The sequence below is a fragment of the Phytobacter palmae genome, assembly GCF_039409775.1.
Lineage (GTDB): Bacteria > Pseudomonadota > Gammaproteobacteria > Enterobacterales > Enterobacteriaceae > Phytobacter > Phytobacter palmae.
Window position 1 is genome coordinate 115344 of record NZ_JBCIVJ010000004.1, and the last position, 57029, is coordinate 172372.

At 51.5% G+C, this 57029-nt stretch carries 56 protein-coding genes (2 of these 56 cut by a window edge); 25 read left to right on the forward strand and 31 right to left on the reverse strand.

The window, feature by feature from the left end; translation table 11 throughout:
* Positions 1 to 494, reverse strand: the 5' end (the start) of a protein-coding gene (hrpA, locus tag AAIG39_RS07200; protein ID WP_343193524.1) for an ATP-dependent RNA helicase HrpA. Its footprint begins 3409 nt before the window's first position; the window shows 494 of its 3903 coding nt (coding positions 1-494); its start codon is at positions 492 to 494; its stop codon lies off the left edge, out of view.
* A gap of 201 nt (positions 495 to 695) precedes the next feature.
* Between hrpA and azoR the strand changes: the two genes are divergently transcribed.
* Complete coding sequence (azoR, locus tag AAIG39_RS07205) at positions 696 to 1301, forward strand: FMN-dependent NADH-azoreductase (RefSeq protein WP_039076975.1); 606 nt, start codon at positions 696 to 698, stop codon at positions 1299 to 1301.
* 4 nt (positions 1302 to 1305) lie between these two features.
* Here the strand turns inward: azoR and AAIG39_RS07210 are convergent, their stop codons facing one another.
* Together AAIG39_RS07210 and AAIG39_RS07215 are read right to left on the reverse strand one after the other, a co-directional pair.
* On the reverse strand, positions 1306 to 1500 hold the full coding sequence (locus tag AAIG39_RS07210; RefSeq protein ID WP_090084510.1) for a YnbE family lipoprotein: 195 nt from the start codon (positions 1498 to 1500) through the stop codon (positions 1306 to 1308).
* Positions 1497 to 4139: a YdbH family protein gene (locus tag AAIG39_RS07215; RefSeq protein ID WP_343193525.1), complete on the reverse strand. Its 2643-nt coding sequence runs from the start codon at positions 4137 to 4139 to the stop codon at positions 1497 to 1499. The genes AAIG39_RS07210 and AAIG39_RS07215 overlap by 4 nt, the downstream gene beginning before the upstream one ends.
* 208 nt (positions 4140 to 4347) lie before the next feature.
* Between AAIG39_RS07215 and AAIG39_RS07220 the strand changes: the two genes are divergently transcribed.
* Both AAIG39_RS07220 and hslJ read left to right on the forward strand, forming a co-directional pair.
* Complete coding sequence (locus AAIG39_RS07220; RefSeq protein WP_090084513.1) at positions 4348 to 5337, forward strand: 2-hydroxyacid dehydrogenase; 990 nt, start codon at positions 4348 to 4350, stop codon at positions 5335 to 5337.
* 112 nt (positions 5338 to 5449) lie between these two features.
* Positions 5450 to 5878: a heat shock protein HslJ gene (gene hslJ / locus AAIG39_RS07225; protein ID WP_249568847.1), complete on the forward strand. Its 429-nt coding sequence runs from the start codon at positions 5450 to 5452 to the stop codon at positions 5876 to 5878.
* Here the strand turns inward: hslJ and AAIG39_RS07230 are convergent.
* On the reverse strand, positions 5872 to 6138 hold the full coding sequence (locus tag AAIG39_RS07230; RefSeq protein WP_090084515.1) for a putative hemolysin: 267 nt from the start codon (positions 6136 to 6138) through the stop codon (positions 5872 to 5874). The genes hslJ and AAIG39_RS07230 overlap by 7 nt on opposite strands.
* A 727-nt stretch (positions 6139 to 6865) precedes the next feature.
* The gene (locus tag AAIG39_RS07235) at positions 6866 to 7336 is read right to left on the reverse strand and encodes an Hsp20 family protein (protein ID WP_090084517.1); all 471 of its coding nucleotides are present in this window, start codon (positions 7334 to 7336) and stop codon (positions 6866 to 6868) included.
* Between the two features lie 525 nt (positions 7337 to 7861).
* On the opposite strand from AAIG39_RS07235, the gene nifJ reads away from it, so the two are divergent.
* The 4 genes from nifJ (at position 7862) to ttcA (ending at position 13361) form a co-directional block, all read left to right on the forward strand.
* The gene (gene nifJ, locus AAIG39_RS07240) at positions 7862 to 11386 is read left to right on the forward strand and encodes a pyruvate:ferredoxin (flavodoxin) oxidoreductase (RefSeq protein WP_343193526.1); all 3525 of its coding nucleotides are present in this window, start codon (positions 7862 to 7864) and stop codon (positions 11384 to 11386) included.
* A 123-nt stretch (positions 11387 to 11509) separates the two neighbouring features.
* Entirely contained in the window at positions 11510 to 11722 is a 213-nt protein-coding gene (locus AAIG39_RS07245; RefSeq protein ID WP_090084521.1) for a KTSC domain-containing protein, read from the forward strand.
* Positions 11723 to 12185: 463 nt separating this feature from the next.
* On the forward strand, positions 12186 to 12281 hold the full coding sequence (locus tag AAIG39_RS07250; protein ID WP_139223049.1) for a YoaK family small membrane protein: 96 nt from the start codon (positions 12186 to 12188) through the stop codon (positions 12279 to 12281).
* Positions 12282 to 12425: 144 nt separating this feature from the next.
* The gene (ttcA, locus tag AAIG39_RS07255) at positions 12426 to 13361 is read left to right on the forward strand and encodes a tRNA 2-thiocytidine(32) synthetase TtcA (protein WP_090084524.1); all 936 of its coding nucleotides are present in this window, start codon (positions 12426 to 12428) and stop codon (positions 13359 to 13361) included.
* A gap of 32 nt (positions 13362 to 13393) precedes the next feature.
* On the opposite strand, the gene ynaL is transcribed toward ttcA, so the two are convergent.
* The 3 genes from ynaL to AAIG39_RS07270 form a co-directional block, all read right to left on the reverse strand.
* The gene (gene ynaL / locus AAIG39_RS07260; RefSeq protein ID WP_249568851.1) at positions 13394 to 13543 is read right to left on the reverse strand and encodes a proline-rich small protein YnaL; all 150 of its coding nucleotides are present in this window, start codon (positions 13541 to 13543) and stop codon (positions 13394 to 13396) included.
* A gap of 275 nt (positions 13544 to 13818) precedes the next feature.
* On the reverse strand, positions 13819 to 14802 hold the full coding sequence (gene zntB / locus AAIG39_RS07265) for a zinc transporter ZntB (protein WP_343193527.1): 984 nt from the start codon (positions 14800 to 14802) through the stop codon (positions 13819 to 13821).
* 135 nt (positions 14803 to 14937) lie between these two features.
* Positions 14938 to 16134 (reverse strand): methyl-accepting chemotaxis protein, encoded by a 1197-nt coding sequence (locus AAIG39_RS07270; RefSeq protein ID WP_249568853.1) that lies wholly within the window; start codon positions 16132 to 16134, stop codon positions 14938 to 14940.
* A gap of 457 nt (positions 16135 to 16591) precedes the next feature.
* Between AAIG39_RS07270 and AAIG39_RS07275 the strand changes: the two genes are divergently transcribed.
* Both AAIG39_RS07275 and AAIG39_RS07280 read left to right on the forward strand, forming a co-directional pair.
* Positions 16592 to 17959 (forward strand): MHYT domain-containing protein, encoded by a 1368-nt coding sequence (locus AAIG39_RS07275; RefSeq protein ID WP_343193528.1) that lies wholly within the window; start codon positions 16592 to 16594, stop codon positions 17957 to 17959.
* A gap of 143 nt (positions 17960 to 18102) precedes the next feature.
* Positions 18103 to 19323 carry a diguanylate cyclase domain-containing protein gene (locus AAIG39_RS07280; RefSeq protein WP_343193529.1) on the forward strand — a complete coding sequence of 407 codons (1221 nt, stop codon included), beginning with the start codon at positions 18103 to 18105 and terminating at the stop codon, positions 19321 to 19323.
* A gap of 55 nt (positions 19324 to 19378) precedes the next feature.
* Here AAIG39_RS07280 and AAIG39_RS07285 read toward each other — a convergent pair whose 3' ends face one another.
* Both AAIG39_RS07285 and AAIG39_RS07290 read right to left on the reverse strand, forming a co-directional pair.
* Positions 19379 to 19567, reverse strand: coding sequence for a YdiH family protein (locus AAIG39_RS07285; RefSeq protein WP_139223050.1), 189 nt, complete (start codon positions 19565 to 19567; stop codon positions 19379 to 19381).
* A gap of 344 nt (positions 19568 to 19911) precedes the next feature.
* Positions 19912 to 21528, reverse strand: a complete 1617-nt coding sequence (locus tag AAIG39_RS07290; protein ID WP_343193530.1) for a peptide ABC transporter substrate-binding protein — start codon at positions 21526 to 21528, stop codon at positions 19912 to 19914.
* A 187-nt stretch (positions 21529 to 21715) separates the two neighbouring features.
* Here AAIG39_RS07290 and mpaA point away from each other — a divergent pair, with 187 nt between their 5' ends.
* Positions 21716 to 22429, forward strand: coding sequence for a murein tripeptide amidase MpaA (mpaA, locus tag AAIG39_RS07295; RefSeq protein ID WP_090084536.1), 714 nt, complete (start codon positions 21716 to 21718; stop codon positions 22427 to 22429).
* On the opposite strand, the gene ycjG is transcribed toward mpaA, so the two are convergent.
* Positions 22411 to 23385: an L-Ala-D/L-Glu epimerase gene (gene ycjG / locus AAIG39_RS07300; RefSeq protein ID WP_343193531.1), complete on the reverse strand. Its 975-nt coding sequence runs from the start codon at positions 23383 to 23385 to the stop codon at positions 22411 to 22413. The two genes, mpaA and ycjG, sit on opposite strands and share 19 nt — an antisense overlap.
* Before the next feature lie 117 nt (positions 23386 to 23502).
* Between ycjG and tpx the strand changes: the two genes are divergently transcribed.
* Positions 23503 to 24009, forward strand: coding sequence for a thiol peroxidase (gene tpx / locus AAIG39_RS07305; RefSeq protein WP_343193532.1), 507 nt, complete (start codon positions 23503 to 23505; stop codon positions 24007 to 24009).
* Between the two features lie 42 nt (positions 24010 to 24051).
* Here tpx and tyrR read toward each other — a convergent pair whose 3' ends face one another.
* From tyrR to pspA, 8 genes are all read right to left on the reverse strand, one after another.
* The gene (gene tyrR / locus AAIG39_RS07310) at positions 24052 to 25593 is read right to left on the reverse strand and encodes a transcriptional regulator TyrR (protein ID WP_249568857.1); all 1542 of its coding nucleotides are present in this window, start codon (positions 25591 to 25593) and stop codon (positions 24052 to 24054) included.
* 141 nt (positions 25594 to 25734) lie between these two features.
* Positions 25735 to 26799, reverse strand: coding sequence for a TIGR01620 family protein (locus AAIG39_RS07315; RefSeq protein ID WP_343193533.1), 1065 nt, complete (start codon positions 26797 to 26799; stop codon positions 25735 to 25737).
* The gene (locus AAIG39_RS07320) at positions 26796 to 28193 is read right to left on the reverse strand and encodes a YcjX family GTP-binding protein (RefSeq protein WP_343193571.1); all 1398 of its coding nucleotides are present in this window, start codon (positions 28191 to 28193) and stop codon (positions 26796 to 26798) included. Before AAIG39_RS07320 ends, AAIG39_RS07315 begins: the two co-directional genes overlap by 4 nt.
* A gap of 113 nt (positions 28194 to 28306) precedes the next feature.
* Positions 28307 to 28609, reverse strand: a complete 303-nt coding sequence (pspE, locus tag AAIG39_RS07325) for a thiosulfate sulfurtransferase PspE (RefSeq protein WP_343193534.1) — start codon at positions 28607 to 28609, stop codon at positions 28307 to 28309.
* A 91-nt stretch (positions 28610 to 28700) separates the two neighbouring features.
* The gene (gene pspD, locus AAIG39_RS07330; RefSeq protein WP_090084544.1) at positions 28701 to 28919 is read right to left on the reverse strand and encodes a phage shock protein PspD; all 219 of its coding nucleotides are present in this window, start codon (positions 28917 to 28919) and stop codon (positions 28701 to 28703) included.
* A gap of 17 nt (positions 28920 to 28936) precedes the next feature.
* Positions 28937 to 29296 (reverse strand): envelope stress response membrane protein PspC, encoded by a 360-nt coding sequence (gene pspC, locus AAIG39_RS07335; protein ID WP_343193535.1) that lies wholly within the window; start codon positions 29294 to 29296, stop codon positions 28937 to 28939.
* Entirely contained in the window at positions 29296 to 29520 is a 225-nt protein-coding gene (gene pspB, locus AAIG39_RS07340) for an envelope stress response membrane protein PspB (RefSeq protein WP_039076954.1), read from the reverse strand. The genes pspC and pspB overlap by 1 nt, the downstream gene beginning before the upstream one ends.
* Before the next feature lie 67 nt (positions 29521 to 29587).
* Entirely contained in the window at positions 29588 to 30256 is a 669-nt protein-coding gene (gene pspA, locus AAIG39_RS07345; protein WP_343193536.1) for a phage shock protein PspA, read from the reverse strand.
* Between the two features lie 166 nt (positions 30257 to 30422).
* Here pspA and pspF point away from each other — a divergent pair, with 166 nt between their 5' ends.
* From pspF to pdeR, 10 genes are all read left to right on the forward strand, one after another.
* A complete protein-coding gene (gene pspF, locus AAIG39_RS07350; protein WP_343193537.1) occupies positions 30423 to 31403 on the forward strand; it encodes a phage shock protein operon transcriptional activator in 981 nt (326 codons plus the stop codon).
* A 98-nt stretch (positions 31404 to 31501) separates the two neighbouring features.
* A complete protein-coding gene (sapA, locus tag AAIG39_RS07355) occupies positions 31502 to 33145 on the forward strand; it encodes an ABC transporter substrate-binding protein SapA (RefSeq protein ID WP_343193538.1) in 1644 nt (547 codons plus the stop codon).
* Positions 33142 to 34107 (forward strand): putrescine export ABC transporter permease SapB, encoded by a 966-nt coding sequence (gene sapB / locus AAIG39_RS07360; protein ID WP_090084550.1) that lies wholly within the window; start codon positions 33142 to 33144, stop codon positions 34105 to 34107. The genes sapA and sapB overlap by 4 nt, the downstream gene beginning before the upstream one ends.
* On the forward strand, positions 34094 to 34984 hold the full coding sequence (sapC, locus tag AAIG39_RS07365) for a putrescine export ABC transporter permease SapC (protein ID WP_090084552.1): 891 nt from the start codon (positions 34094 to 34096) through the stop codon (positions 34982 to 34984). Before sapB ends, sapC begins: the two co-directional genes overlap by 14 nt.
* The gene (gene sapD / locus AAIG39_RS07370) at positions 34984 to 35976 is read left to right on the forward strand and encodes a putrescine export ABC transporter ATP-binding protein SapD (RefSeq protein WP_090084553.1); all 993 of its coding nucleotides are present in this window, start codon (positions 34984 to 34986) and stop codon (positions 35974 to 35976) included. The genes sapC and sapD overlap by 1 nt, the downstream gene beginning before the upstream one ends.
* A 1-nt stretch (position 35977) precedes the next feature.
* Entirely contained in the window at positions 35978 to 36784 is an 807-nt protein-coding gene (gene sapF / locus AAIG39_RS07375; RefSeq protein WP_039076947.1) for a putrescine export ABC transporter ATP-binding protein SapF, read from the forward strand.
* A gap of 857 nt (positions 36785 to 37641) precedes the next feature.
* Complete coding sequence (gene fabI, locus AAIG39_RS07380; RefSeq protein WP_039076945.1) at positions 37642 to 38430, forward strand: enoyl-ACP reductase FabI; 789 nt, start codon at positions 37642 to 37644, stop codon at positions 38428 to 38430.
* Between the two features lie 251 nt (positions 38431 to 38681).
* On the forward strand, positions 38682 to 39839 hold the full coding sequence (locus AAIG39_RS07385) for a CMD domain-containing protein (protein WP_343193539.1): 1158 nt from the start codon (positions 38682 to 38684) through the stop codon (positions 39837 to 39839).
* 139 nt (positions 39840 to 39978) lie between these two features.
* Positions 39979 to 41913, forward strand: a complete 1935-nt coding sequence (locus AAIG39_RS07390; protein ID WP_090084557.1) for an exoribonuclease II — start codon at positions 39979 to 39981, stop codon at positions 41911 to 41913.
* Between the two features lie 311 nt (positions 41914 to 42224).
* Positions 42225 to 44216, forward strand: coding sequence for a cyclic di-GMP phosphodiesterase (gene pdeR / locus AAIG39_RS07395; protein WP_090084558.1), 1992 nt, complete (start codon positions 42225 to 42227; stop codon positions 44214 to 44216).
* Here pdeR and AAIG39_RS07400 read toward each other — a convergent pair.
* Complete coding sequence (locus AAIG39_RS07400; protein WP_249568867.1) at positions 44213 to 45082, reverse strand: crotonase/enoyl-CoA hydratase family protein; 870 nt, start codon at positions 45080 to 45082, stop codon at positions 44213 to 44215. The two genes, pdeR and AAIG39_RS07400, sit on opposite strands and share 4 nt — an antisense overlap.
* Before the next feature lie 194 nt (positions 45083 to 45276).
* On the opposite strand from AAIG39_RS07400, the gene yciZ reads away from it, so the two are divergent.
* The 3 genes from yciZ to osmB all read left to right on the forward strand — a co-directional run bounded on the left by yciZ (position 45277) and on the right by osmB (position 46784).
* On the forward strand, positions 45277 to 45459 hold the full coding sequence (gene yciZ / locus AAIG39_RS07405; RefSeq protein ID WP_090084609.1) for a protein YciZ/DeoL: 183 nt from the start codon (positions 45277 to 45279) through the stop codon (positions 45457 to 45459).
* An 89-nt stretch (positions 45460 to 45548) separates the two neighbouring features.
* Positions 45549 to 46307 carry a DNA-binding transcriptional regulator YciT gene (gene yciT, locus AAIG39_RS07410; protein WP_343193540.1) on the forward strand — a complete coding sequence of 253 codons (759 nt, stop codon included), beginning with the start codon at positions 45549 to 45551 and terminating at the stop codon, positions 46305 to 46307.
* Positions 46308 to 46565: 258 nt separating this feature from the next.
* Positions 46566 to 46784 carry an osmotically-inducible lipoprotein OsmB gene (gene osmB / locus AAIG39_RS07415; RefSeq protein WP_039076988.1) on the forward strand — a complete coding sequence of 73 codons (219 nt, stop codon included), beginning with the start codon at positions 46566 to 46568 and terminating at the stop codon, positions 46782 to 46784.
* Between the two features lie 109 nt (positions 46785 to 46893).
* Here osmB and yciH read toward each other — a convergent pair whose 3' ends face one another.
* The 5 genes from yciH to pgpB form a co-directional block, all read right to left on the reverse strand.
* Positions 46894 to 47220 carry a stress response translation initiation inhibitor YciH gene (yciH, locus tag AAIG39_RS07420; protein WP_343193541.1) on the reverse strand — a complete coding sequence of 109 codons (327 nt, stop codon included), beginning with the start codon at positions 47218 to 47220 and terminating at the stop codon, positions 46894 to 46896.
* Complete coding sequence (pyrF, locus tag AAIG39_RS07425; RefSeq protein ID WP_090084564.1) at positions 47220 to 47957, reverse strand: orotidine-5'-phosphate decarboxylase; 738 nt, start codon at positions 47955 to 47957, stop codon at positions 47220 to 47222. Before pyrF ends, yciH begins: the two co-directional genes overlap by 1 nt.
* 187 nt (positions 47958 to 48144) lie before the next feature.
* Positions 48145 to 49314: a lipopolysaccharide assembly protein LapB gene (gene lapB / locus AAIG39_RS07430; protein ID WP_090084566.1), complete on the reverse strand. Its 1170-nt coding sequence runs from the start codon at positions 49312 to 49314 to the stop codon at positions 48145 to 48147.
* Positions 49315 to 49320: 6 nt separating this feature from the next.
* Positions 49321 to 49629 (reverse strand): LapA family protein, encoded by a 309-nt coding sequence (locus AAIG39_RS07435; protein WP_090084567.1) that lies wholly within the window; start codon positions 49627 to 49629, stop codon positions 49321 to 49323.
* 141 nt (positions 49630 to 49770) lie between these two features.
* A complete protein-coding gene (pgpB, locus tag AAIG39_RS07440; protein ID WP_343193542.1) occupies positions 49771 to 50535 on the reverse strand; it encodes a phosphatidylglycerophosphatase B in 765 nt (254 codons plus the stop codon).
* Between the two features lie 187 nt (positions 50536 to 50722).
* Here pgpB and ribA point away from each other — a divergent pair, with 187 nt between their 5' ends.
* Complete coding sequence (ribA, locus tag AAIG39_RS07445; RefSeq protein ID WP_047370482.1) at positions 50723 to 51313, forward strand: GTP cyclohydrolase II; 591 nt, start codon at positions 50723 to 50725, stop codon at positions 51311 to 51313.
* A 50-nt stretch (positions 51314 to 51363) separates the two neighbouring features.
* On the opposite strand, the gene acnA is transcribed toward ribA, so the two are convergent.
* From acnA to topA, 6 genes are all read right to left on the reverse strand, one after another.
* Positions 51364 to 54039, reverse strand: coding sequence for an aconitate hydratase AcnA (gene acnA, locus AAIG39_RS07450; RefSeq protein ID WP_249568871.1), 2676 nt, complete (start codon positions 54037 to 54039; stop codon positions 51364 to 51366).
* Positions 54040 to 54218: 179 nt separating this feature from the next.
* On the reverse strand, positions 54219 to 54317 hold the full coding sequence (ymiC, locus tag AAIG39_RS07455; RefSeq protein WP_343193572.1) for a small membrane protein YmiC: 99 nt from the start codon (positions 54315 to 54317) through the stop codon (positions 54219 to 54221).
* Between the two features lie 136 nt (positions 54318 to 54453).
* Entirely contained in the window at positions 54454 to 54624 is a 171-nt protein-coding gene (locus AAIG39_RS07460) for a hypothetical protein (RefSeq protein ID WP_090084572.1), read from the reverse strand.
* 1 nt (position 54625) lies between these two features.
* On the reverse strand, positions 54626 to 54787 hold the full coding sequence (locus tag AAIG39_RS07465; protein ID WP_075203587.1) for a YmiA family putative membrane protein: 162 nt from the start codon (positions 54785 to 54787) through the stop codon (positions 54626 to 54628).
* 317 nt (positions 54788 to 55104) lie between these two features.
* Positions 55105 to 56079 (reverse strand): HTH-type transcriptional regulator CysB, encoded by a 975-nt coding sequence (gene cysB, locus AAIG39_RS07470; protein ID WP_090084574.1) that lies wholly within the window; start codon positions 56077 to 56079, stop codon positions 55105 to 55107.
* A gap of 186 nt (positions 56080 to 56265) precedes the next feature.
* Positions 56266 to 57029 carry the 3' end of a type I DNA topoisomerase gene (gene topA / locus AAIG39_RS07475; RefSeq protein ID WP_090084575.1) on the reverse strand. Its footprint extends 1834 nt past the window's final position, so the window shows 764 of its 2598 coding nt (coding positions 1835-2598); the start codon falls outside the window, past its right edge; its stop codon occupies positions 56266 to 56268.

A 57029-nucleotide genomic window follows, 5' to 3' on the forward strand; every position in this document is an offset into this window, starting at 1 on the left:
CTGACATGGTCGCTAAAACGGACTTTATAGCCGATACAACCGCCCGGCTCAGTTTGCAACTCTTCGGCAATACGGTTGGCGACGGTGCGCGCCGCCAGGCGGCGCGGCTGGGTATGGCCAATCAACCCTTTTATCCCGCGCCCCAGTTCCATACAGATTTTTGGCAATTGCGTGGTTTTCCCCGAGCCGGTTTCCCCCGCAACAATCACGACCTGATTGTCACGCACGGCTTCAAGAATCGCCTGTTTCTTCTGGCTTACTGGCAGGTTATCGGGATAAGTAATGGCCGGACGGGACGCCTCGCGTAGCAGAACCTTCCCGGCGGCCTCGTTCATCTCCTGAGCCATTTTCTGAAAAATGATTTGCTGTGCTTCAGGATTTTTAACTTTCTTTGCCCCATGCAGGCGACGGGCAAAACGCAACCGATCGCGCAGCATCAGCGACTCTAATTGCTGATCCAGATCGGAGAAGGTCAATTTATGTTGTTCTGTCATAGTGTTATCGGTCAGCGCACTGACGGAAAAAATCTCTTTGGCTTAATGCTCATAGAATACCACATCGTCATAAACCATTTCTTGTTCAAGAAATTCGAACATAGAATTCGATATATTGCGCTATTCACGCAGCACTTTTGTGAATAGAGTGTCAAACAGCAACGGGGCACGCGCCCCATATCAAATAATAAGGATACACCCATGAGCAAAGTATTAGTTCTTAAATCCAGTATTCTGGCAGGGTACTCGCAGTCTGGTCAGTTGGCTGACTATTTTGTTGATCAGTGGAAAGCGAAACACGCCGCTGATGAGATCACCGTTCGCGACCTGGCCGCAAACCCTATTCCGGTACTGGATGGCGAACTGGTTGGCGCACTGCGTCCTTCCGATGCCCCGCTGACTCCGCGTCAGCAGGAAGCACTGGCGCTTTCAGACGAGTTGATTGCTGAACTGCAGGCGCATGATGTGATTGTCATTAATGCCCCGATGTACAACTTTAACATTCCGACACAGCTGAAAAACTATTTTGACCTGGTTGCCCGTGCTGGCGTGACCTTCCGTTATACCGAGAAAGGGCCGGAAGGTCTGGTAACCGGTAAACGTGTTGTTGTTGTTTCCAGCCGTGGTGGTATCCACAAAGACACCCCGAGCGATCTGGTCGCACCGTACCTGAAACTGTTCCTGGGCTTTATCGGTATCACTGACGTGAACTTCGTGTTCGCAGAAGGTATCGCTTACGGTCCGGAAGTGGCCACCAAAGCGCAGACTGACGCGAAAGCGGCGATCGACAGCCTGGTCGCAGCCTGAGTATTTACCCTCCTGCGCTCGCAGGAGGGTTCTGTTTCTCCAGCAACGTCTCCACTTCTTTATCCGCTTTAATATTGATGTCGTGCTCGATCTTCACATTCATATTGATGGTGATCGGCTCTTTCGGCGCAGCCACCTCAATCCGCGGCGTACAGGCAGCCAGCATCATTGTCATCATTAGTACTGGCAGAGTTTTCATTGTTTATCCTCACACTCTTTTCCGTTCGCACAGGGAACCGCAGGTAGCTTCGCTTTTTGTTTTAGCAAAGACTGAAGATTGTCGCCGAAGCGCAGACTGCGCCACAACTGAAAGACATTCTCTTCGTGGGCATAGTTCAGGTTCACCGTATTACTCTTTCCTTCCACAAAACTGGTGCCTTTGATGGCCGCCTTCATTTTCAGCACGCCCTGACGGTCCAGATTGAGCGTCGTCCAGGAGCGTGAAATCTCCATATAGCGCAACCAGTTAATTGCCGCACCGGCCGCTATATTATCTTTCACCAGAGCGTCGGCAGTATCTTTATCCACGCGTAAGGTCATGGGGCCGGGGTTATGCAGCCAGCCGTCTTCGATAATCCATGAACCGTTGTTATCCAGCCACAACGGCAGCGCGCCGTCAAAAGGACCGGACATAGCAAACTGTTTAGGGTTAATGGCGCTGATTAACTCGCTTGATGAGATATTACGCAAGCGCAACAGCGCCGGATCATGTTGCGGTAAACGCAACTGGCTCATCGTCACTTTGCCCCCCAGCACGTCGATACTGACATCACTCAACTGCAAGGGGTTCTCTTCACTCCAGGGATAATTGCCCTGCAAATCGGCAGAGATATTACGTGCAGTTACCTGATTGACCACTTCACCTATACGCAACGATACCGGTCTGCGCGTCCCCAGTTGCCAGTTACTTTCGTGGTAACGGAAAGGCAGGACAAAATCGACGCCGGAGAGTTGGTTATTCGGCATCCATGCACTGCCGCCACGCAGCACGCCATGCCCACCCGCCTCAAAACCCTGCCCGGCTGCGGCGGAAAAGGCGACCTGAGCATAAAGAGAACCATCCAGTAAATTCATCTTCCAGTCTGGTGGAACCAAAGGCTGGAAAACCGTCAACGACTGGCGCGGCCACCAGGCCTGTCCACGCAGGCGCTCACCATCCCAGCGCCCGTTTACCCGCACCGGGCCAATTTTTTCCGCGCGTAAATCGCCTTTGAACTGAAAGATGGTGGGTTCGCTCCCTTCAACGCTGAAGGTTAACGTTGAAGGTGGTAGTACGCTTCCGCCGGTGAAGGTAGTCTTTCCGGCATCAAGGGTTAACGCCCCGCTAAAAAAGGGATGATCTTCATCGCGCAGCCAACGCACCGGTTCATTCAATACCAGACGGGGCGAGCTCACATGCATCGTGCCGTACTGCAACTGGTCGAAACCGGTAGACAAATCGCTGAGTAAAATTGTTTTATCACGCCATTCGCCGCGGCCATTGACATCCCAGCGGGCGCTCATAGGGGTAAAATTACCCGTTCCCCAGTAGCGCCATTGCCACAAACCATCGTCTGGCAGAAAATCACGTGCCTGGCCATCAAGGTGTAAAACAAAATCCCCCATCGCGTTCTCATGGGCACGCAGAATAGCCTGTAACCGCCCGTCCACCCCCTCACGAGTGACTTTAACGCCCGCCAGTGGCCAGCGAACATCATCAATATTGAGTGCGTCGATCACGCGTCCGCTTGAGCGCAACAGCGCGCCAGGCGTAAACGCCAGCTTCGGGTCACTGAGCCCGCCTGTCAGGTGAGCTGGCAGCACGGCGTAGAAAATCATCTCCCCTTGTTTAGCTTCCCCTGTCAGTTGCAGCGGCATATCGCTGTTCACCATATTCAGACGCCCCGGCCCAATGGTGAGAACCGCATTGCCTTTCCCGGCATCGCCCTGCGTCAGAACGTTCAGACGCCCGCTGATTTTTGCGTTCTGCAATCCATCCTGCCAGCCATCGATACGCAATCCGACGCGTCCGCTTAACGGGAACCCCTGATAAGGCCAGTTCCAGCGGCCATCGCTAATGGTCAAACGTTCCCGCGTCGCCTGCCAGGGCAGATCCAGGATTGGTTCTGGATTATCGCGTGCAGTGATGATCAGTTGCCCTTCGTTGTTGCGCCACTCCAGATCGGCATCCACCAGCGAAGGTTCCGTTGGCAGCGTGAGCGTGGTCCGGGCATGACCATTAACCGGGATGCCATCAGGTACGTTTGGCAGGACAAACTCGCCGCCCAGCGTGACGGGGGGTTCGCCTTCGATCAGACGCAACTGCATTTGCGTCAGCGTGAGTATCTGTCCGCGCAGACGGGCCCTGAAGGATACCTGCTCGCCGTCATAGTGGAGCACCTGATTCTCTTCGGATAATGCCAGTGAGATTTTCCCTTCCCACTCCTGCCAGGGCGAGACGGTGAAACGGTCAATAGTAACCCATGTTTTCGGTAGCATGGATTGCCATTCAGCCAGGGTTGTCGGCGCCCCCGGAGACGGTTCCGTCTCGGGAAGTTTTGCCAGACAGGTGGTATTGATATCCAGCGACCCGATATCCAGCTTCCAGCGGCTCGGGTGCGTCAGTTGCGCGTTTTTGACCAGCGCCACGGGGCAATCCTCAATCAAATAATGCAGGTCCGGGATTTGCAGCGAGTGACGAGTAAACCGTGGGCTTTCTTCGAAGACAATACGTGTGCCTGCCGGCAGCCAGATGCCTGCAAGCGTGGGCACCCAATACGCGAGCGTAAGCAGCAGCGTCAACGGCAGCAAAATAAACAACAGTAGCAATGCGATTGCGGCTTTGTATTTACCCTTCATGGGCAGTTAATATCCTGATTTTGCATATAATTAAGCCGATTCTGGCCATTATTGTGGCATGTTTAGCCTGACAGGTGAAGTCGCTGCCCATTTTAAGCGTAGATGTTTTAAACTGTTTTATATGTCTCTGTTTATCAATTATTTTTTAGTATTTACACAATTATTTTAACCATGTTAATGTGGTGACAAACCTGATGGAGAAAGTCTTATGAAACTCGCGGTATACAGCACAAAGCAATACGATAAAAAGTATTTGCAGCACGTAAACGAGAAATTCGGCTACGAGATTGAATTTTTTGACTTTCTGCTTACGGAGAAAACAGCAAAAACGGCTAATGGCTGTGAAGGGATCTGCATTTTCGTTAACGATGACGGCAGTCGCCCGGTACTGGAAGAACTGAAAAAACATGGCGTGAAATTTATCGCGCTGCGCTGTGCCGGCTTCAATAACGTCGATCTGGATGCGGCAAAAGAGTTAGGGCTTAAGGTCGTGCGTGTTCCGGCTTATTCCCCGGAAGCCGTGGCAGAACACGCGATTGGTATGATGATGGCCCTGAACCGCCGCATTCACCGCGCTTATCAGCGTACCCGTGACGCCAACTTCTCTCTGGAAGGCCTGACGGGCTTTACCATGTACGGTAAAACAGCAGGTGTCATTGGTACCGGGAAAATTGGCGTCGCCGCTCTGCGGATCCTGAAAGGTTTCGGTATGCGTCTGTTGGCCTTTGATCCTTATCCGAGCGCTGCCGCACTTGAGCTGGGGGTAGAATATGTTGACCTCACGACCCTCTTTACCGAGTCCGATGTTATCTCCCTGCACTGCCCGCTGACGCCGGAGAACTACCACCTGCTTAATCACGCGGCCTTTGACCAAATGAAAGATGGCGTCATGATCGTGAACACCAGCCGCGGCGGTCTGATCGATTCGCAGGCAGCGATTGAAGCGCTGAAAAACCAGAAGATCGGTTCGCTGGGGATGGATGTGTACGAAAACGAACGCGATCTCTTCTTTGAAGACAAATCTAATGACGTGATTCAGGATGATATTTTCCGTCGCCTGTCGGCCTGCCATAATGTGCTCTTTACCGGCCATCAGGCATTTTTGACGGCAGAAGCGCTGATCAGTATTTCTGAAACCACCCTGAATAATCTGCATCAGCTGGAGAACGGCGAAACCTGTCCTAACGCACTGGTGTAAATGCTGAGGTTCCCTTCGCCCGAAGGGAACCCTTTAAGACAATTCCTGCCAACATCTGATTACCGCAGTCTGTTACTATCCTGCCGTTATGTTGATTTTCTTTGAGGACCAAATGAAAAGGATCATTACCCTGGTAGCCTTTGGCGTGCTGCTATCCGGCTGCGTAAGCCATGGCGTGAGCAAAAATTCAGTAAACGAGACACAGCTTGCACAGCACCGCTTCGTGCTGGAAACGGTAAACGGACAGGCCGTCGAGAAAGGCGAGCATCCGGCAGAAATCCATTTTGACGATAAAATGGTTGTCTCTGGCAGCATGTGCAATCGCTTTACGGGTCAGGGGAAATTGTCCGAAGGCACGCTAACGGTGAAGAAGATGGCGATGACACGCATGATGTGTGTTGATGCCCAGCGCAACGCGCTGGACAATGTCATCGGTAAAATGCTCAGTGAAGGTGCCCAGGTCGATCTGACCGATGGCCAGCTTACGCTGACAACCGCCGATCAAACCCTGATTTATACCCAGGCAGATCAGGCTCAGTAAGTGCCACAACTTCCGGCGGCAAGCGACTGTTCGCTACAACGCTTGCCGTTAGGGAGAGCGCACATCCCGATAGCGGTTCCATCCAGTTGACGGGCGACAGACAATGATCCACCGATCATTGCGCAATTCGCCTCACCGCTGCTCGACATGGACGCGCGTAACCCCGGCGCCACGTGCGCGGCCGTTGCCTGCTGTACGGGTTCACTGCTGCATGCAGAGAGTAATAAAACAGCACACCCTACCCAAAACGCTGAACGCATTTCTCATCCCCCAATGATTTAGCAAAACCTAAGCATCATAGGCAGCACAGCGCAGTACGTCGAGACCGTAACCGCACCTTTATGCGTTCCGGAAACATTTTGATTCTATTTTTTTGCGCAAACGCAAAATAACAAACCATATCGAGTGAGTGGCTGACAGGGCTCTGGGGATAAAAAAACGATTCCGCTTTATGTGCGCGTGACGAGATACGTGTGCGTCATTATGCAGGTCGAAAATAAAAAACCTGTCATCGAGACAGGTTCACCAGGGCTTTTTACACTCGTTTTCAGCGATGTGTTTTACGGAAGAACTGCTCCATTGATTCTCTGACATGTTCATCAGGATTTTCAGCGAGGTCCCCCTCCCCTGATGAATGCCGTACGACATTATTATGTCCCTGCAGAAGAGCCGGAGGCTGTTCTGTGTAAGCTGCCGCCGAGCCTAATGACAAAAATAGTAAAAACCACGCCGTTCTTAACGTCTTACCCATCATCAATGACCCTGTATGTTGGTAACATGCAGCGGCTATATTGATGGAGCAAAAGTAAAAAGCTGTATGTGATGTTTAAACGTATCCTGGAAGCTGTGAACAACTGCATGGACGGAAAAATTCTGCGGGTGAACAGTCGCCTGCGAATTTCTTCAAAATTGCGCGGCTTATTTAGCCTCTGGCTGTAAAAAAGGCCCGCCTGAGCGGGCCTATGACAGGCAAAATAATAACGGAAATTATCCAGCCTGGTGCTCAATAACTTTTTGACTGTTCTCGATTGCGATTTTCCGCGGTTTTTCATGTTCAGGAATATCCTGATAAATAGTTACCTCTAAAAGCCCGCTTTCCAGTTTTGCATTGCTGACCTTTGCATGCTCTGGTAGCGAGAAACTTAAACGAAAATCGGAGCGGCGTATGCCTCTGTAAATCCACCCTTGTTCATCCTGGGAGTCATTAACAGCACGTTTACCAGAGATATGGAGAGTGCCGCCCACGGTTTCGATTTCCAGCTCGTCTTCTTTCCAGCCTGGAACGCTTACGTTTAGCAGGTAGTTATTTTCATCCACTTTTTTCAGGTCATAGGCGGGTAACGCCGAAACAGGCGAATCCCCGGTTAACTGACTAAAAAGTTTGTCGATACGGTTGAAACGGTCAGCAAAGACAGAATCAGAAAAGCCCGGAAGTGCTGACAAGGTTCTGAGTGCCATAAATTAACCTCCTGAATGTTGGATTCAAAAGTTCAAGTTAAAGGCAAGCCTGGCTTGTCCGCTGATCAAAATAAGCACTGAAAACGGTTTTTCAAGACCTGCATAAAAAATTTTTTCCTGTTTCCTGTCACAAAGATTCGCACCCCGCTGCAAAACAAATTAGTGCTACTCACGGGAAAACGGCGATAGCAAAATTGCGCTATTTTTCCGGGAATGAACACAACGCGACAGGTTCAACAGGTTACGAACAGAGCCCGAACGACTGAATACAATACATTTATCAGGCTGATAACTGCCGCTAAAGCCCATGAGATCAAAAACCGTTGGCCTCGGGCTGTCTATACTGACTTAAAGCATGGTGAAGAGAGCGACAGAGCCATAACCCTGAAAGCGAAGCGAAGAGACACCAGAAGAAGTCCGATAAATCTATTAAATAAAAGTGCCTGTAGTTGCGCGGCCCCAAAGAGTCGCCATGCGAGCATAACGTCGCTTTAAAACTGACATTTAAGCAATGAGAGTTTCCATATGATCACTATTGACGGTAATGGCGCGGTCGCTTCGGTGGCGTTCCGTACCAGTGAAGTTATCGCCATCTATCCCATTACCCCAAGTTCAACCATGGCTGAGCAGGCAGATGCCTGGGCCGGGAATGGGCTAAATAACGTTTGGGGTGATACGCCACGCGTTGTGGAGATGCAGTCAGAAGCCGGGGCTATTGCTGCGGTACACGGTGCATTGCAGACGGGCGCCCTCTCCACCTCCTTTACCTCGTCGCAGGGTTTGTTGTTGATGATCCCGACGCTGTATAAACTCGCCGGTCAACTCACACCTTTCGTATTGCACGTGGCGGCCCGAACTATTGCCACCCATGCGCTCTCTATATTCGGCGATCATTCCGATGTGATGGCCGTCCGGCAGACTGGCTGTGCGATGCTCTGTGCGGGTAGTGTTCAGGAGGCGCAGGACTTTGCGTTGATTTCGCATATCGCAACGCTGAAAAGCCGCGTGCCGTTTATTCACTTCTTTGATGGCTTTCGCACCTCGCACGAAATCAACAAAATTGTACCGCTCTCTGACGATACGATCCGCGCCCTGATGCCGCAGGACGAGATTGATGCCCACCGTTCGCGTGCGCTTAATCCTGAACATCCGGTCATTCGCGGCACCTCCGCCAACCCGGATACCTTTTTCCAGTCACGCGAAGCGACTAACCCCTGGTACAACGCCGTTTATGACCACGTTGAGCAGGCAATGGATGCGTTTGCAACCGCCACCGGACGTCAGTACAAACCGTTTGAGTACTACGGACACCCTCAGGCTGAGCGCGTCATTATCCTGATGGGGTCAGCGATTGGTACCTGTGAAGAGGTTGTCGACGAACTCCTCACCCAGGGTGAGAAAGTCGGCGTACTGAAAGTGCGCCTGTTCCGCCCGTTCAGCGCACAGCATCTGCTTTCTGTGTTGCCTGAATCGGTAAAAACTATCGCCGTACTTGATCGCACAAAAGAGCCCGGTGCGCTGGCTGAACCCCTCTATCTGGACGTGATGACTGCGCTCGCGGAAGCCTTTAATCGCGGTGAACGTGAAACCCTGCCTCGCGTTATCGGTGGACGCTACGGATTGTCATCCAAAGAGTTTGGCCCGGATTGCGTATTGGCCGTCTTCAGTGAACTGCGCGCCAGCAAACCTAAACCACGCTTTACCGTCGGCATCTATGATGACGTGACAAACCTGTCGCTGCCATTGCCGGAAAATACGCTGCCCTCAAAAGCGCGTCTGGAAGCTCTGTTTTATGGACTTGGCAGCGACGGCAGTGTTTCAGCCACCAAGAACAACATCAAAATTATCGGCAATTCAACACCGTGGTATTCACAGGGGTATTTTGTCTACGACTCCAAAAAGGCGGGCGGTCTGACCGTTTCGCACCTGCGCGTCAGTGAACACCCGATTCGCTCGGCTTATCTGGTATCACAGGCGGATTTCGTCGGCTGCCATCAATTGCAGTTTATTGATAAATATCAGATGGCGGAGCGGCTGAAACCTGGCGGTATTTTCCTGCTCAATACTCCGTACAGTGCGGACGAAGTGTGGGAGCGACTGCCACAAGAAGTGCAGGCTGTTCTGAACCAGAAGCAAGCCCATTTCTACGTCATTAATGCCGCAAAAATTGCCCGCGAATGTGGGCTGGCCGCGCGTATCAACACGGTGATGCAGATGGCCTTCTTCCACCTGACGAGGATCCTGCCGGGCGACAGCGCGCTGGCAGAGTTGCAGGGGGCGATTGCCAAAAGTTACAGCAACAAAGGCCAGGAACTGGTTGAACGCAACTGGCAGGCACTGGCGATGGCGCGTGAGTCGCTGTTCGAAGTCCCGTTGCAACCGGTAAATCCTGCCAGTGCGCACCGCCCGCCGGTGGTTTCTGATGCAGCACCCGATTTTGTCAAAACTGTCACGGCCGCCATGCTGGCTGGCCTGGGCGATGCCCTCCCTGTTTCTGCACTGCCGCCAGACGGTACCTGGCCGATGGGGACCACCCGCTGGGAGAAGCGCAATATCGCCGAAGAGATCCCTGTCTGGAGAGAAGATCTCTGTACGCAATGTAACCACTGCGTTGCGGCCTGCCCACACTCAGCCATTCGCGCCAAAGTGGTTTCACCAGAAGCAATGGAGCATGCTCCGGCAAGTCTGCATTCACTGGATGTAAAATCCCGTGATATGCGCGGTCAGAAGTATGTGTTACAGGTAGCGCCCGAGGATTGCACCGGCTGTAATCTGTGCGTGGAAGTCTGCCCGGCAAAAGATCGTCAGAATCCGGAAATTAAAGCCATCAATATGATGTCGCGACTTGAACACGTGGAAGAGGAGAAAGTGAATTTCGACTACTTCCTGAGCCTGCCGGAGATAGATCGCAGCAAACTGGAACGTATCGATATTCGTACCTCGCAGCTTATCAGCCCGCTGTTTGAATACTCCGGTGCCTGTTCCGGCTGTGGCGAAACCCCATACATCAAGCTGCTTACCCAACTGTATGGCGATCGCATGCTGATAGCTAACGCCACCGGTTGTTCATCAATTTATGGCGGTAACTTGCCTTCCACGCCGTATACCACTGATGCGGCAGGCCGTGGTCCGGCATGGGCGAACTCCCTGTTTGAGGATAACGCCGAGTTTGGTCTGGGCTTCCGCCTGACGGTCGATCAGCATCGCAAACGCGTGATGCGCCTGCTGGAACAGTTCGCCGGGCGAATTCCGGACGAACTCAACAATGCGCTGCATGCTGACGCAACACCTGATGAGCGCCGGGAACAGGTTGCTGCACTGCGTCAGGCGCTGGCCGGTGTCGATGAAGCCAAAGAGTTGTTGACCGATGCTGATGCACTGGTCGAGAAATCCATCTGGCTGATTGGCGGCGATGGCTGGGCCTATGACATTGGCTTTGGCGGCCTCGATCATGTGTTGAGCCTGACCGAGAACGTCAACATCCTGGTGCTGGATACCCAGTGTTATTCCAACACCGGTGGTCAGGCATCGAAAGCCACGCCGCTCGGTGCAGTCACTAAGTTCGGCGAACATGGTAAACGTAAGGCGCGTAAGGATCTTGGCGTCAGCATGATGATGTACGGCCATGTTTATGTCGCGCAGATTTCACTTGGCGCACAGCTCAACCAGACAGTCAAAGCGATTCAGGAGGCGGAAGCCTACCCAGGCCCGTCATTGATCATTGCCTATAGCCCCTGTGAGGAACATGGCTACGACCTGGCATTGAGCCATGATCAGATGCGTCAACTGACGGCAACCGGCTTCTGGCCTCTCTACCGCTTCGATCCGCGCCGTGCGGATGAAGGGAAATTGCCGCTGGCGCTCGATTCCCGCCCACCGTCTGATGCGCTGGCCGAAACGCTTCTCAACGAGCAACGTTTCAGGCGCCTTAACGCCCAGCAACCGGAGGTGGCTGAGCAGCTCTGGAAAGACGCCGCCGCCGATTTGCAAAAACGTTATGATTTCCTCGCCCAAATGGCGGGTAAATCGGAAAAAAGCTCGGCAGAATAATGATTTAAACTGGACAAAAAGCCTGCATATTTGCAGGCTTTTTATTTCTGTGCGTCTTGCAACAGACCGCGTATCTGGTGGATGATAAACCTTCCCCGCGCCGAGTTGTAAAGGACACCCAGCATGCAACACCATCCCGTAAAATCTTCTCGTATTTCATCCATTGGCTATGATGAACGTACAACCACGCTGGAAGTCCGATTTCATGATAAAAGTACCTTGCAGTACCGTGGTGTGCCGGAAAGAATTTTCACCGTCTTTCTGACGGTTGTATCAAAAGGACGCTATTACGATGGTGTAGTAAAAGGCAAATTCCCGGAAAAGAAAGTGGCCTGAAGGGGGAGCATTTCCTCACGATACTTACCAAAAATCCGCCTGTTTTCTGAAAATCCTGCCATAACAGACATTGCTGATATAAAACTGTCAAATAACTGCGCCATACTCATGTTCAGACCTGAACATTCGTCTGACTATTCCTTTGCTATAGAGAACAATTGAATGAAATTAAGCAGAACTCGCCGCACAATGCAGATTCACTGGAGCCTGCAACGTCAACGCGAAAACCAATGGAAGAAATTCAGCCTTGTGCTGACTAACCGCAGAGCCTGAATAACCGCCTTGTCCGCCGTTATGTGCGCTAAACGTAACGGCAATGCCCTCTCTCCTCTTACGTCTAAAACAGTCATCCTATCGACGGCGGTAAACAATATTACGGTTTCAGAGTGATAACATTTGCAGAGCCGATCCGCTTTGGGTAATGTTCTCTCCTGCTTTTCACCTCAGGCATTAGAGAACAGTTATGAGACTGGGTATTGCTTTCCCTATCATCGTATTTATCGTCGCTGTTGTGTTTCTCAGCTGGTTTATTATCGGTGGCTACGCTACACCGGGCTAATAACGGTGTTGATCCCTGCGACCATACCCACGATAAAAATCCTATATTCGCCGTCAATCATTGCTACAATCTCGCTTTAGTGCCCGTATCTGTTGGCCTGGTCGCGCCTGGTTGACGTTGAACACCTGAATTGAGCCTTTTTTCATGTCGCAAAATCAAGAAATTACCAAAAAAGAACAATACAATCTGAACAAGCTGCAAAAACGTCTGCGCCGTAATGTGGGCGAAGCGATTGCCGACTTCAATATGATTGAAGAAGGCGATCGCATCATGGTCTGTCTCTCCGGCGGCAAAGACAGCTATACCATGCTGGAAATCCTGCGTAATCTGCAGCAAAGCGCGCCTATCAATTTCAGCCTTGTGGCGGTAAACCTCGACCAGAAGCAGCCGGGGTTTCCGGAGCATATTCTGCCAGCCTACCTGGAGCAGCAGGGCGTCGAATATAAGATTGTAGAAGAGAACACCTACGGGATCGTAAAAGACAAAATTCCGGAAGGTAAAACGACCTGTTCACTCTGCTCACGCCTGCGTCGCGGTATTTTGTACCGTACGGCCACCGAGCTGGGCGCCACGAAAATCGCGCTGGGCCATCACCGTGACGACATTTTGCAGACGCTGTTCCTGAACATGTTCTATGGCGGCAAAATGAAAGGGATGCCGCCTAAGCTAATGAGCGATGACGGCAAACATATCGTGATTCGCCCGCTCGCTTACTGCCGCGAAAAAGATATCGAGCGTTTCGCCGAAGCTAAAGCTTTCCCTATCATTCCGTGCAACCTGTGCGGTTCGCAGCCGAACCTGCAACGTCAGGTTATCGCCGATATGTTGCGCGACTGGGATAAACGCTATCCCGGCCGTATTGAGACGATGTTTAGCGCGATGCAGAACGTGGTACCTTCGCACCTTAGCGACACGACCCTGTTTGATTTCAAGTCAATCCATCACGGTTCTGCGGTGGTGGCTGGTGGCGATCTCGCTTTTGACCGCGAAGAGATTCCCTTACAGCCAGCAGGCTGGCAGCCTGATGAAGACGATGCCGATTTCACGGCCAACCGTCTCGACATCCTCGAAATCAAATAAACCAGCAGCCCTCTTCGACAGAGGGCTTTTTTTTACCTGTGCGGCGGAGGATCGATAATCGGTCGCGGATCCGGGTCGAATGGCGGATCGGGGATGGGTTGTGGTTTTGGGATGGGATCGGGCACCGGAACCGGATCAGTCGGAATCGGGTCGCTCATCTGCAGTGGGGTTAATGTACGCATTTTCGCCTCCTTTTTCGCGTTGCCATCCTTTAAGGGTAGACCGGACAAACTGAGAGGCAAAAAAAAGCCGACTCTTCAAAGTCGGCGTCGTACGAATCAATTGTGCTATGCAGTAATTCAAAAAAGGAAGTAAGACAATATGGAGCGCAACGCCCATCGCTTGACGTTGCATTCACCTGCGAGTGCAATATTGCACTGGTTGCGTGTAGCATTTATTGATATCGCTCAAAGTAAACGGCGTTTTTATGTTCATTTTTTGTTAAAAAAGTGAAATTTTACAGCCATTTACTGCGATGCAACCACCAGGTAACACCGCCGATCAGGATGACCAACATAATGCAGAAAAGTGCGAAGCCAAATCGCCATCCACCGCCGGGGATTCCGCCTAAATTGACGCCAAACAGCCCGGTCAGAAATGTGCTGGGCAGGAAGACCATTGCCATCAACGACATGGTATAGGTTCTGCGGGCCAGCGATTCCTGCATTACCTGGGTTATTTCATCCGTCATCACCGCCGTGCGCGCGATACAGGCATCAATTTCATCAAGCCCCCTCCCCAGTCGGTCTGCAATGTCTTGCATACGACGACGCTGATCATCGGTCATCCAGGGCAGCCGCTCGCTGGCCAGCCGTGCAAAAATATCCCGTTGTGGCGCCATATAACGACGCATCACAATTAACTGCTTACGCAGTAATGCGAGGAAACCTCTGGGGGGAATCTCCTGGTCAAGCAAATTGTCTTCAAGGTCAATAATCTTATCGTGAAGCTCTTCTATAAACTCGCTGGCATGGTCAGTGAGGGCATCACAAACATCCACCAGCCAGCCGCCACAATCCACCGGGCCGGTCCCCTCCTCCAGATCGCTCACCACGTCATCGAGTGCCAGAACTTTGCGCTGGCGCGTCGAGATGATCATTCGTTCGTCCATATAGACACGCACTGCAACTAACTGATCCGGACGTTCGTCTGTGCTGCCGTTAATGCAACGCAGCGTAATAAGCGTACCTTCGCCTACACGACTGACGCGCGGACGCAGGCTTTCCCCGGCCAGCGCGTTTCTGACGCTATTGGGCAGCTGCGGCGTTGATGCCAGCCATTGCGCGCTCTCTGGATTGGTATAATTCAGATGCAGCCAGCAAGGATGCTGTGCATCAATGACGTCATCAGCCTCCAGCGGTTTGACCCCGCCCTTTCCATCCAGACGCCAGGCGAAAACTGCATCCGGAATATCGACATCCGTTCCTTTGATTGCTTCCACATCACCTCCACAATCAATATAAGTATTGTTGTCAGTCTAGCTCCCTGCGCACGTTAAGCAACCATCATGCTGAATTCGTTACAAATATTAAAAAAAAGCCCGCTTAAGCGGGCCAGAGGCGGGATGACCTGAAAGTCAGAAGGAGTGCCAGTAATTTTCCTGGTTATGGATGACCGGGCTTACCAGGCGGGGTTTACGATTTTCGGAAGGAATGGTTGCCGTTGTCGCAACGGGTTCAACGTCTGTTAACCGTTTTTCCGCCAGACGGAACCTGGATGTGCGTGCCTGCAGTTCGATAACCCGGTTTTTCAGCATGTCCGAAGAGCCAGCCAGCTCTTCGACCATGGTGACATTACTCTGCGTAACTTTTTCAAGTTCGGACAACGCAAGCGTGATCTGTGAAATGCCTTTTTCTTGTTCCACGGTCGATACCGCAATCTCATCCATCAGCTTGCTAACCACACTCGCACCCGAAACAATCTCATGCATATTCTGCTCGGCCTCGCTGACGACAGTCGCCCCTTGCGTAACGTTCTCGGTGGTGACAGCAATCAGTGACTTAATATTTTTAGCCGCTTCGGCGCTGCGATGCGCCAGGCCCCTGACTTCTCCAGCCACAACGGAGAAGCCTTTACCGTGATCCCCGGCTCTTGCCGCTTCCACAGCAGCGTTAAGTGCGAGAATGTTAGTCTGAAAAGCTATGCCATCAATAAGGGAGATGATATCTGCCATCTGGCCCGCACAGTCGGTAATAGACTGCATATTTTTCGCCACCTGCCCCATTAAATCCCCACCTTTACGCGCACTGGCACTGGCATCACTCGCCCGGGTGCTGGCAAGCCGCGTGTTTTCGGCATTATTTTTGGTACTGCTGGCTATCTGCTCCATGCTGGCCGCAGTTTGCACCAGCGCCGCAGATTGCTCTTCGGTTTTCACCGACAGTTCGCCGCTTCGCGACGCCAGTTGATCGGAGAGATCCATGGCGTTTTGTGAAGAGAGACGTATCTCATTAACCAGGGTTGCGATGCTTGCAGAAAGGCTATTAATTCCCGGAATTAACCGCCCGGCACAGTTGTTGCCAAATTCTGCAATCGTAATCGACAGGTTGCCGGAGGTCACCTCTTCGATACTTTTCTTAACCGTATTAATTGGCGAGACTAAATAATAAGTCATATAAAACCAAAGCAAACCTAAAGTCGCTACCCAAACCACGCTAATTGCTGCTAATAATGCCATGTTTTTTGAGATGGCGATCACTAAAAGTTCCATAATTATAAAAGAGACAATCAGGAACGATAATATAAACGTTCTAACACTAATATTTTTAAGCATGGGGCACCAACAAATACTTCATGAGGGGTAATATTCTTATAGCATTCGGCATTCACTTTTTCATCTGGAATTTGATCCTGCCACATGTTTGGCCCCACACCACCGCAGTTTGACTTAAGAGCAGAGTAATCGTTCAAAAATTAGGTTGTGGTGCAAATATTAATGGTGAGAAATCTAAAAAAGTCTTTATATCAGGGATGATTCATCGTATAAAAATCAGCGCAAAACTTTCAACATCATAATTTATGATGTGGCTTAAGTTATATTTAAGCCACGCTAAAATGATTCATAATTCTAAAGTTACTATTGCGAATGCCGATAACAATAAATTACTTTTAATTTAGCTTAAATCGCAGTATAAATAATAAATATTTCCAGCAACATAAATTCGTCAGGTTAGCTGCTAGAATAAAAATTACAAATAACTCATTCTTTTTTAGCGGGCGTGAAATCCATAATGCTTTATGTATCGTGGGACCCTATTCTTATTGGTATTTCTTTTGTCGTGGCGTTCATTGCCTCATTCGTGGCGCTGGATAGCGCCAGCAAAATTTTTTCTTCCTCCGTTCGCGGTGCACTGTTCTGGCGATTCTGCGGCGGGGCAACGTTAGGTATAGGAATATGGTCAATGCATTTTGTTGGCATGCTGGCAATGCGCATGCCTATCGTGATGCATTACGATTTAGTGTTAACCATTGCTTCGTTCGTCGTTGCGTTAATTGCCGCCACTCTTGCCATCAATGTGGTGGTTAGCGCTGAGATGCTCCCCTTTCGACGCCTCATACTGGCGACCTGTTTATTGTGTCTGGGCATTGTGGGTATGCACGCGCTCGGTATGGCTGCCCTCACCGATTACGTCACGCTCTACTGGAACACGCCGGGTCTAATTCTCTCAGTAACCATTGCCTTTTTCGCCTCCGGCTTTTCGCTGTGGCTTGCCTTTGGTCGCCAGGTCAACCAGCACGGCGCCTTTATCTATCGGGTTTTCGCAGGTCTCGTCCTCGGCATTACCATATGCGCAATGCATTATGTGGCGATGAGCGCCGTTGAGTTCAGCAATGGTAAAGACAGCACAGGAATTATCGTTCGCAGTACCGCCCATTACTCTACACATACCAGCGTGAGCGAAACTGGCCTTTCAATCTGGGTTTCCACCTCCACGCTCATTGTATTGGGAATAATGTTGTTTATTTCACTCATTGATTCCCAGATCCGCACCTCACGACTTACAGAAAGCCTGCGTCAGTTGAATCACCAACTGGAGATGCAGGCCCATTTCGATCCCCTGACTAACCTGGCAAATCGTATTCAATTCGATATCTTACTGGATGCGTGCCTCGCCAGTGCAGCAGCCCAACGACAGCGATTCGCCTTATTATTTATGGATCTTGACCGTTTTAAGCAGGTCAATGATGCGTATGGACATCACGTCGGTGATCTATTATTGAAATCCGTAGCCATAAGACTTTCGACCTGCGTCAATGCAAAAATGACGCTGGCGCGTCTTGGCGGTGATGAGTTTATTTTGCTGGTACCTGATTGTATTGATGAGGAGATCACCACACTGGCGAAAAGGCTGGTAGACACCATTCATTTTCCATTTTATGAGCAAGGCCATGTCATTAACGTATCGTTAAGTGTGGGTATCAGTTTTTATCCTCAACATGGTGATACCGTTCAGGATCTCAAATTCAGAGCGGATGCCGCAATGTATCGTGTCAAAAAAAATGGACGTAATGGTTGGGAAGTCTGGCACCCGGCGATAACCCACAATGCGGCAAATACTCCTTTTTTCCTCTCAGATATCTCCATCAATCAAAAGTAAAATTTACTTATTGCGGCGATACATACCAATTCACCTTTTTTTGCGTTAGATTTTCCTCAAGCCTGATAAAAATAGTGCCGAAAAAGCTATTATTCGATACGTTACAATAATTAAAGCGATGCGCACAATAAGGGGATAAACCCATGCTGACAGATCACCTGGCTGCGCTTAATCTGCTGACGACACCGGTCTGGGTAGTTTCACCCGAGACTGAAGAGCTGCTTTTTACCAACACAGCGGCGAAGAAATTGACCGCAGAGGGTTCATTACGGGATTTGCGAACCGGTAAATATTCCGCCTGGGCGCAGCACAATCTGGCCATGTACCTGCCGGGCCTCAGGAATCAGCATAATATTATCGAAGTATGGACTGTTCATATTGATGGCGAGGAGGTCAGTTTAAGTTGTAAGGCCTCTCTGCGTGAAATCACTGGCGTGGGTGAAGTGATTCTTTTTGAAGGATTATCAGCGGGAACTTCCGCCAGACTAAAAGCCAGCCGCTCAAAAACATACCGCCCCCGCAAGCAGGGTTTTTATGCCCGCTTTTTCTATACCAACTCCGCGCCCATTCTGCTTATTGATCCCGCCAGAGACGGCCTCATCGTTGACGCCAATCTCGCCGCATTACGCTTTTACGGCTACTCCTACGATGAAATGTGCCAAAAGCACACCTGGGAAATCAACACGCTAGGGCGCGGTATTCTGCCGGTGATGGCAGAGATCGCTCATCTGCCTGGCGGCCACAGGCCGCTCAATTTTGTGCACAGGCTGGCAGATGGTTCCACCCGCCATGTTCAGACCTACGCCGGTCCGGTTGAAATCTATAATGAGCGACTGATGCTTTGCATCATCCACGACATTACCGAACAGAAACGCCTTGAGCAGGAACTGGAATATGCCGCGCACCGTGATTTACTCACCGGTTTGCTGAACCGCCGGCAGTTCTACCACCTGACTGAACATGTTATGCCGACTGCTTTCGATTTCAGTCTGTTGCTGGTAGATACCGACCATTTTAAACGCATCAATGATCAGTATGGTCATCAGAAAGGTGACGAAGTCCTGATACAACTTTCCCGCACACTTGAACAACATTGCCGACGCGGAGACTACGTGTTTCGCTGGGGAGGTGAAGAATTTCTCTTACTGCTGCCGCATACGACCGAGGAAATCGCTATTGGTGTCGCTGAGCAGTTACGTGAAGCCGTCGCCAGTATCAGTATTCCCCAACTGCCAGGCTTTACTGTGAGTATCGGCGTTGCGCGCCACCTGGCGGGAGAGTCACTGGATGAGCTGTTTAAGCGTGTCGATGAAGCGTTGTATCGCGCGAAAAACAGCGGGCGTAATAAAGTGCTGGCGGCCTGAATTCAGGGCAAAAAAATGCGCCCTTACGAGGGCGCTTTTCAGTGATGGGCGATGCTTAGTGGATGCCCATTCGCCAGGCAAAATCAATCTCTTCTTTCAGCTCGCTATGCGAGAGTGTCAGCAAATCCGCAAATTCCAGCCTGAGTTGTTTTAATTTCTTAAGATATTCTGCAGGCGTTAATGCGCTTTTATCGCGACGGAGATATTCAATTGCCAGTTGAGTGGGGTCTAATTCGGTGTGCATATAATCCTCATGTGTGGTTAAAACATAATCACTATAACACATTTTTCCGGCCATTTTTTGACCAAAATCGTATATGCGTTCGACATCACACCTATTTTTGTGCACAGCGGGCAATAAAATTCAAGAAGTTATGATGAACTGAAAATCGCGAAACCTGCCGATATTTTTGCTGGGACATATCTCTCCGGACACAGTGTCCCGTCCCTTCATCCCGATGCAATCCGGCAGGTTCAAACTCTTTTCAATAACAGAATCGGTTGATGGGAAAATGCATTGCTGGCGCTTTATCAGCGCCAGCTGAAATGTCGAAAAGCTTTATAGCCGCTTGCGTGAACTTATCAGAATCAGTGTTTGATCAAATACATCGTGCGGGTATAAGCGACATCTTCCGGGTTGGTAATGGGGTAACCTTTCAACCACGGTTTAATCAGTCGTCCATTGGTATATTGATAGACGGGAATGATCGGCGCTTTTTCGGCGATGATTTTCTCTGCCGCATTGTAATCCGCATTACGGGCATCGAGCTGTGTTTCCTGCGCAGCCTGACTGATAACTTTGTCATATGCCGGATCGTTAAAACGCGCGATATTTCCGCTATGGGTGGAGGTCAGCAGCGACAGAAAGGTGGACGGTTCATTGTAATCTCCCACCCACGAAGCGCGAATCACATCAAAGTTGCCCGTATTACGGCTATCGATATACGTCTTCCATTCCTGATTTTGCAGTTTGACATCAATGCCCAGATTTTTTTTCCACATTGACGCCACCGCAATCGCAATTTTCTGATGCGTCTCGGAGGTGTTGTACAGTAACGTCAGTTCCAGTGGGCGTTGCGGACCATAACCTGCGGCACGGAGCAATGTTTTTGCCTGGGCATTGAGCTCCGCCTGGCTCATTTTTTCCATTGCTGAAGGTTGCGGTTTAAACCCTGCGGTTACGTCCGGTGTGAATCGCCAGGCCGGTTTTTCCCCGGTGCCTAACACCTTCTCAGCCACCACACGGCGATCAACCGTCATACTTAGCGCCAGACGTACTCGCGGATCGGCTGTCGGCCCTTTTTGCGTATTAAGGGCGTAGTAATAGGTGCCGAGTTGCGGCGGTGTGTAAACCTGGCCGGGAATATCCTTGAGTAATTTCTGGTACTGATTTTTCGGGAATGATTCAGTGATATCAATCCCACCGGCAAGATAACGGTTTGTCGCCGCCGTTTCCTGATTGATCGGCACAAAGGTCACTTTTTGAATGACAGTTTTACTATTGTCCCAGTAATGGGTGTTGGGTTTGAGTTCAATTTTCTCATTCACCACCCTGCTTTCCAGTACGTAAGCGCCATTGCCGACCAGGTTTCCGGGACGCGTCCAGTCCGGGCCGCTTTCAACATTGGCTTTCTGCACCGGGTAAAGCGCGAAACTAGCCGCCAGGTTCGCAAACCATGGCAGTGGCTTATCAAGTTGCACCCGCAGCGTATGGGCATCGACCGCCGTCACGCCAAGCTTATCCGGTGTGACTTTGCCATCAATAATGTCCTGCGCACTGGTGATCCCAGCCAGCGCTGCAAACCAGGCAAAGGGGGACGTTGTTTTCGGATCAACCAGGCGCTGCCAGCTGTACACAAAATCTTGCGCAGTGACCGGCGTACCGTCAGACCACTTTGCATCACTACGCAGGGAAAATGTCCAGACGCGGTTATCGCTGGTCTGCCATTTAGTGGCAACGCCAGGAATGATCTCACCTTTCTCATTCTGATTGACCAGGCCTTCGTACAGATCGCGAATGACCTGAATTTCCGGTAGCCCCACAGCCTTCGCTGGGTCAAGCGTCGCGGGTTCGTCTTTAATATGGCGAACCAACTCCTGTTTCTGAGCCAGTTCTGTGCCTGGCGGAACATCCGCAGCCCAGGGCGATGAGGAAAAACCACAGAGTAAAAGCGCACAACTGAGCAACGAGACAGGATGCTTCATGAGATCCCCTTTTATGTTTTGAAGCTAAGCCAAAGATGAGGTAATTATTTGTTTTAGAACGAACGAATGCAAATTTTCGTCGATGGAAAGTTGACGGCTATTCCTTTTTACCTGAATACAGCAATAATTTGTCCATATGAGAAATATGCCTAAAACTTGCAATAAGCCAACCAGAAAAAGGATGACTATGCCTGCTTCACGCCCACGCCCGGAACGGGGTGCTTTTCCTTCCGGTAGCGAATATTACGGACATTCTCTGTTAGGTGCGCCGCTCATCTGGTTTCCGGCAACCGAAGCCTCGCATGCCAGCGGGCTTATCATTGCGGGAACCCACGGAGATGAAAATTCCTCTATCGTAACGCTCTCCTGCGCCTTGCGTACGCTGAAACCAGAGCTACGTCGCCACCACGTTGTGCTGGCCGTTAATCCCGATGGTTGTCAGCTTGGCCTGCGCGCTAATGCGAATGGCGTGGATTTGAATCGCAACTTTCCCGCCGCAAACTGGAAACCCGGTGAAACGGTTTATCGCTGGAACAGTGCCGCAAAAGCGCGTGACGTGGTGTTATCGACAGGCGACGCTCCCGCCTCCGAACCGGAAACCCGCGCGTTATGCCAGTTGATTCATCAGTTGCGTCCCGCATGGGTAGTGTCGTTTCATGACCCGCTGGCATGTGTGGAAGATCCGCGTAATAGCGCGTTTGGTCAGTGGCTGGCGCAGGCGTTTAACCTGCCTCTGGTCACCAGTGTAGGTTACGAAACGCCAGGCTCTTTCGGCAGCTGGTGTGCGGATATGAATTTGCACTGCATCACAATGGAATTTCCGCCAGTTTCAGCCGATGAAGCCAGCGAGAAATACCTGAGCGCGATGATCGCTCTATTGCATTATGACCGGGAAAGATGAAGCTGGCCGGGGGTAAATTGCAGCGCCGGTTCGACATCCACCGCAAGCCATGTGGGTCCGTCGAGATCGGCGAAGCGAACCTCACCCACCAAAGGCAGCGCCGCAGCAATGGCCCTTGAAGTGCAAATCATGCACCCCAGCATCAATCCAAAACCTTGCTCTCGCGCCGCACGGGCCAGGGCCAACGCTTCTGTCAGCCCACCGGTTTTATCCAGTTTGATGTTTACCATCTCATAGCGCCCCGCCAGCGCAGCGAGATCCCGCTGCGTATGACAACTTTCATCGGCACAGATGGGCAATGGATGAATAAAGTTACTCAGTGCGGCATCGTCGCCTGCCGGAAGCGGCTGTTCGAGCATCGCCACACCGAGGTCCGCCAGGAGCTGACAGCGGGCGGCGAGACCTTCGCTTTGCCAGGACTCATTGGCATCAACAATCAGCGTCGCTTCCGGCGCGGCGGCGCGTATCGCCACCAGCCTTTCGCTGATCAAGTGATCGTCAAGTTTCACCTTAAGCAGTTTTGCGCCAGCCTCCCACAGCGCTGAGGCACTGGCGGCCATTTGCTCTGGCGTACCGATAACCACTGTTTGCGCAGTAGTGACTGCGGCGGGCAATGTTACCCCCACATACTGCCCAAGCGTCATTCCCTGTCGTCTGGCCTCCAGATCCCAAAGCGCACAATCCACGGCATTACGCGCCGCGCCGGCAGGAAGCAATGTCTGGAGTTCTTCTCGGGTCAGACGATTTTCCAGTTGTGGCAGAATTGTCATAATCTGCGCAATCACCGAAGCCTCGCTCTCGCCATAACGTGGGTATGGCGTACATTCTCCTGAGGCTTTGACGCCGTCATCTTCCAGTTCAACGACCACTACCCGGGCCTCGCTGCGCGCACCCCGTGCGATCACAAAAGGCGTGTGTAACGGCCAGGTTTCATCATAAACCTTAACGCTTCTCATCCCTTTCTCCTCTGCCGCCCTTTCCACGAGTATAGATGTGAAATTAGGTTTGCCGTGGTCCTTGCTTTCAGAATACACTAGCGCTGAAGTTAACTATATGTAAACAGGAAGATATCTATGTCACAGCTTGTCCATTTCCAGGGTAATCCAGTTTCCGTTGCCGGTAAGATTCCGCAGATCGGGTCCAAAGCCGCACCGTTCTCTCTCGTGGCGAAAGACCTGTCTGACGTTGCGTTAAGCCAGTTTGCTGGTAAACGTAAAGTTCTTAATATTTTCCCGAGCATTGATACCGGCGTATGCGCCGCATCAGTGCGTAAATTTAACGAGCTGGCAACAGGCGTAAACGACACGGTCGTTCTGTGCATTTCTGCTGACCTGCCGTTCGCCCAGTCCCGCTTCTGTGGCGCAGAAGGTCTGAGCAATGTGATCACCCTGTCCACTCTGCGTAACGCAGAGTTCCTGGAAAACTACGGTGTGGGAATTTCAGAAGGCGCGCTGAAAGGACTGGCGGCACGTGCCGTGGTGGTCATTGACGAAAATGACAATGTTATTTTCAGCCAACTCGTCAATGAAATCACCAACGAGCCTGACTACGCTGCCGCACTGGACGTGCTGAAAGGCTAATGAAGTCTGCCCGGCAACATGCTGTTTGCCGGGCCATTCCTGCTATTCATCGCCCTTTTTCTGATTCAATCCATACTCCCGTAACTTATTCGCGATCGCGGTATGCGAGACACCAAGGCGCTTAGCCAGCTTACGCGTGCTGGGGAAACTGCGATAGAGCTGTGTCAGTACCGAGCGTTCAAAGCGGCTGGTGATCTCATCGAGCGACCCCTCCATGGCATCTTCGCCAACAGGCATGGTGGTGGCATCGAAGTCCGGCAGCAAAATATCCTGTGAGCGCAGCTCATAACCTTCCAGTTGGGTAAGCGCACGGTAAACAGCATTTTTTAACTGACGGACATTGCCCGGCCAGCCATAACGCGTCAGGACATTACCCAGATCGGCCGATAATTTAGGCCGGGGAACACCCTGCTCATCGGCAAAACGGGCAACAAAGAGTTCGGTTAGCGGCATGATATCCTGCGGGCGCTCCCGCAGCGGCGGTATATTCAGCGTCAGAACATTCAGGCGGTAATAGAGATCTTCACGGAACGCCCCCTTTTGCACCAGCTCCACCAGGTTACGTTGGGTCGCGCAAATCACCCGCACATCAACATGGACCTCGTGATCTTCCCCAACCCGGCGGAACGTCCCGTCGTTAAGAAAACGCAGCAGTTTAACCTGCATACGCGCAGACATTTCGCCGATTTCATCCAATAACACCGAACCGCCATTAGCCTGCTCAAAGAAGCCTTTTTTTCCTTCCGGAGCATGACCAAACAGTTCACTTTCGACGGCATCTTCCGGTATAGAGGCGCAGTTCAGCGCCAGATAAGGTTTTGCCGCACGGGGGCTGGCCATATGGCAGGCACGCGCCAGCAGATCTTTTCCGGTACCCGTGTCACCGGTAATCAGTAGCGGCGCCGTGAGCGTCGCCAGCTTCCGGGCTTGCTCCAATACCTGACGCATTTTTGGGCTGACAGCGACAATCTGGCTGAATGCACCCAGATCCTGTTGCGAAAGATTTTGTAACTGGCGTCCCATTCGGACGGTGGAACGCAGCATGACTACCGCGCCGGTCAGAACCGGTTCACCGGTTTCGCCTTCCAGATGGACCGGAGTAATTTCCATCAGGAAGTTTTGTCCATTGATGGCAACATGTTCACTATGGGAGTTGTGAGGGTTGCTTTCCAGCCAACGCGTAAAATTGAAACCGGAAATCAGTTGTACCGCGTTGTGATTGCGCAATTTACTCTGGTCCAGCGCAAATAGCTGGCAACTTGCCGGGTTCGCCAGTTCAATCTTCCCTTTCATATCCAGCGATAACACGGGTTCCGGCAGCGCCTCCAGCACCGCACTCAGTGCGCGGTGCTCACGCTCGGAAGGCATCCACAAGACAGTGCGCACATCAGTTACGCCGGGGATGCGACGAATCTCTGCCATAAGGCTGCTGAATGTATTAAATTCGAGAGCAGCAAAATTCAGGTAGATGCGCCCGACAGGGTCTATCTCAATTCCGCGTAAATCAATGCCACGTAACACCAGTAAATCCAGCAGTTCGCGTGTCAGACCCAGCCGGTCTTCACAAAAGACTTCAAGACGCATGGAAATATCACCCTACATTATCAACTAATGCCAGGATGATATGTCAGTTCCTGTCTGGCAGGAAGATGTCTGTCAAGAAATATTGACAGCATGGCGGAAAAGTGGGCGCTGTGCCGTAAAGTTAAACGCGCAGCGCACAATTTATAGTCCATCACGCTTCGGGGATTTGCCTTTTTGCACCGTCTCTTTGAGCTGCACTACTAACTGGCGGCGAAAATCGCCCAGCCGCGGTTTGTCATCGCCAATCCATGGTAAGGGGCGGCACAACTCCATGGCTTTGATACCTAATCGGGCGGTCAATAAACCTGCGCCAATCCCCTGTGCGGCACGGGCGGAGAGACGAGCTGCAAGATCTTGCGACATCCAGTCCATACCCACTTCGCGCACCATTTCACTGGCTCCGGCAAAGGCAATATTAAGTAACACCAGGCGAAAGAGACGCAGTCGGCTGTAATACCCAAGCTCAATACCATAAAGCGTGGCAATGCGGTTAATCAGCCGCAGGTTGCGCCAGGCGATAAAAGCCATATCCACGACTGCAAGCGGGCTCACGGCAATCATTAATGTTGATTCAGCCGCCGAGCGACTGATCTCTCGCCGTGCCTGGTTATCCAGCACCGGCTGCACGATATGTGCATACAGCGATACCACTTCCCGGTCATTTTGCGTTTCATGGATAGCGGCATACCAGCGCTGGAGCGCGGGATGCGCATGGTCAAGCCCGGCCTGACGCGCCAGGCTTTCACAAAATGCGCGTCCTTTCCCCGTTCCGTGGCTGTGAAGTAATTCACTCGCCTCGTCCCGAGCCTGGGCGCGCTGACGTAGCCGCCATAAACGACGCCATTCCGTCGCCACGGAACCCACACCTGCACCGACAATCAATGCCCCGGCGGCACATCCGCCCATAGCCACCCAATCCTGAGTCTGCCAGGCATTCATCGCCCATTGCACGCCCTGCCCGACAACGCTTGCGCCAAACAGCCCCATCCCGGTCAACACCATTTTGCGCCACAGGCTGCGTTTGGGATGCAGCGCCGCCTCGACGGCGGCTTCTGCCGGACTTTCTTCGCGCATTTCGTCAGGATTGACCGGGGCAAAGTTTTCAGCCAGTTCGTCGCCAAATGTTTGCGCAGCTTTAACCTGCATGACGGTCTCCGCTTCCAGCGGCCCGGTAAAATCGATACGCGGTTTGAGGGGTTCGCTCATCGCAATTTATCTCCCAGTAAAAATTCCAGCGCGGCGTCCAGACGGATATGCGGCAGCGGCTTATCCACATCCAGCGCCTGAGGACGAAAGGATTCAAACTGAAACCCCTGTTTTTCCCAGAATGCCTGGCCGGGCAGGCGCGCTGGCACCTCGCCGGGGTAAAACGTGAGCGGGGAACCATCGCTCAGTCGGTGACCACGTAAAGCGGGAATTTTCTCGCCATTAACGTCAATTACGCCACTTTGCGTTGCCTGAACGGATGCCAGGCCGACACAATCCATGCTGATGCCTTCAAACGCGGCGTTTTGCCATGCATCCTGAATCAGTTGCTGGAGTAGCGACACCATATTGGCATGCTGATCGAGAGTGACATGATCCGCTTTTGTGGCGGCAAACAGCAGTTTGTCGATAACCGGCGAGAACAGACGACGAAACAATGTCCGCTGGCCATAGTGAAAACTCTGCATCAGTTGTGTCAGCGCCAGTCGCATATCACTGAAGGCCTGCGGCCCGCTATTGAGTGGCTGCAGACAATCCACCAGTACTATCTGGCGGTCAAAACGCAGGAAGTAATTTTTGTAAAACGCCTTCACGACATGCTCGCAATAGTAGTTATACCGATCGCGCAGCATACCCGCATTCGTGTGTTTACCCGCCTGCGCCAGTCTGGCTTCCCCTGTTTCGTCCACATCGGGCCACGGGAAAAATTGCAGCGCAGGCGCGCCGGCCATATCACCGGGCAGAACAAAACGACCCGGCTGAATAAAATGCAACCCTTCGCGTTTACACTGATGCAAATAATCTGTCCACGCGGCGGCAATCTCCGCCAGGCGGTTTTCATCGGCAGGCGCTAAAGGATCCAGCCCCTTACACATGTCTTGCCACTTCTGCGACCATTCGCCACGAGCCCCCTGCAACAGACCGCGCATTTGTCGTGACCAGCTCTGGTAATCCTGAGCCAGCATTGGCAAATCGAGCAGCCATTCGCCGGGATAATCGACAATTTCCAGATACAGGGTGGAGGTCTCTTTAAAATGGCGCAGCAGCGAATCCTGTGACCGAAAACGCAGCGCGAGTCGAATCTCGCTGACACCACGTGTAGGTGTTGGCCAGACGGGCGGCGTGCCATAGAGTTGCGCCAGCCCTTCGTCATAAGTAAAACGAGGAATACCAAAATCACGCTGCGGAACTCGTTTAACACCAAGCAGTCGCTCTTCACGTACCGCGCTGAACAACGGAAGCCGCGCGCCCGCATGAACGTTAAGCAGTTGGTTCACCATTGCGGTGATAAATGCTGTCTTTCCGCTGCGGCTAAGCCCCGTGACGGCTAACCGCAGATGGCGGTCCATCCCCCGGTTTACCAGGGCATTAAGTTGATTTTTCCATCGTTCAATCGTCATTCCGTGCCGCCATGAAATCTGAAAATTTATTCACAGGATATATGAGATGAGGTGCATTTCGGCAGATATCAACGGTAGCGAGGCGAATGCCCCGCCGCCAGGAGATATTATTCAGAGGTAACGACAGGCTTTTTCAGACCGGCAATGCCGCCCATATTGATGACATTCTGATAACCCATTTGCTGTAATGCATCCTGTGCCAGTGTCGCCTGCCGCCCGGAATTGCAGTACAGGTAAAGGATGTCCTCTTTTGCCAGTGGCGGAAAGGTCCCGGCCTGAATATCGCGAAGCGGTATATTCAGAGCCCCCTGAATATGTTCACACTGATATTGTTCCGGGATCCGTACATCAATCCACTTCTGCGCAGTAATAGCCGGTGTGCTGGTGGCGATACGCGTTTGTTTTAACATCCGTCCTTCCTTTGGTTTTGTTAAATCCTTCGCCAACTATACGCGCGGGCATATTGCGGTTGTAGTACTGTTATCGCATTCTGCGCATGGATTACTTCATAAAACGCTTCGAAAATCTGCTCGCCGCGCGATTCAGTAATGGTTCAAGCGCAAAAGCCAGCAACAATTTTACCGGACGTCGCGCCACCGATTTCACCGCCCAGCCTGCAACCCCCGCCGGGCCAAAGCGCAGCGCGGCCAGCAGGACAACTTTCCCGGCGATTTTCATCCCCGGTTTAACTTTCTGTGTAGCCTGTCGCCACGTTGCCATTGCCTGATACCTCTTTATTAAAGCTGTCGGAAACGGCTGCGCAGAGAGAACGTGTCGGAGGTGACATAACGTTCCATCTGACGCAGACGGTGTTCACCGGCTTCCAGTTCCGCGTCCACAGCATCCAGAAGCTGGCTGCTGGAGGGTGCGTTTTCGGCATCCACTGCGCTCTCCGGCATCGGTTCAAGGAAGAAAGTCATGACGATGTAGACCACCACCACCGGGAAAAACAGCCCGAACAGCATGGCCAGCACCGTTATCAGACGGATCAACTTCACCGGAACATCCAGATAGTGCGCAACGCCGGCACATACCCCTTTCACCATGCCTTGCTGCGGGATACGCCATAATTTCTTATTGCTGTTTAAACCTGCCATCAGCGATCTCTCCAGTTCGGATGCTCTGCATCAAGAATGTCTTCCAGCGCCTGAATACGTTCACGCATTCGCCGGGCGTCGTCGGTCAGTTGCACCAGCCGTTGCTGCTCACTTTGCGGTAGTTCACCGCGTGAGGTACGGTTGTTGTAGTGCAGCCATAACCAGACCGGCAAAATAAACAGCACGAATAATGTCAGGGGAATGGCCAGAAAAAGCGCGCTCATGTGTACTCCTTACAGGTGATAATGGGGCGACATCTCCGGATGCCGCCTGCAATGTCTCGCAAAAATATTATTGATTATCCTGTTTCATTTTTGCTTTCAGCTGCGCCAGTTGTTCGCTGATTTCGTCGTCCGCTTTCAGTTCAGAGAACTGCTGATCCAGCGTCTTGTGTTTCCCAAAACCATGACTTTCCGCTTCGGCTTCCATCTGGTCAATTCGACGTTCGAAAGACTCAAAACGGGCCATCGCTTCATCAATTTTGCCGCTATCAAGCTGGCGACGCACATCGCGGGACGAACTCGCCGCCTGGTGACGTAAAGAGAGCGCCTGCTGGCGTGCGCGTGTTTCACTGAGTTTACTTTCCAGCTCGCCAATCTCTTTTTTCATCCTGGCGAGGGTTTCATCAACCTGCACCACTTCCTGCTCCAGCGTGTCGATAAGCGCCGTCACTTTCTGCTTCTCGATCAGCGCCGCACGAGCCAAATCGTCTTTATCTTTACGCAATGCCAGCTCAGCTTTTTCCTGCCATTCAACCTGTTGCGCGGTCGCGTGCTCGACGCGACGTACGAGCTGTTTTTTCTCCGCCAGCGCACGGGCTGAGGTTGAACGCACTTCGACCAGCGTGTCTTCCATTTCCTGGATCATCAGACGCACCAGCTTTTGCGGATCTTCTGCACGCTCAAGCAGCGAGTTGATGTTGGCATTCACGATGTCGGCAAAACGAGAAAAAATACCCATAATCTGTTCCTCTTGATTTCTGTAATCGGGCCTTGCCCTGCTCTCTGCTATTACAATCTTCGTGCCAATTTTTTAATTATATGATTTTAAAGGAAAGACGTTATTTTACCGCTGCGTATTTTTAGTCTACAGTGGTGAATAACACTAACAAGTGGCGAAATTCATCATGGCTGAACAAAGAGACAATCTGCTGGGCGAGTCCAACAGCTTTATCGAGGTGCTGGAACAGGTTTCGCGTCTGGCTCCGCTCGATAAACCCGTGCTTATTATCGGTGAACGCGGTACAGGGAAAGAGTTAATCGCCAATCGTCTTCACTATCTGTCGAGCCGCTGGCAAGGGCCGTTTATCTCCCTCAACTGTGCCGCCCTTAATGAAAATCTGCTTGATACCGAGCTGTTTGGGCATGAAGCGGGCGCATTCACCGGTGCGCAAAAACGCCATCCCGGCCGTTTTGAGCGTGCCGATGGCGGCACCCTGTTTCTTGATGAGCTGGCCACCGCTCCGATGCTGGTACAGGAGAAACTGCTGCGTGTGATTGAATACGGGGAACTGGAGCGCGTCGGCGGCAGCCAGCCTCTGCAGGTGAATGTACGCCTGGTCTGTGCCACCAATGCCAACCTGCCGGAAATGGTTTACAAAGGTACTTTCCGCGCCGATTTGCTGGACCGTCTGGCGTTTGATGTGGTGCAACTTCCCCCATTGCGCCAGCGCCAGAGCGATATCATGCTGATGGCCGACCATTTCGCTATACAAATGTGCCGCGAACTCAAACTGCCGCTGTTTGCCGGTTTTACCGACCGCGCGCGTGAAACACTGATGCGCTACAGCTGGCCGGGGAATATTCGCGAACTAAAAAACGTGGTCGAACGCTCGGTATATCGACACGGAACGAGTGACACGCCGCTCGATGAGATCATTATCGACCCCTTTAACAGTGGGATGCCGACCGTTGACCCGCTTGTTCCACAGTCAGACGCCCTGCCGACGCTGCCTGTCGATTTACGCCAGTTCCAGCACCAGCAGGAACGCGAACTGCTGTTAAACAGCTTACAGCAGGCAAAATTTAACCAGAAACGAGCGGCAGAGCTGTTGGGTTTGACCTACCACCAGCTGCGCGCACTACTGAAAAAGCACCAGATAAGCTGAAATCGCTGACAATAACAGCAGTCGTTATCAGACATTTGTACGAAGCTATGGCAAGTGCGATACACTTTGCTCATGAATCTAAAATCGTTGAATAAAACATGCGTCTGCTCCCCCCTTTCCTGCTAATCACCGCGAGCCTGTGGGCCGGTATTGCGCAGTCTGCTTCACCGCAGACGGCGACTGCCGATATTCGCGATAATGGCTTCGTCTATTGTGTTAACGGACAGGTAAGCACGTTTAATCCACAAAAAGCGGGCAGCGGTCTGATTGTCGATACGCTGGCTGCACAACTTTATGACCGCCTGCTGGATGTTGATCCCTATACCTACCGTCTGGTGCCCGAACTGGCGGAAAGCTGGGAAGTCATGGATAACGGTGCGACTTATCGTTTTCACCTGCGTGATGGTGTTGCCTTCCAGACGACGCAGTGGTTCAAACCCAAACGTAATTTCAACGCAGACGATGTCGTTTTTACCTTTCAGCGCATTTTTGATCGCGACAATCCATGGCATAACGTTAACGGCAGCAGCTTCCCTTATTTCGACAGTCTGCAATTCGCGGATTCTGTACAGAGCGTACGCAAACTGGATAACCACACCGTTGAGTTTCGCCTGCGCCAGCCAGACGCCTCCTTCTTATGGCATCTGGCGACCCACTATGCCTCGGTTATGTCTGCCGAGTATGCTGCGATGCTGGCAAAATCAGACCGCCAGGAACTTCTCGACCGTCAGCCCGTCGGTACCGGGCCATTCCAGTTAGCCGAATACCGCGCCGGGCAGTATGTCAGGTTACAACGTCACGCACACTTCTGGCGCGGTACACCGCTGATGCCACAAGTGGTGGTAGATCTCGGTTCCGGTGGCACTGGTCGACTCTCAAAATTATTGACCGGTGAGTGCGATGTACTGGCCTGGCCCGCAGCGAGTCAGCTAACGATATTACGCGACGACCCGCGGCTGCGCCTGACCCTGCGTCCGGGGATGAATATCGCCTATCTCGCGTTTAATACTGACAAAGCGCCGCTGAATAATCCGGAGGTTCGTCACGCGCTCGCACTGTCCATAAACAATCAGCGGCTGATGCAGTCCATCTATTACGGCACCGCTGAAACGGCGGCATCGATTTTACCTCGCGCCTCCTGGGCCTATGACAGCGAGGCCAAAGTCACTGAATACGATCCCGATAAGGCGAGAACACGCCTCAAAGAGCTCGGGCTGGAGAACCTGACGCTACATTTATGGGTGCCAACAACGTCGCAGGCCTGGAACCCCAGCCCGCTCAAAACGGCAGAACTGATCCAGGCAGACATGGCGCAGATTGGTGTCAAAGTCATCATTGTTCCAGTGGAAGGACGTTTTCAGGAAGCGCGCCTGATGGACATGAATCATGATCTCACCCTCTCCGGCTGGGCAACCGACAGCAATGATCCGGACAGCTTCTTTCGTCCGCTATTGAGCTGTGCGGCTATCGATTCCCAAACCAATTTCGCCCACTGGTGTAACCGCGAATTTGACAGCGTATTGCAAAAGGCACTGGCATCACAGCAACTTGCCTCGCGCATCGATGCATATGATGAGGCGCAAAAAATTCTGGCACAGGAGCTGCCGGTGCTGCCGCTCGCTTCATCACTTCGTCTGCAGGCTTATCGTTACGATATTAAAGGGCTGGTGTTGAGTCCGTTCGGCAGCGCCTCGTTTGCCGGAGTGACGCGGGAAAAAGAAGAAGAGGTGAAAAAACCATGATTATTTTTACCTTACGCCGCCTGTTACTTCTGCTGGTGACGCTGTTTCTGCTGACATTTGTCGGTTTTAGTTTGAGCTATTTCACGCCACATGCGCCCCTGCAGGGGGCATCGCTGTGGAACGCATGGGTGTTCTGGTTTAACGGGCTGCTGCACTGGGACTTCGGTGTGTCGAGCATTAATGGTCAGTTGATTTCTGAGCAGTTGAAAGAGGTATTCCCTGCGACCATGGAGCTGTGTATTTTCGCCTTTGGCTTTGCTTTGCTGGTGGGCATACCCATAGGCATGATGGCGGGCATCATGCGCAATAAATGGCAGGATAAACTGATAAGCGCTATCGCCCTGCTCGGTTTCTCCATTCCGGTATTCTGGCTGGCGCTGCTGCTAACTCTTTTCTTCTCCCTGACCCTGGGCTGGCTACCGGTTTCTGGCCGCTTTGATCTGCTTTACGAAGTGAAGCCTGTCACCGGGTTCGCCATTATTGATGCGTGGCTTTCTGATTCGCCATGGCGCGACGAGATGATAGTCAGCGCCATCCGTCATATGGTGTTGCCGGTGCTGACGCTGGCGGTAGCCCCAACCACCGAAGTCATACGCCTGATGCGTATCAGCACCATCGAAGTCTTCGACAAAAACTATATTAAGGCCGCAGCCACGCGTGGTATGTCGCGCCTGACCATTTTACGCCGCCACGTTCTGCATAATGCTCTGCCCCCGGTCATTCCACGCCTGGGTCTGCAATTTTCGACCATGCTGACGCTGGCGATGATCACCGAAATGGTGTTCAGTTGGCCTGGCCTTGGGCGCTGGGTCATCAACGCAATCCGCCAACAAGATTATGCGGCAATTTCTGCCGGGGTAATGGTGATAGGCTCACTGGTTATCATCGTGAACGTGCTTTCTGACATTCTGGGCGCACTGGCGAACCCGTTGAAACATAAGGAATGGTATGCCTTACGATAGTGTCTATAGCGAAAAGCGCCCGCCCAGTACTTTGCTGACCGCATGGCGAAAATTCTATGGCGACACTCCCGCTATGATTGGCCTCTACGGCTGTGCGGCTCTGGCGGTGTTATGCGTGTTCGGTAGCTGGTTCGCGCCTTATGGCATTGATCAGCAGTTTTTAGGCTACCAGTTGTTGCCGCCATCCTGGTCGCGCTATGGCGAGGTCTCTTTCTTTCTTGGCACCGACGATTTGGGTCGCGATGTGTTAAGCCGTTTACTCAGCGGCGCGGCCCCAACGGTCGGAGGTGCGTTTGTGGTGACGCTCGCCGCCACGCTCGTCGGGCTGGCTCTGGGTGTATTTGCCGGGGCGACCCATGGTCTGCGCTCGGCGGTACTGAACCATATTCTCGATACCCTGCTCTCAATTCCGTCACTGCTGTTAGCGATAATTGTGGTGGCCTTCGCCGGGCCGCACCTTTCTCATGCGATGTTTGCCGTCTGGCTGGCGCTTCTGCCGCGCATGGTGAGGTCAGTTTATAGCCTGGTGCATGATGAACTGGAGAAAGAGTACGTTATTGCCGCCCGTCTTGATGGCGCCTCTACGCTGAATATTCTGTGGTTTGCCGTGCTGCCAAATATGACCTCAGGGCTGGTCACTGAAATTACCCGTTCGCTGTCAATGGCAATTCTCGATATCGCTGCCCTGGGCTTCCTCGATTTAGGTGCGCAGCTCCCCTCGCCGGAATGGGGCGCCATGCTTGGTGACGCACTGGAACTCATTTATGTCGCCCCCTGGACAGTGATGCTGCCGGGTGCTGCAATTATGTTGAGTGTTCTTTTAGTCAATCTGCTGGGCGATGGTATTCGCCGGGCAATTAATGCGGGGGTGGAATAATGCCACTGCTGGATATCCGCAATCTGACCATTGAAGTGAAGACCGGTGAAGACTGGGTTAAAGCCGTTGATCGGGTTAGCCTGACGCTGGCCGAAGGGGAAATCCGCGGTCTGGTGGGGGAATCTGGTTCCGGTAAGAGTCTTATCGCCAAAGCCATTTGCGGTGTGACGAAAGAGAACTGGCGTGTTACTGCCGACCGTATGCGTTTTGATGATATCGATCTTATGCGGCTTTCGTCACGCGAGCGTCGCAAGCTGCTGGGCCATAACGTCTCCATGATTTTTCAGGAGCCTCAGTCGTGTCTCGACCCGTCAGAACGTATTGGCAAACAGTTAATGCAAAACATCCCCGGCTGGACGTGGAAAGGTGGCTTTTTCCGTCGTTTTGGCTGGCGCAAACAGCGCGCTATCGAGCTGCTTCACCGGGTGGGTATTAAAGATCATAAAGATGCGATGCGCAGTTTCCCCTATGAACTGACCGAAGGGGAATGCCAGAAAGTCATGATCGCTATCGCACTGGCTAATCAACCGCGCCTGCTGATTGCCGATGAGCCGACAAACGCAATGGAGCCAACAACTCAGGCGCAAATTTTCCGTCTGTTAACCCGACTGAACCAGAACAACAACACTACCATTTTGTTAATCAGTCATGACTTGCAGATGCTGAGCAAATGGGCCGACCGTATTAACGTGATGTACTGCGGTCAAACTGTGGAGACCGCACCAAGCGAAGAACTGGTGACGACACCCCATCACCCCTATACTCAGGCGCTGATTCGTGCGATACCTGATTTTGGTAGCGCCATGCCGCATAAAAGCCGCCTGAATACCATGCCAGGTGCTATTCCGCTGCTCGAACACCTGCCGATTGGCTGTCGCCTTGGACCACGCTGCCCCTATGCCCAGCGCAAATGTGTAGAAAGACCGCGTCTGAGTGGTGCGAAAAACCATCTCTATGCCTGTCATTTCCCGTTAAATATGGAGAGAGAGTGAGATGGTTGAAACGCTGCTCGAAGTGCGCAATCTGAGCAAGACTTTCCGCTATCGTACCGGCTGGTTTCGCCCGCAAACCGTCGAAGCGGTGAAGTCGCTGAGTTTTACTCTGCGTGAGAAGCAAACGCTGGCGATTATTGGCGAGAACGGCTCCGGTAAATCGACCCTGGCGAAGATGCTGGCAGGTATGGTTGAACCCTCCACCGGAGAGTTACTGATTGACGATCATCCTTTGCATTACGGCGACTATTCTTTTCGTAGCCAACGCATCCGCATGATATTTCAGGATCCGTCGACCTCATTAAACCCACGTCAACGCATCTCGCAGATCCTTGATTTTCCGCTGCGTCTGAATACAGACCTTGAGCCGGAGGCGCGGCAAAAACGTATCTATGAAACGTTGCGCATGGTAGGCCTGTTACCCGATCACGCCAGCTACTACCCGTATATGTTCGCGCCAGGGCAGAAGCAACGCCTGGGACTTGCTCGCGCGCTGATATTACGTCCGAAAGTCATCATTGCGGACGAAGCGCTGGCATCGCTGGACATGTCGATGCGTTCGCAACTCATTAATCTGATGCTGGAATTACAGGAAAAACAGGGCATTTCATATATTTATGTGACTCAGCATATCGGTATGATGAAGCATATCAGCGATCAAGTTCTGGTGATGCACCAGGGTGAAGTGGTTGAACGTGGTAGTACCGCGAGCGTACTGGCCTCGCCGCTGCATGATCTGACTAAGCGTTTGATTGCCGGTCATTTTGGTGAGGCATTAACCGCCGATGCCTGGCGGCAGGATCGCTGATAACTCTGTTTATGCTTTGCGCACCTGGCAAATAGCACCGTGATAGCTCTTCATGTGACGTCATGGGTTAGTTGCCAGGTTCTCTGACGGATCGTTTGCTGGCCCTGGTTGTACATGACGGGTGGAATGAATATCAAAGATTGTCATTCTATCCTGCCCTCTTGCGAAGGTATTACTTGATAAAGGATAAATATTTAAGTTCTGCCCAACGGCTCATGCGAGCCAAAAAAATGGCTTTTGTATTTATATAAAAAATAAACAATGTGATTTACGTGCAAATATAGCAATCAATAATTATTACTGGTATTGCCTTTATGCTTGTAAGTATGATTGCCCTTTTTAGGGAAGCCGTTGATGCCTGACTTTTACCGGGTACAGGCCTCGCAGCCAGCCTCATCCGCTTTTCAGTCACATCAGATATAATAATATTACATGTAAGGCCGTTGATTACCGGAGAATGTCGTTACGTCTACGACACACATATTTTCCTGAAGATATTTTGTTTTCCGCGGTAAAAGTTTCACAGAAATAGAGTGGCTAATAAATTAAAGATGAGATGTCTGCTGAAAATAATGCACTTTTTGAAAAGCTATATGACTAAACATCACGCAGAACCCTCATTTCCCGCTGGTTGGATGACCCGAAATGACAGACTAGTGATATACTTTTGCGGTATCGAACTGTTTATGATTCAGTCTGAAACAAATTCCCGGCGCGGTCTCCTGTCACGGAAAAAACGTGACACCAGCAGCGGCTGCTGGGATAATTCGATTTCGTTTTGATTTATGTTGAAATGGCAATCATAACCTGTTGATTGTTAAAGTAAATAAAAGCAATGACTATAAGGATTAAAAGCTATGGGTTTTCTTACCGGTAAGCGCATTCTGGTAACGGGTGTTGCCAGCAAACTTTCCATCGCCTACGGTATCGCGCAAGCTATGCATCGCGAAGGCGCTGAACTGGCGTTCACTTATCAGAACGACAAACTGAAAGGCCGTGTGGAAGAGTTTGCCGCTCAACTGGGTTCCAGCATCGTACTGCCTTGTGACGTTGCGGAAGATGCCAGCATCGAAGCCCTGTTCAGCGAACTGGTTAAAGTATGGCCGAAATTTGACGGTTTCGTTCACTCCATCGGTTTTGCGCCGGGCGACCAGCTGGACGGCGACTACGTTAATGCCGTAACCCGCGATGGCTTCAAAATCGCACATGACATCAGCTCCTACAGCTTTGTGGCACTCGCTAAATCCTGCCGCGAAATGCTGAACCCGGGCTCCGCGCTGCTGACCCTGTCCTATCTGGGCGCAGAACGTGCTATTCCTAACTACAACGTTATGGGTCTGGCTAAAGCCTCTCTGGAAGCGAACGTTCGTTACATGGCGAACGCGATGGGTCCGGAAGGTGTTCGTGTTAACGGCATCTCTGCTGGTCCGATCCGCACGCTGGCTGCGTCTGGTATCAAAGATTTCCGTAAAATGCTGTCTCACTGCGAAGCGGTTACTCCGATTCGCCGTACCGTTACCATTGAAGATGTGGGTAACACGGCTGCCTTCCTGTGTTCTGACCTGTCTGCAGGTATTTCCGGTGAAGTTGTTCACGTTGATGGCGGTTTCAACATCGCAGCAATGAATGAGCTGGAACTGAAATAATCTCTCGCGCCCCCTGTCTCAGGGGGCGAATTTCATTACCCTTTATCTCCTTTTGTTCCTTATCTTCTTTAGCCTGCCCACCTACTCTGCGGTCCGCACGCTGTAACGTTTTATATATCTTTCTGATATTTATTATCACGTAACATTCTTTCATCCCTTTCACCGCTTACGCCAGGATAAAACAGCGAAAAAGATCCGCGTACCAGCATAACGACGAGTCCGGATCGCCACTTTCAGACCAAGGAACGACCATGGAACAACGCCGTGTTTCCGGCAAAAGCCACTGGTATCATGAAACCCAGTCGAGCGCCCGTCAGGCTCAGGTGCTACCCTTAGTTCCCGAAGCGGCTACAGTTGACGACCCGTTTCTGTTAAATCTCACCCTGCCGGATTGGTTAACTCAGTTGTGCAGCAGCTGGCTGACGCCGGCGCGAACACTGTATAAAATCCTCTTTCCTCAGCGCGTGACGATCAACCGACTGCACACTTTCAGCGCCTATGACCGCCTGAGTACAGCATTGACTGTCGCTCAGGTATACGGCGTGCAGCGCTTGTGTAATCACTATGCCGCCCGTCTGGCTCCCCTTCCCGGCCCCGACTCGTCTCGAGAGAGCAATCGCCGTCTGGCACAAATCACGCAATATGCCCGCCAGCTTGCGTTGTCACCTGGTGTTATCAACGCCCGCGCCCGCCATCAACTTGATGAAGTGGGGTTAACAGAATATGACATTATCCTGATGGGCCAGATTATCGGTTTCATTAGTTTTCAGGCGCGTGCCATCGCTACCTTTCAGGCGCTACAAGGGCAGCCCGTGCGTTTGATCCCCGGCATGGAGATGCAGCAAGAGGCAGAACAGACCTTGTTTGTCGGGACGCAAACCCAGTGGACGCCAGGGATTGCACCGGTCGATTTACGCACTGCCAGCTCGCGTCAGATGGAATCCCTTGCCAACTGGCAGCCATTGCCTGCTTTTCAGCTTCTCGCACCCGTACTGGCACATGAGTACCCTTCGCTTGATGCGCTGGGAGAGATTTACAGCGGCGCGCAGCCAGCGCTGGTGGACGACGACATAAAGCAGCTGGTCACCCTCTACACCGCGCGAATTAACGGCAGCGTAAACTGCTTTAGCGAAACCTGGCAAGGCTGGAGCGGCGATGAAGATCTTGCCGAAGCGGTACGCATTGGTGATCGGGTACTCAAATGCCCTGGGCAAACACGAAGTAAAGAAGGAGCCATTGCGCAAGCGGTCCAGATGCTAACCTGCGCGCCCGATCGTTTCAGTCCGGCACATTTCGCACAGTTGAAGGACAACGGAATCAACGAAACATCAGCCGTCGAATTACTTATCTGGTGTGCATTGTGCGGCTGGTTAAACCGTCTGAAAATTGCCTTTGGTGATATCACCTGATTCTGGTACAAGCGCCCTGGTTCAGCGTGTGGCTTTATGCTGATTCAGGGACAGGCATTTTGCTGAAACAGCGCTTGCTGCAACAGGCAGATTCGCGTAAAACTGTCAGCCGCTCTTTCAGCCACGAAAATACAAAATTATGTTTCAGGACAACCCGCTGCTAGCGCAGCTAAAACAGCAACTTCATTCCCAAACACCCCGTGCGGAAGGTGTCGTTAAAGCCACGGAAAAGGGCTTTGGTTTCCTCGAAGTCGATGCGCAAAAAAGCTACTTTATTCCGCCGCCACAGATGAAAAAAGTGATGCACGGCGATCGTATTGTCGCTGTGATCCATACCGAAAAGGAACGCGAATCCGCTGAACCGGAAGAGTTGGTTGAGCCGTTTCTGAGCCGTTTTGTTGGCCGGGTACAGAAGAAGGATGATCGTCTTTCTATCGTGCCTGACCACCCGTTGATTAAAGATGTTATCCCTTGCCGCGCTGAGCGTGGCGTGACGCACGATTTCAAAGACGGTGACTGGGCAGTTGCTGAAATGCGCCGTCACCCGCTCAAAGGTGACCGCAGCTTTTATGCTGAGCTGACACAGTTCATCACCTTTGGCGATGACCATTTTGTGCCATGGTGGGTCACTCTGGCGCGACACAATCTTGAAAAAGAAGCGCCAGACGGCGTATCGACCAGCATGCTGGATGAAGGTCTTGAACGTATCGATTTAACCGCGCTGGATTTTGTCACCATCGACAGCGCCAGTACCGAAGATATGGATGACGCGCTGTACGTTACTGAGACTGCCGATGGCAAACTGCAACTGACCGTTGCGATTGCCGATCCAACCGCGTGGATCGCAGAAGGCAGCAAGCTGGACAATATCGCGAAAGTGCGTGCCTTTACCAATTACCTGCCGGGCTTCAACATTCCGATGCTGCCGCGTGAACTGTCTGATGACTTGTGTTCACTGCGCGCCAATGAAGTTCGCCCGGTGCTGGCTTGCCGCATGACCTTAGATGCGCAAGGCGCTATCGAAGACAATATCGAGTTCTTTGCGGCGACCATTACATCGAAAGCCAAACTGGTATATGACGAGGTTTCCGACTGGCTGGAAAACAGTGGCAGCTGGCAGCCGCAGAACGAGGCTATTGCCACACAAATTCGTCTGCTGCATCGCGTATGCCAGGCGCGTTCTCAATGGCGCCAGACCCATGCGCTGGTATTCAAAGACCGTCCTGATTATCGTTTTATTCTTGGTGAAAAAGGCGAAGTACTGGATATCGTTGCCGAACCGCGTCGAATCGCGAATCGTATCGTGGAAGAGTCAATGATTGCCGCCAATATCTGTGCTGCCCGCGTGCTGCGCGACAAGCTTGGTTTTGGTATTTACAACGTGCATATGGGCTTTGATCCGGCAAATAGCGAACAGCTTGCCGCACTGTTGAAAGGCCACGGTATGCATGTGGATGCGGAAGAAGTGCTGACACTGGATGGCTTCTGTAAACTGCGTCGTGAACTGGATGCGCAGCCTTCTGGTTTTCTCGACAGTCGCATTCGCCGTTTTCAGTCTTTTGCGGAAATCAGCGTCGATCCGGGCCCGCATTTCGGTCTGGGCCTCGAAGCTTACGCCACCTGGACGTCCCCTATTCGTAAGTATGGCGATATGATTAACCATCGTCTGCTGAAAGCGGTAATCAAAGGTGAAACAGCAGAACGTCCACAGGCGGAAGCTACCGTGCAGATGGCTGAACGTCGTCGTCTGAACCGCATGGCGGAACGTGATGTCGGCGACTGGCTATATGCCCGCTTCCTGCAAAACAAAGCGGGTACCGAAGCCCGTTTTAGCGCTGAGATTATCGATATCAGCCGTGGCGGCATGCGTGTTCGTCTGGTAGATAACGGCGCCATTGCGTTTATCCCGGCGCCGTTCCTTCATGCGGTACGCGATGAATTAGTGTGCAGCCAGGAAACCGGGACTGTGCAAATTAAAGGCGAAACCGTTTATAAAGTGACAGACGTCATTGATGTCACTATTGCGGAAGTTCGTATGGAAACGCGGAGTATTATCGCGCGCCCAGCCGCCTGATAACTCAGGTTGTTTTGCTCCCTCAGATCTCCCGGGGGAGCAAAAATTTCTTTGTGAAAGCGATACCACCCTCATTTTTTTTCAAATCCCCACAAAAAGCGGTAAAAACGACCACAATAAAAATAACTTTGCACACACTGGTGGCGTTTTATGCATTTTTTCGTACCTGCTGTTCTTTTGTCCGGGACTCGTTCTATTATAAGATTGTAAATAAAAACAATACCTTCATCCCTGATTACCCCTTATTTAAAGGGGGTTAATCCGTCATTAGATGAGTAACCGTTGCGCTTTTTGGTGGGTTGGGAGACAGCATGAAAGACGATCAGGAACAGAATCTACTGTTTCGTTACCTGGGTTCGGGCAGCCCATTCTGGCGATTGACCGCTGACAGCAACGCGTTACATTTCGCTCCTGATGAAGAGTCTGAATCAAGTCAGGTAGTGACATTAAATGATGAGCAGGCAGCGCAACTGCGCCAAATGACCGTTATTACTTCCAGTCTGACCATGCATATTTCATTATTTGGCGATAACGTTCCTGTGCATTTAGTCGGCCGCAAAATTAATAAAACCGAATGGGCCGGAACCGCATCAGCATGGAATGATACTTCGTCCGTGGCGCGGGATTTGGTGCAGGGTCTCTCCTTTGCCGAACAGGTTGTTTCCGAAGCCAATTCTGTGATCGTCATACTGGACCGCAACGGCAATATCCAGCGCTTTAACCGGCTCTGTGAAGAATATACAGGGTTAAAAGAGCACGAGGTCATTGGGCAAAACGTTTTTAAACTCTTTATGAGTCATAACGAAGCCGAAGCTTCGAAACGCAATATCTCTGAATTTTTCCGTAACGGCGCCTCTTATGAAGTTGAACGCTGGATTAAGACGCGTAAGGGACAGCGCCTGTTTTTATTTCGCAATAAATTCGTCCACAGCGGTAGCGGAAAAAACGAAATATTTCTTATTTGTTCCGGTACAGATATTACCGAAGAACGCCGGGCACAAGAGCGTTTACGGGTTTTAGCGAATACCGACACGATCACGGGTTTGCCCAATCGTAATGCTATCCATGAATTAATCAGCAATGCGATTGATAATCGTGGCGACACGCAAATTGGTATCGTTTATCTCGATCTGGATAATTTCAAGAAAGTAAACGATGCCTATGGCCATATGTTCGGCGATCAGCTGCTACAGGCCGTGGCGCTGGCGATTTTAAGCTGCCTGGATGAAGGCCAGACCCTTGCACGCCTGGGAGGTGACGAGTTTATCGTCCTGGCGACAGATTCTTCACAGAGCGCGCTGGAAGCGATGGCGTCGCGTATTATCACCCGCCTGCGCCAGCCCTTCCGGATTGGCCTTATCGAGATTTACACCGGTTGTTCGTTGGGAATATCTCTTGCCCCGCAGCATGGTAACGATCGTGAAAGTATTATTCGCAACGCCGATACCGCAATGTATATCGCAAAAGAAAACGGACGCGGAAAGTTTTGTGTTTTCACCCCGGAAATGAATCAGCGGGTTTTCGAGTATTTATGGCTTGATACCAATCTGCGTAAAGCACTCGATAATGACCAACTGGTGATTCACTATCAGCCCAAAGTAACCTGGCGCGGCGAAGTGCGCAGCCTGGAAGCACTGGTACGGTGGCAATCGCCTGAGCGTGGGTTAATCCCGCCACAGGATTTTATCGCGTATGCAGAAGAGTCCGGGCTGATTGTCCCTCTGGGACGCTGGGTTATGCTCGATGTCGTGCGTCAGGTCGCGAAATGGCGCGATAAAGGTATCAATTTGCGTGTGGCGGTAAACGTCTCGGCACGACAGCTGGCAGACCAGTCAATATTCAGCGATTTGAAACAGGCTCTGCATGATCTGAATTTCGAATATTGCCCTATAGACGTTGAATTGACAGAGAGCTGTCTGATTGAAAACGAGGATCTGGCGCTGTCGGTGATACAACAGTTCAGCGAGTTGGGTTCGCAGGTGCATCTTGATGACTTTGGCACCGGTTATTCTTCCCTTTCACAGCTGGCGCGTTTCCCTATAGATGCGATAAAACTTGATCAATCCTTCGTTAAGGATATCCATAAACAATCAGTATCACAGTCGCTGGTGCGGGCGATTGTTGCGGTAGCGCAGGCGCTGAACCTGCAGGTGATCGCAGAAGGAGTCGAAAACGCGAAAGAAGACGCCTTCCTTACCAAGAATGGCGTCAACGAACGGCAGGGATTCTTATTTGCTAAACCCATGCCCGCTGCCGTATTCGAGCGATGGTATAAGCGCTATCTGGCGCGGAAAAAGGGTTAGCTTGCTTTACTTAAACTGGTGGACGTATGCCGGTTCTGCAACTGCACCAGACGTTCCATGTAGGCTACGTCTTTAGGCTGCAGGCAGAAGGCGGCGTCGACCCAGTCTTCGGTAATGTCCATAAGCTCACTACGAGGCAGTTGCATTACCCGCTGACGCGCTCGCAACATCGCGCGGATACCATTGAGCCGGGGTTGCAGCGTATCGATAAACGTACGAACGGCCAGATAGCTTTGACCGGGCTCAAAAAGCTGATCCACCAGCCCATGTTGTTCATACCATTCCGCAGTATGGGATTCGCCTTTATAGATGAGCTCCTCCGCCAGCTTCATTCCTGAACGGCGGGCCACCAGCGAATAGCCCCCCATGCCCGGGAACAAGTTAAAGGCGATTTCCGGAAAGCCGAGGCGAGCATCACGTTGTGCCAGTACAAAATGGTGCGCCAGCGCCGCTTCAAAACCACCGCCTAATGCACTACCTTCGACCATGGCCAGAGTAATCGCACCGGTATCAAACCCGCGCGACGCGGCATGTACGCAATCGACGCAAGCGCGTGCATACGCACGCAATGCTTCCCGGCGACCATTTTGAATGCACTCAACGAAAAAATTCAGATCGCCCCCTGCATTGTACATACCGGGAACCAGCGAGCCCGTTACCCAAAAATCCACGGCAAATCCCGCTTGCCGGACAAGCCAGGAGATGTTCATGATCTCTTCGATTAACACATGGTTAAAGCAGGGGCGTGGCTGGGCACGCAACATCATCCATACAGTGCGGCGCTCTTCTTCGTAGTACCCCGAAAGTTGCGTAAAACGTTCATTATCCGTAAAAAGTTTACACGTAGCCTGGTTGATAACTGTCATAGACTTACTCCTCCGGTAATAAAAGCGCGGTGTGCGCAGAGCAAGACTAATCCAGCAGCAACCTCAGCTGTATGTAACTTAATGAATATATAATTGGTATTTATAATATTTTGAAATTTCGCTTTTCCCCTTCTCTTTTTAAACTGTTTTCTGCATCATTCAATTTGTTAATTTTCAAACATAAAGGTGAAGACATGGCCGACATTGATGTAAAGCAACTGACGAGACGGCTTGATACCGTGCTGGACATTCTGGTTGCGGGCGATTACCAGTCCGCCATTCGTAACCTGGAAATTCTGAAGGCTGAGCTACAGCACCTCGATAATGCGGATAAATCCGCTTCTGCTGGCAACCCTAAAACACCCTGGGAAGTCTGACTGATACCCTCTCGCGATAACGGACCACAGGAACATGGCGCCGTTATAGCTTTTTATTAATAGACGTAACGACTCTGAAAGTAGTGGCTATGAATTCCCGACAACAACTAATATTGCAAACGGTAATTGATAAGGGGCGTATGAGCGTTTCGGATCTGTCAAAAATGACAGGGGTTTCCGAAGTAACCATCCGACAGGACCTCAATACCCTTGAAAAACAGAGTTACCTGCGTCGTACGCATGGTTTTGCCGTTCCGCTGGATAGCGATGACGTCGAAACGCGTATGATGAATAACTACACCGTGAAGCGTGAACTTGCAGACTACGCCGCGTCGCTGGTAAATGACGGCGAAACGGTTTTCATCGAAAACGGTAGCTGTAACGCGCTGCTGGCCCGTCGCCTGGGCGAGCAATCAGGCATCACCATCATTACCGTCAGTAGCTATATTGCGCACTTGCTTAAAGATGCCCTGTGCGACGTTATCCTGCTGGGCGGCATTTATCAGAAGAAAAGTGAAAGCGTTGTCGGCCCCCTCACCCGGCAATATGTTCAGCAAATGCATTTCAGCAAGGCATTTATTGGCATTGATGGATGGCTACCTGACACCGGTTTTACCGGTAGAGATATGATGCGTTCTGACGTCGTCAACGCCGTCCTGGAAAAAGGCAATGAAGCCATTGTGCTGACTGATAGTTCAAAATTTGGCGCAGTACATCCCTACACGCTGGGCGTAGGCAGTCGCTTTAACCGAGTGATCACTGACACCGGCATTCCCGCTGATGCTCAGCGCCAGTTACAGGAATCTGGTCTTATTGTTGATATCGTCAACACAACCCCTTTGCTTTAAGAGAAACAGCCCGCTCAGCCGGGCTATCTCCTTCATATCTGAGACTATTCTGACTCACCAATTAAGACTATTTACCCTGCCGGTAAACATGTTCAGACGTAAAATTATATTCAGCGATATAACAGGACGTGACTATCACACGCGTGAATTTAGTAACACCTGCGCCACAAGGTTTTGCGGAAAGTCTTTAGGACGGGCTACAGGCACTATACTTAAAGAGAACACTTTCCGTGAATCAACTATTCAGGAGAAAGTATGATGATGTTAACGAGCAAAAAAATGGCAGCCGCTCTGCTGGCTGTAACCCTGGCAATGTCTCTGAGTGCATGCGGTCACTGGTCTAAACGCGATCGTAATACAGCAATCGGTGCCGGCGCGGGTGCTTTGGGTGGTGCTGTCTTAACTGATGGTAGCACGCTGGGTACACTGGGTGGCGCGGCGGTTGGTGGTATCATCGGTCACCAGGTTGGTAAATAATTTATTTCTTCACGGCATCTAAAACAGAATAAAAGATACTTTCTTTCAGGTCTGAATACGCAGTAAAAAAAGCCGCGATTCCTGTCGCGGCTTTTCTTTGACAGTAATTTTACCCACCTGCCAGTTTAACTTTCATACCTTTCGCTTCCAGTAACGATTTAAGCAAATCGCGCTTATCGCCCTGAATTTCAATGACGCCATCTTTTACTGAGCCGCCACAGCCACATTTCTTTTTAAGTTCTGCCGCCAGGGCCGCAAGCACGGCATCATCACCGTCAACGCCTGTGATAAGGCATACACCCTTCCCTTTGCGTCCACTGGTCTGACGCTGTATGCGCACAACACCGTCTCCTTTTGGGCGCTCAGCGGGGGCTTTTTGTTCATTGATGCGCCCGGTTTCGGTGGAATAAACCAGACGGCTATTGTTATCGCTCATCATACCTCCAGGCCAAGAGAGGCGTTAATATCGCGCAGGGTCTGTGCGGGATCAGCAGACTGCGTCACCGGGCGCCCAATCACCATATAGTCCACACCCGCTGCCAGCGCCTGCTCCGGGGTCATAATACGCCGTTGATCGCCCACCTCACTACCCTGCGGACGAATGCCTGGCGTCACCAGCCTGAATTGTTGACCAAAAGCCGCTTTAAATCGAACCGCCTCTTGTGCAGAGCAGACGACGCCATCCAGACCACATTGCTGTGTGAGGCCCGCCAGACGTTCGGCGTAGTCGGCAGGGCTAGCGTTGATACCCAAACCTTGCAGATCACTGGCTTCCATACTGGTAAGTACCGTGACCGCGATAAGAAGCGGTGCATCATTACCGAAAGGAACCAGCGCCTCTTTAGCAGCAGTCATCATACGTGCGCCGCCAGAAGCATGTACGTTCACCATCCACACGCCTAAATCTGCTGCTGCTTTTACTGCATGCGCTGCCGTGTTCGGGATGTCATGAAATTTTAAGTCCAGGAACACGTCAAAACCGCGTTGTTGCAGGTCACGAACCAGTTGCGGACCAAACAACGTGAACATCTCTTTGCCGACTTTCAGCCTGCAATCACGGGGATCGATGCGGTCGACAAAGGCCAGAGCCTTATCACGGTTATCGTAGTCAAGCGCAACCACAACCGGAGAAGACGTTAACGCGCGGGAAATAGATGAAGCAGTGGACGTCATGATGAGACCTTCTTTGATGAGGGCACCCGCTCAGGCGCGAATAATAAACGGCGAGCATTCTACCTGCGCTCGCGCGGAATTGACAGGTTCTATTCACCTCCTGCCAGGCGATGCGAGTGCCGGGCTAAGGTGTGCGAAGTTAAAATATTCATTAGTATGTTGTAACTAAAGTAGGCTTTTTTTTAAACTACTGCCCGTCGAGACCACGGATAGGCTTAACGGTGGACCAGGCGCGGCATGACGGACAATGCCAGTACATCGTAAAAGCAGTAAACCCACATTTATGGCAGCGATAACGCGGCTTACTGCGAATTTGCTCACCCACCATATCTCGCAGCACCATCAGGCTCTCTTTTGCGCGCCCTTCCTCTGCTTCGTTCAGATGGTAATCCATTAATTTGTGGAAAACGCGCATTGTTGGGTGGCGCTGCAATTGGCGAGTGATGTACATCTGCGCAGGATCCTGCCCTTCGCGATTCTCCATGATTTCCGCCAGCATCAATTCCGCAGTAGCCCCCGTGTTCTCTTCGACACAGCGCTGGAGAAATGCGGCCCATTCATCCATTTTACCCAGATGCTGATAGCACACCTGCAACATTTCCAGCGTTTCGCTGACCAGTTCTTTATCCTGATCGATGACGCGCAGAAGGCTCTCTACTGCTTTGCTGTATTCCCCTTTCGCCATAAACACGCGACCCGTCATGATCGACACGCGCGGGCTATCGCGGTCGGCGGCAGCACCTTTTTTCAGCAATGCCATCGCCTTGTCCATATCGTCATTACCCATTTGCTGTAACGCCAGTTCACAGTAGAAATGGGCAATTTCGCCTCGCTGTTTATCTTTACCCAGCTTCACCAGCCGCTCCGCAACATCAATGGCTTTCTGCCAGTCGCTGGTAGCCTGATATATCTGTAATAGCTGCTGGAGCGCGCTGATGCGAAAATCAGTCTCATCAACGAGTTGATTGAACATATCTTCCGCACGGTCATACATCCCCGCGGCCATATAATCACGGCCCAGTTGCTGTACGGCAAGCAATCGCTGGTCATAGGAGAGCGACGCGCTCTCCATCAGGGTCTGGTGAATTCGGATCGCGCGATCAACTTCGCCGCGGGAACGGAACAGGTTTCCGAGGGTGAGATGGGCTTCGACAGTGCCGGTATCCTCTTTGAGCATATCGAGGAACAGGTCCACCGCCTTGTCTTGTTGGTTGCTCAGAAGCAGGTTCATCCCGGCTACGTAATCACGTGAAAGCCGGTTTGCCTCATCCTGCTTAGTTTGCTGAGCATTTCTGCGCCCCATATACCAGCCGTATGCAGCCGCAACAGGTAACAGCAGAAACAACAACTCCAACATATATGATTATTCCTTTACTACCGGCGTACCGGGGTCCACAGCAGCCGTGGTAGCAGGCGCGAGTTGGTGCTCAAGACGTTTAATTTTCCGCTCCGCACGCGCGAGAGAAACGCGTACGCGCAACCAGAACAGGCCGCAGATCAGCCAGCCAATTACAAAACCAGCGGCAAAAAGGACGGCCAGTAATGTCGAAATGCGATATTCGCCCTGGGCGAGCAGATAATTGAAGGTCACCTGCTGATCGTTTTGTGCACCAAGCGTGACCGAAACGACAAAAATCGCCAGCACCAATAAGAAAATGAGTAAATATTTCACATTACTTCCCGTTATGTGGTTATGAGCGAGTAAGTTATGTTCAACTGATCGCATCCAGCCTTATAAACTACCATTTTAGCGCCTGGCGCGAAATGGAAATGCGTAACACCTCATACTGATTTAGGGGCTGAACGCAGAATTTCAACTTTCCTGCTCCCTTTCAGCAATTTCCTGCTTCTCTTCGACGGGGGGTGTTAATGGCCCACACAGACGTTGCGCAAGCCAGGTAGCGATCGTCACCAGCATCCAGGAGATGAGCGTCGCCACAACCAGGTCACGAGGCCAGTGCATGCCAAGCACTAATCGGCTTCCCATTACACTTGTTGCCCACACCAGCAACACAACAATTGTCCAGGTGCGACGACGTGGCCAAAGCAAACCGACACCCAGAAGCGCCCAACTGGCGGCAAACATGGTATGCCCTGACGGGAATGCAAACCCCGTTTCGTTTTGCCAGTGTTTACGCAAAAACGCTGGAACGTCCGTCTGGTTGATGAGTTGTGTTTCCACCAGTTGGCTACGCGCTTTGCGTTTTAGGCTGTAAAATTCATCGGACTGAATATTATGTGTTTTTTCAAGCCAGACCACAAATGGTCGTGGTTCCTGCACCCGCTCTTTCACCCAAGATTTAACGCCCTGGCCAGCAAGTATCGCGCAGCCCAGAATAGCAAACAGCACGAGCGCCGCTTTTAATCGAAAACGCAGGCACCACAGAAACCAGCCGCAGAGAATCACATGGGTGATAATGCCCCAGGGCTGAGTCACGGTCTCCGTCATCCAGTACATTGTACGCAGCCAAATACTGCTTTCACCCGGCTGCCAGCGCCAGCCAGAAATCCATACGGCGACAGGCATTATTAACAGTATTCCCGCACCGACTGTCGTGCGCTTTGCAATAGAAAACATCTCTTCTCCTTTAAACTGAGGCTTCACAAGCATAACTGATAAATAACATTTTCGGGAAAAGTGCCAGATTTGTGCGTTTTAACAGCAATGCGTCAGGAGGTGGTTAGTGATGTAAAGCGCGTTGTGGCAAAATGAAGTGATACAAAAGGCCAATCGTCTGACGGCCAGCATAAATCTGGAGAATCACATGCAGCTTAAACGCGTGGCAGAAGCCAAACTGCCAACCCCATGGGGCGATTTCCTGATGGTGGGTTTTGAAGAACTGGCAACCGGGCAGGACCATGTTGCACTTGTCTATGGGGATATTTCAGGGCAGTTACCGGTTCTGGCGCGGGTCCATTCGGAATGCCTGACGGGCGACGCGCTGTTCAGCTTACGCTGCGATTGCGGTTTTCAGCTCGAAGCAGCATTAACGCACATTGCTGAGGAAGGCCGTGGCGTGTTGCTCTACCATCGCCAGGAAGGTCGCAATATTGGACTGCTCAATAAGATTCGCGCCTATGCGTTGCAGGATCAGGGCTATGATACCGTTGAAGCAAACCATCAGTTAGGATTTGCCGCCGACGAACGCGACTTCACTCTGTGTGCCGATATGTTCAAACTGCTGGGCGTGGATGAAGTGCGTCTGTTGACCAATAACCCGCTAAAAGTAGAGATCCTCACCGAGGCCGGAATCAATATCGTTGAACGCGTGCCGCTAATCGTCGGGCGTAATCCCAAAAATGCACACTATCTCGATACCAAAGCCGCGAAAATGGGGCACCTGCTGAGCGAGTAGCATTGAATATGCCGGGTAGCTGTTACACAGCAACCCGGCATCACTACCGTTTAATGCAACATGTTGCGGATCACATAGTGCAGGATCCCGTCATTCTGGTAGTAGGTCAGCTCTGTAGAGGTATCGATACGGCAGCGACAATTCACCGTCTCTTGCGTACCATCTGCACGGGTTAACGTCACCGGAATGTTCGCACCGGGTTTAAGCTGATTGAGCCCGGCGATATCCAGTTTCTCTTCCCCGCTAAGTCCCAGCGTTTTTCGCGTTGTACCTTGCGGAAACTCCAGCGGTAAGATGCCCATCCCGATCAGATTTGAGCGGTGGATACGTTCGAAAGACTCCGCAATCACTACCCGTACACCCAACAGGCGTGGCCCTTTTGCCGCCCAGTCTCGACTGGAACCCGAACCGTACTCTTTACCGGCAATGACCGCAAGCGGCGTACCCTGCTTCTGGTAACGCATCGCTGCATCATAGATAGCAACCACTTCTTCTCCCGGTAAATAACGGGTCATTCCCCCTTCCACTCCGGGAACCATTTCGTTACGAATGCGAATATTAGCAAAGGTTCCGCGCATCATGACTTCATGGTTACCACGACGCGAGCCATAAGAGTTGAAATCCCGACGCTCGACACCGTGACTTTGCAGATAACGACCTGCGGGGCTATCGGCTTTGATGCTCCCCGCCGGCGAGATATGGTCGGTGGTTACAGAGTCTCCGAGCATAGCCAGAATGCGCGCACCGTGAATATCCTCAACGGGTTTCGGAATGGCTTCCATATCCTCAAAGAACGGGGACAACCGAATATAGGTTGAATCATTCTGCCAGTCGTAGGTGTCCGAGCTTTCGACCTGAATCGCCTTCCATTCCGCTGTCCCTTCGAAAACTTCCGCATATTCTTTGCGGAACATCTCGGTGGAGACTTGCTCGACGGCGCGGGCGATGTCCTGGCTGGATGGCCAGATATCTTTCAGATAGACCGGATCGCCTTTACGATCGTGCCCCAGCGGATCCGTGGCCAGATTGATGTTCATATTACCCGCCAGCGCGTAGGCCACCACCAGCGGCGGTGATGCCAGCCAGTTGGTTTTCACCAGAGGATGGATGCGCCCTTCGAAGTTGCGGTTACCAGAAAGCACCGCGCCAACCGTGAGATCCCCCTGCCTGATGGCCTGCTCAATAGGTTCTGGTAGTGGCCCCGAATTACCGATACAGGTAGTACAGCCGTACCCTACCAGGTTGAATCCCAGCTCATCAAGATAGGGCGTTAATTTCGCCTGAGCGAGGTAATCAGAAACCACTTTAGATCCCGGCGCCAGTGAGGCTTTCACCCATGGCTGGCGTTTTAACCCGGCCTTCACCGCATTTTTTGCCAGCAAACCCGCGGCCATCAGAACACTGGGGTTCGAAGTGTTAGTACAGGAGGTAATCGCCGATATCACTACCGCGCCATCAGGAAGTTCATGTTTTTCACCTTTAAACACGTACTCCACTGGCTTGCGGTCCTTCTGGGCGGTGTTGAGTTCAAGTTCAGTGCTGGCAGCAAAAGCTTTCGGCACATCACCCAGGGCCACGCGGTCTTGTGGCCGTTTAGGCCCTGCCAGGCTGGCTTCAACATCGTTCATATTCAGTTCAAGCGTACTGGTAAAAACGGGCTCGTCGCCCGGGTTACGCCACATCCCCTGCGCTTTGGCATAAGCCTCAACCAGGCTAACTTGTTCTTCACTGCGCCCGCTAAGACGCATGTACTCAAGTGTTACGCCATCTATAGGGAAAAAGCCGCAGGTTGCGCCATACTCCGGCGCCATATTGGCGATCGTCGCCCGGTCAGCCAGAGGAAGCGAGTCCAGGCCATCACCGTAAAACTCAACGAATTTACCCACTACGCCGTGCTTACGCAGCATCTGGGTGACGGTCAAAACGAGGTCCGTTGCCGTGATCCCTTCGCGTAATTTACCGCTCAGTTTGAATCCCACTACATCAGGAATCAACATGGAGACGGGCTGGCCAAGCATAGCCGCTTCCGCTTCAATCCCCCCGACGCCCCATCCCAGCACGCCGAGACCGTTAATCATCGTTGTGTGTGAATCGGTACCCACGAGCGTGTCCGGATACGCCACCCACTCTTTGTCCTGTAATTCACTCCATACCGCTTTGCCCAGATATTCCAGATTGACCTGGTGGCAAATCCCGGTACCCGGCGGTACGACACTAAAACGGCTGAATGCCTGCTGTCCCCAGCGCAGAAAAACATAGCGTTCGTGATTACGTTCCATTTCAAGACGAACGTTCTCTTCGAAAGCGTCATCATCACCAAAATGATCGACGGTGACAGAGTGGTCAATAACGAGGTCAACCGGGGAAAGCGGATTCACTTTAGCGGTATCGCCACCGAGGCGTTTAACCGCTTCACGCATGGCGGCAAGATCGACCACGGCAGGAACGCCGGTAAAGTCTTGCATCAAAACGCGGGCGGGACGGTAAGCGATTTCACGATCGGCATGGGCTGTTTTCAGCCATCCAGCAAGAGCACGGATATCTTCTTCGGTGACAGAATCGTCATCCTGCCAGCGCAGGAGATTTTCGAGTAATACTTTTAGCGACTTGGGTAGACGCGCAATATCCCCAAGTTCCTTTGCGGCCAGCGGCAAGCTGTAGTAGTGATACGTTTTATTCTCTGCCTGCAACGTGTCCTTACTGGCTTCGCGTAGGGTCGACGACATAAGCTCCTCCTTAATAACAGGGATAGCGAAACCCTGATGTTTATCAGGGTCTGTATTAAAGATAACACAAACATGTCGTAACGTTTTTATAACAACCCAAAAGGATAAATGCTGACGTCAGGCGGGCAAGTGCCGGAGAGTAAAAGCAAAAAACCTCGCCTGAGCGAGGTTTTCACTGATTAGAACAACCATATCCGGATGAGCTCACCCCAAAACAGCAGGGAAAAAGAAAACGCGCTCATCCATGACCAGTATTTTACAGAACGGCGATTATTCATCATATACACACCAGAGAATGTATTCATAAACCTGCGTTGAGACGCAATTAATTATTGCTGTGGTGTATTTATTTAACAGTACACAAGTACACATCAGAGAGACGGGATAATTCCCCGCAGCTTCTAATGATAACAATTATTGTTTTGACACTTCGTCTTGCGCGAAGGCGTCAATAAACGCTTGTTGTTGTGGCGTCAATTTCCAGGACGCCGGTACAGTAGTTGAAGCTTGCGGTTTCGCTGCTTGTGGTTTGTCATGCGGATGACACACTTGCTTCACTGGCTCAGAGCGACCTGTTACAGCCATTTTAACCCCAGAATTTCCAGATAATTAACGCTACCACGACCCAAAAGACGGCAGAACCCAGAAATACCGCCAGCCACGCTTTACGCTTAAGCTGCGGGTCCCTTTGCGGTTCTTCGCTTCCTGATGGCATTGCTAACCTCGTACAATCGACATCACTTATCATTTCAGGCACCAACAATCGGTACAATTAATCATGGATGAGATAAATCCTAAAGAAACTTTAGTCGAAAAGCTAGTGAATTTACGCAACCTGTTCAAAGAATATTTAATCTTTTGACCGCAAATAAATTATTGAAGTAAAAAATTTGCGCAGGGGCAATTTAGTTTCTATGTTTGTCGCAAATTTGCGACAGATTATGAAACAGGAGGGAAAAACAATCAGGCAAAAGTATGAGTTGAAAATAAGAGAATGCTAACAATAATTCGACTTAGGGAAGATTAAGGGGCTCCTTTTACAATAAAAGGCTACCCCGCTAACGATTATTTTTCCGGAAGTTTAATATCCTTAAACATCGCTTCAATATCTTCGTTCGAGCGTAACGCCACGGCGGCATCAACCACATCACGCGTCAGGTGTGGCGCAAAGCGCTGAATGAAATCATACATATAGCTGCGCAAAAACGTGCTGCGACGAAATCCTATCTTGGTCGTACTGTGGCTGAAAATCTCCTGCGCATCCAGTTTCACCAGATCCGGGTCGGATATCGGGTCGACAGCCATGCTGGCGATGACTCCCACACCAAGCCCCAGGCGCACATAGGTTTTGATAACGTCAGCATCGGTCGCCGTAAAGACAATTCGCGGCGACAGCCCCGCCCGGTTAAACGCTGTATCCAGTTCAGAGCGTCCGGTAAAACCAAAGGTGTAAGTGACTAGCGGATATTGCGCCAGCTCCTCAATCGACACCGACTGCTTACCCGCCAGCGGATGATCGGGGGTAACTACAATCGAGCGATTCCAGTGATAGCACGGAAGCATCACCAGGTCGTCGTAGAGATGCAGTGCTTCGGTGGCGATAGCAAAATCCGCATTACCTTTAGAGACAGCCTCAGCAATCTGCGTTGGGGATCCCTGATGCATATGCAACGACACCCTGGGGTAACGCTCGATAAATCCTTTTATCACGTTGGGCAACGCATAACGCGCCTGCGTGTGAGTGGTCGCAACATAGAGCGAGCCTTTATCCGGCCATGTGTGTTCTCCCGCTACGGATTTAATAGCATCAACTTTAGAGAGAACTTCACGGGCAATACGGATGATTTCCTGACCGGCTGGCGTTACCTGCGTGAGGTGCTTACCGCTGCGGGCAAAGATCTGGATCCCCAGCTCATCTTCCAGCATGCGAACTTGCTTGCTGATGCCTGGCTGGGAGGTATAGAGACCTTCTGCAGTTGAGGAGACGTTGAGGTTATGGTTAACCACTTCAACGATATAGCGAAGCTGCTGTAATTTCATGAAAGACCATCCAAATTCGCGCAAACGGGCAATCGCTTAAGACGATTTCATAATAAAAAAAGATTTAACTATAACCACTATAACATTTATATCTTCTATGTATAGATTCGAACAAAAAATAATAACTGTGTTATAAAAAAAGGGCCGGATATCCGGCCCTCAATTTAAGCTGTTAATCTTACAGCATTATTTTTTGGCTTCCGCCCATTTTCCATCAACGTAAAACGCCGACCAGTTAGTCGCTTTGCCGTCTTTTTCCGACGCAACATACTGCTGCTTTGTTTTACGGCTAAAACGGACGATGGTCTTATTCCCTTCCGGATCCTGCTGCGGTGCATCTGCCAGATAACGCAGTTTTTCCGGCAAACGATCGCGGAAGCGATATAGCTCTTCCACTAACGGCGCACGCGTTTCGCGTGATTTCGGGAAAGTGTTAGCCGCAAGGAAAACCCCGGCAGCACCGTCACGCAGAACGAAATAGGCGTCCGATTTTTCGCACGGCAGTTCCGGCAACGGAACCGGATCTTCTTTCGGTGGCGCGACTTCGCCATTACGCAGGATTTTACGTGTATTTTTGCAGTCGTCGTTGGTGCAGGCCATGTACTTGCCAAAACGCCCCATTTTAAGGTGCATTTCAGAACCACATTTTTCACACTCCACCACCGGACCGTCATAACCTTTGATGCGGAACTCGCCCTCTTCGATTTCATAACCGTCACAGGTCGGGTTATTACCGCAAACGTGCAGTTTACGTTTCGGATCAATAAGGTAGCTGTCCATCGCCGTACCGCACTTAGTGCAACGGCGTTTGGCGCGCAATGCATTGGTTTCTGCATCGTCGCCTTCCAGCACGTTCAGTACTTCGTTTTCCGGCACCAGGTTAATAGTAGTTTTGCAGCGCTCTTTGGGCGAAAGTGCATAGCCGGAGCAACCGAGGAACACACCGGTAC

What these genes read in the sequence shown, in the direction of transcription:
- AAIG39_RS07275 (WP_343193528.1), top strand. Translation starts at nt 16,592, where the DNA reads ATGCTTTATGTATCGTGGGACCCTATTCTTATTGGTATTTCTTTTGTC.
- sapB (WP_090084550.1), top strand. Translation starts at nt 33,142, where the DNA reads ATGATTATTTTTACCTTACGCCGCCTGTTACTTCTGCTGGTGACGCTG.
- mpaA (WP_090084536.1), top strand. Translation starts at nt 21,716, where the DNA reads ATGCCTGCTTCACGCCCACGCCCGGAACGGGGTGCTTTTCCTTCCGGT.
- acnA (WP_249568871.1), bottom strand. Translation starts at nt 54,039, where the DNA reads ATGTCGTCGACCCTACGCGAAGCCAGTAAGGACACGTTGCAGGCAGAG.
- pspF (WP_343193537.1), top strand. Translation starts at nt 30,423, where the DNA reads ATGGCTGAACAAAGAGACAATCTGCTGGGCGAGTCCAACAGCTTTATC.
- azoR (WP_039076975.1), top strand. Translation starts at nt 696, where the DNA reads ATGAGCAAAGTATTAGTTCTTAAATCCAGTATTCTGGCAGGGTACTCG.
- ymiC (WP_343193572.1), bottom strand. Translation starts at nt 54,317, where the DNA reads ATGAATAATCGCCGTTCTGTAAAATACTGGTCATGGATGAGCGCGTTT.
- pyrF (WP_090084564.1), bottom strand. Translation starts at nt 47,957, where the DNA reads ATGACGTCCACTGCTTCATCTATTTCCCGCGCGTTAACGTCTTCTCCG.
- yciT (WP_343193540.1), top strand. Translation starts at nt 45,549, where the DNA reads ATGAATTCCCGACAACAACTAATATTGCAAACGGTAATTGATAAGGGG.
- lapB (WP_090084566.1), bottom strand. Translation starts at nt 49,314, where the DNA reads ATGTTGGAGTTGTTGTTTCTGCTGTTACCTGTTGCGGCTGCATACGGC.
- sapA (WP_343193538.1), top strand. Translation starts at nt 31,502, where the DNA reads ATGCGTCTGCTCCCCCCTTTCCTGCTAATCACCGCGAGCCTGTGGGCC.
- pgpB (WP_343193542.1), bottom strand. Translation starts at nt 50,535, where the DNA reads ATGTTTTCTATTGCAAAGCGCACGACAGTCGGTGCGGGAATACTGTTA.
- AAIG39_RS07245 (WP_090084521.1), top strand. Translation starts at nt 11,510, where the DNA reads ATGCAACACCATCCCGTAAAATCTTCTCGTATTTCATCCATTGGCTAT.
- yciZ (WP_090084609.1), top strand. Translation starts at nt 45,277, where the DNA reads ATGGCCGACATTGATGTAAAGCAACTGACGAGACGGCTTGATACCGTG.
- AAIG39_RS07400 (WP_249568867.1), bottom strand. Translation starts at nt 45,082, where the DNA reads ATGACAGTTATCAACCAGGCTACGTGTAAACTTTTTACGGATAATGAA.
- AAIG39_RS07235 (WP_090084517.1), bottom strand. Translation starts at nt 7,336, where the DNA reads ATGGCACTCAGAACCTTGTCAGCACTTCCGGGCTTTTCTGATTCTGTC.
- tyrR (WP_249568857.1), bottom strand. Translation starts at nt 25,593, where the DNA reads ATGCGTCTTGAAGTCTTTTGTGAAGACCGGCTGGGTCTGACACGCGAA.
- hslJ (WP_249568847.1), top strand. Translation starts at nt 5,450, where the DNA reads ATGAAAAGGATCATTACCCTGGTAGCCTTTGGCGTGCTGCTATCCGGC.
- AAIG39_RS07315 (WP_343193533.1), bottom strand. Translation starts at nt 26,799, where the DNA reads ATGAGCGAACCCCTCAAACCGCGTATCGATTTTACCGGGCCGCTGGAA.
- pspB (WP_039076954.1), bottom strand. Translation starts at nt 29,520, where the DNA reads ATGAGCGCGCTTTTTCTGGCCATTCCCCTGACATTATTCGTGCTGTTT.
- AAIG39_RS07290 (WP_343193530.1), bottom strand. Translation starts at nt 21,528, where the DNA reads ATGAAGCATCCTGTCTCGTTGCTCAGTTGTGCGCTTTTACTCTGTGGT.
- pspD (WP_090084544.1), bottom strand. Translation starts at nt 28,919, where the DNA reads ATGGCAACGTGGCGACAGGCTACACAGAAAGTTAAACCGGGGATGAAA.
- yciH (WP_343193541.1), bottom strand. Translation starts at nt 47,220, where the DNA reads ATGAGCGATAACAATAGCCGTCTGGTTTATTCCACCGAAACCGGGCGC.
- osmB (WP_039076988.1), top strand. Translation starts at nt 46,566, where the DNA reads ATGATGTTAACGAGCAAAAAAATGGCAGCCGCTCTGCTGGCTGTAACC.
- AAIG39_RS07390 (WP_090084557.1), top strand. Translation starts at nt 39,979, where the DNA reads ATGTTTCAGGACAACCCGCTGCTAGCGCAGCTAAAACAGCAACTTCAT.
- AAIG39_RS07250 (WP_139223049.1), top strand. Translation starts at nt 12,186, where the DNA reads ATGAGACTGGGTATTGCTTTCCCTATCATCGTATTTATCGTCGCTGTT.
- AAIG39_RS07215 (WP_343193525.1), bottom strand. Translation starts at nt 4,139, where the DNA reads ATGAAGGGTAAATACAAAGCCGCAATCGCATTGCTACTGTTGTTTATT.
- AAIG39_RS07280 (WP_343193529.1), top strand. Translation starts at nt 18,103, where the DNA reads ATGCTGACAGATCACCTGGCTGCGCTTAATCTGCTGACGACACCGGTC.
- ribA (WP_047370482.1), top strand. Translation starts at nt 50,723, where the DNA reads ATGCAGCTTAAACGCGTGGCAGAAGCCAAACTGCCAACCCCATGGGGC.
- AAIG39_RS07210 (WP_090084510.1), bottom strand. Translation starts at nt 1,500, where the DNA reads ATGAAAACTCTGCCAGTACTAATGATGACAATGATGCTGGCTGCCTGT.
- pspE (WP_343193534.1), bottom strand. Translation starts at nt 28,609, where the DNA reads ATGTTAAAACAAACGCGTATCGCCACCAGCACACCGGCTATTACTGCG.
- pspC (WP_343193535.1), bottom strand. Translation starts at nt 29,296, where the DNA reads ATGGCAGGTTTAAACAGCAATAAGAAATTATGGCGTATCCCGCAGCAA.
- sapD (WP_090084553.1), top strand. Translation starts at nt 34,984, where the DNA reads ATGCCACTGCTGGATATCCGCAATCTGACCATTGAAGTGAAGACCGGT.
- ttcA (WP_090084524.1), top strand. Translation starts at nt 12,426, where the DNA reads ATGTCGCAAAATCAAGAAATTACCAAAAAAGAACAATACAATCTGAAC.
- AAIG39_RS07230 (WP_090084515.1), bottom strand. Translation starts at nt 6,138, where the DNA reads ATGCGTTCAGCGTTTTGGGTAGGGTGTGCTGTTTTATTACTCTCTGCA.
- nifJ (WP_343193526.1), top strand. Translation starts at nt 7,862, where the DNA reads ATGATCACTATTGACGGTAATGGCGCGGTCGCTTCGGTGGCGTTCCGT.
- cysB (WP_090084574.1), bottom strand. Translation starts at nt 56,079, where the DNA reads ATGAAATTACAGCAGCTTCGCTATATCGTTGAAGTGGTTAACCATAAC.
- AAIG39_RS07285 (WP_139223050.1), bottom strand. Translation starts at nt 19,567, where the DNA reads ATGCACACCGAATTAGACCCCACTCAACTGGCAATTGAATATCTCCGT.
- fabI (WP_039076945.1), top strand. Translation starts at nt 37,642, where the DNA reads ATGGGTTTTCTTACCGGTAAGCGCATTCTGGTAACGGGTGTTGCCAGC.
- AAIG39_RS07220 (WP_090084513.1), top strand. Translation starts at nt 4,348, where the DNA reads ATGAAACTCGCGGTATACAGCACAAAGCAATACGATAAAAAGTATTTG.
- tpx (WP_343193532.1), top strand. Translation starts at nt 23,503, where the DNA reads ATGTCACAGCTTGTCCATTTCCAGGGTAATCCAGTTTCCGTTGCCGGT.
- AAIG39_RS07460 (WP_090084572.1), bottom strand. Translation starts at nt 54,624, where the DNA reads ATGGCTGTAACAGGTCGCTCTGAGCCAGTGAAGCAAGTGTGTCATCCG.
- ynaL (WP_249568851.1), bottom strand. Translation starts at nt 13,543, where the DNA reads ATGCGTACATTAACCCCACTGCAGATGAGCGACCCGATTCCGACTGAT.
- pspA (WP_343193536.1), bottom strand. Translation starts at nt 30,256, where the DNA reads ATGGGTATTTTTTCTCGTTTTGCCGACATCGTGAATGCCAACATCAAC.
- AAIG39_RS07385 (WP_343193539.1), top strand. Translation starts at nt 38,682, where the DNA reads ATGGAACAACGCCGTGTTTCCGGCAAAAGCCACTGGTATCATGAAACC.
- AAIG39_RS07465 (WP_075203587.1), bottom strand. Translation starts at nt 54,787, where the DNA reads ATGATAAGTGATGTCGATTGTACGAGGTTAGCAATGCCATCAGGAAGC.
- AAIG39_RS07270 (WP_249568853.1), bottom strand. Translation starts at nt 16,134, where the DNA reads ATGCTTAAAAATATTAGTGTTAGAACGTTTATATTATCGTTCCTGATT.
- pdeR (WP_090084558.1), top strand. Translation starts at nt 42,225, where the DNA reads ATGAAAGACGATCAGGAACAGAATCTACTGTTTCGTTACCTGGGTTCG.
- sapF (WP_039076947.1), top strand. Translation starts at nt 35,978, where the DNA reads ATGGTTGAAACGCTGCTCGAAGTGCGCAATCTGAGCAAGACTTTCCGC.
- ycjG (WP_343193531.1), bottom strand. Translation starts at nt 23,385, where the DNA reads ATGAGAAGCGTTAAGGTTTATGATGAAACCTGGCCGTTACACACGCCT.
- sapC (WP_090084552.1), top strand. Translation starts at nt 34,094, where the DNA reads ATGCCTTACGATAGTGTCTATAGCGAAAAGCGCCCGCCCAGTACTTTG.